The organism is Streptococcus sp. 263_SSPC (assembly GCF_001071995.1).
In the GTDB taxonomy this organism is placed as follows: Bacteria; Bacillota; Bacilli; order Lactobacillales; family Aerococcaceae; genus Granulicatella.
This window is the reverse complement of record NZ_JVNU01000027.1, coordinates 1-57671: the sequence shown is the minus strand read 5'-3', so window position 1 is coordinate 57671 and position 57671 is coordinate 1. Positions and strand designations below refer to the sequence as shown.

Genomic DNA, 57671 nt, shown 5'->3' with positions numbered 1-57671 from the left:
AAAAAAGAGATTCTCACCAGTGAGGCACGCCTCACAGTGAGAATCTTTTTTTATGGATTAAATTTGATAAGCGGCAAAGCCAAATGCAGGAACAAGAAGTCCGTTTGGATGGTTTCTTATTTGGTGACTTGCAAAAATTTGTTTTCCATGAAGGCCTTCAATGAACACAGTATGTGCATTCATATTGACTGCACATAGGAGAGATTCGCGTTGATATACAAGGCAACCATTGCTTTCATATACAACAGAAAAGTCTCCCTTGAAGTCTTCTTTGTTTTCTGTTCTAAAAGCTGTTAATGCTTTATAATGCTCGAAGATTTCTTCGTTAATTTCTTTCTTGCTGAATGTCTTTCGGTTATACGGATCGCGGAATCCTTGCATCCCAATTTCTTCTCCGTAATAAATCGAAGGAACACCTGGTAGAGTAAATTGGATAAAGCTTGCAATCTTTAGTTTTTGAATCGCATCTTCAAGTTCAGTTCCAGTTAATTCAAGTGTTGGGCGCTCATGAAGTGGAACAGCTTCCGTATCACCAAAGCCAATTTTTGTAATAATACGTTCGGTATCGTGACTATCGAGCAAGTTCATTAGAACGTCTAGAGCAGGTTTTGGATAATGATCAATGATTTCTTCGATGGCATATCGTAATGCATGTGCATTTTTTGTATGAACGAATTGAATGATGGCATCTTTCCAAGGGTAGTTCATGACACTATCGAGTTGTTTTCCTAAGAAATAACGGCGACGATGGTCATAAGCAAATTTCGTAGTCGCATCTTCCCAAACTTCACCAATAATGAGGGCATTGGGGTCTATTTGTTTAACCGTTACTCGTAATGCGTCTAAGAACTCGTCAGGAAATTCATCCGCAACGTCTAAACGCCATCCACCAATACCAAGATGTTGCCAGAAGGGTAAGACACCAGTTTTTGGATCATTAATAAATTTCATATAGGAAGGGTTCAATTTATTCACCGTTGGAAGGTTTGTAAATCCCCACCAAGAGTGATACGTATCTGGAAACTCCATAAAGCTAAACCAAGGATAGTATGGAGACTCAGTTGAGTTATAGGCACCAATGCTATCATAATGACCTTGTTTGTTGAAATAAATACTGTCATCTCCAGTATGACTAAAAACACCGTCTAGAATAATTTCGATTCCATTTTTTCTGAATTTCGCACATAGTTGTTTAAAGTCTTCATTTGTTCCTAAATATGGATCCACATTGAAATAATCCGCAGTGGAGTAGCGGTGGTTGTCTGGGCTCTCCATAATTGGATTTAAGTAAATACAATTTATATTTAAGGCTTTGAAGTGTTCGAGTTCTTCTTCGATTCCTTTTAAATTCCCAAGATAGAAATCCTGAGCTTTGTAATTTTCATGTGTGATACTTGATTGAGGCAATTCGTCCCAGTCATCGTGACGGTAACGAATTTCTTCGTTAGCAGCTTTTTTAGCTTTATATTTCTCACTTTTCTTGAATCGGTCAGGGAAGATTTGATACATAATCCCGCCTTTAAACCATTCTGGAGTCGTAAATTGTTCTTCGTAAACCGTTAATTGCCAGCTGTTAATCTCATGATAGTTGAGAACAGGAACTGCTTGGAATTCATGGTTGCTAAGGAAGTAAGTACCGATTTCAGAACGAACTTCAAAGTAGTAGAAATATAGTCCTGAATGCAATGGTGAAATTTCAAATGAATATAAAGTTGCATCTGCTTCAATCGTAGAACGACTTGGATGATAGATGCTTGTTGTTTGCGTTAAATCTTCTTTTAAAACTAATTGGATAGAAGAGAGGTGAGTCTCTTTCGTAACTTTAACTTGAATAAAAATAGTCTGGTTATCCGTCACTGCGCCTGAAGGATATTTATTTTTTAGTGAGTGATAGGAAATCATAATAGGCCCCTTTTTTTTGTAAATCTATGTTCATTGTAATACAAAGTGGTAAAAAGTGATACCAAAACGGCATGAAAAGTACAGAGAATTAAACAAAAATTTTCAAGAAAATTCATGAAACCCACTGTGAAAATTTAAGAAATATGTTATAATTTAAACAAGAGAAATGTTTCAAAATCAACCTTCTCTAATTTTTTATTCCAACTGTGAAAACGCTTATTTTATTTTTGTGAGCGAATGCGTAAAGGAGTGATGGCTTAGTGCAACAACTAGCAGAATATTTATTTCATGAAGGAAGGAATTTTCATAGTTATGATTTCCTTGGCAGCTTCTTAGGTGATAACGAATGTACATTCCGCGTATGGGCTCCTAATGCAAAAGAAGTTTATGTAACGGGGGATTTCTGTGAATGGAGACCAACCGATTACAAAATGGAGCGTATCAATCAAAATGGGATTTATGAAATCACAATTCCAAATGTAAAAGAGTACGATGCATATAAATATGTGATTGTTCCACATCATGGAGATTGGTTATGGAAAGCAGATCCATATGCACGCCATGCGGAAACAAGACCGAAAACAGCATCTAAAGTATACGATTTTCCTGAATTCCAATGGTCAGACGAAAAGTGGATGAAACAAAGAACCGTCCCTTATCAACTACCGTTAAACATTTATGAAGTTGAACTAGGCTCCTTTAAGAAAAAAGAAAATGGTGATCCGTATTCTTATCGTGAGTTAGTGGATGTACTCATTCCATATGTGAAAGAGATGAACTACACGCATATTGAATTGTTGCCAATTACAGAATATCCGTATGATAAGTCATGGGGATATCAAGTGACAGGATTCTTTGCAGCGACTTCAAGATTTGGAACTCCAGAAGACTTTATGTATTTTGTGGATGAATGTCACAGGGCAGGTATTGGAATTATCTTGGACTGGGTACCAGGGCATTTTACAAAAGACGCTTTTGGGTTATATGAATTTGATGGCACACCGTGCTATGAATACGGTGACCCTCGTATCCAAGAACATAAAGGATGGGGAACGAGAGCGTTTGATTACGGCAAGACAGAAGTGCTTTCATTCTTGTATTCAAGTGCAGTATTCTGGCTTGAAAAATTCCACATCGACGGACTTCGCGTGGATGCTGTAAGTTCAATGTTGTTCTATAACTACTGCAGAAGTGAAGAAGAATCAGCTCGTAATATATACGGAGGATTTGAAAACCTAGAAGCGATTCGATTTATTCAATCTCTGAATGATTATGTACGTAATGAATATCCAGGTGTTATGATGATTGCCGAAGAGTCTACTGCTTTTGCTGGTGTGACAAAACCAGTAGAAGAAGGCGGACTTGGATTCCACTTCAAATGGAATATGGGTTGGATGAATGACTCTCTAGATTACTTAGAGAAAGATCCTCTATTTAGAGGGGGAATCCATAATCAATTTACGTTCTCGATGATGTACGCCTTCTCGGAGAATTACATTTTACCGATTTCTCATGATGAAGTGGTTCACGGGAAGAAATCGTTACTAGATAAAGCGTCTGTTTCTTATGAAGATAAGTTTTCTAACTATCGAGCTTTCATGGGCTATATGATGGCTCACCCTGGTAAGAAATTAAACTTCATGGGAAATGAAATTCCACAAATGATTGAGTGGAATGAAGAGCGTGAATTAGATTGGTTCTTACTCAAATATCCTATTCATGACGCGACTCATCGCTATGTGAAAGATTTAAACGCCTTCTACAAGAAGCATTCAGAACTGTGGCAACTTGACGGAGGCTGGACAGGATTTAGATGGCATGAGGTGGAAGATGTTTGGAATAACTGCTTCGTCTTCTCAAGAATTAATTCTAAAGGAGACTCAGTCATTGTTATCTCAAACTTCTCAGGAAACTATATTAAGAACTACGAAATTGGCGTTTCGAAATGGGGAAGCTATAAAGTAGCTCTCAACTCTGACGCTAAAAAGTATAACGGATCTGGAGTGGTGAATCGTGGACTTCATACAGTTACGAAACCACATAAAGGATTTGATTATACACTCGCGGTGAATGTACCACCGTTTTCTACACTGTATATCATTAACAATCAATAATCGGAGGTTGGACGTATGGCAAGAAAGCAAGAAATCGTAGCAATGCTACTCGCAGGCGGACAAGGAACTCGCTTGCAAGTACTAACAAAGGATATGGCGAAACCGGCTGTTCCTTTTGGTGGGAAGTATCGTATTATCGATTTTCCTCTCTCAAATTGTTCAAATTCAGGGATTTCTACTGTTGGGGTGTTAACTCAGTTTATGCCTCTTGAGTTGAACTCTTACATGGGAAATGGGAACCCTTGGGACTTAGACCGTGTAGACGGGGGATTAACAATTCTTCCTCCATATACAGCTGGAAAAACAGGGGAATGGTATAAAGGGACTGCCAATGCTATTTATCAAAATATTAAATACATTGAGCAGTATAATCCAGAGTACGTATTAATCTTATCTGGGGACCATATTTATAAAATGAACTACAACAAGATGCTTGAATTCCATAAGGAAAAAGGAGCAGATTTAACAGTAGCGCATATCGATGTTCCTCTAGAAGAAGCAAGTCGTTTCGGTATTTTAAATACGGACGATGATTTACGTATTGTCGAATTTTTGGAAAAACCAAAAAATCCAGTGTCAACAAAAGCATCAATGGGGATTTACATCTTTAACTGGAAAGTACTTAAAGAGTATTTAATTCGTGATGAAGAAAATCCAGAAAGTGAAAAAGACTTCGGTAAAAATATTATTCCAATGTTACTTGAAGAAGACCGTCGTATTTACGCTTTCCCATTTGCAGGATATTGGAAAGACGTAGGTACTATCGAAAGTCTATGGGAAGCAAACATGGACTTAATCAAACGTAAAGAAGATTTTAATATTTCTGATAAAACTTGGAAGATTTACTATCGTCACGAAGGAAGACTTCCACAATATATCGGTGAAAGTGCTGAAGTGACGGAATCAATGATTTCAGATGGAACGATTGTACTTGGTAAAGTTCATGAATCCATTGTTTCTTCTGGAGTATCGATTGGTAAAAACTCTAAGGTACTAGGAAGTATCATTATGCAAAATGCAGTGATCGAAGAAGGTGCAACTGTTGTTAATTCTATTATCGCAGAAGGAACGGTTGTTAAATCTGGCGTCACTGTAGGACACGAAGAAATTATGCCAGGACAAGATATGATTACCGTTATCGGCAATTTCGAAGTGGTAGAAGAAGATACGAAAGTTGGAGGAAATTAATATGATCAAAGCGTTTTGTGTATTGTTTGCAGATAATTATAGAAATGACGACCTTCAAGGGTTAGTCAGAAATCGTACGGCAGCCGCTTTACCAGTAATTTCTCGTTATCGTATGGTGGACTTTATGCTATCTTCTCTTGTACATGCAGATATCGATAATATTGCATTATTAACGAATCATAATTACAAGTCTTTACTGGATCATGTCGCTTCAGGGAAAGATTGGGATTTAAACCGTAAACACCGTGGTTTGAAGATTATTACTCCGATGTCAAACTACTTATCAACACGTATCCCACAAAATAAAATCGAAGCGTTAGCCAATACAATGGTGTATACGCAAGACCTTGATGAAGAGTTTGTAATTTTAGCGGATACAAACATTATCGGGAAAATTGATTTCAAAGAAATGTTCCAATATCACTTAGATACTGGTTCTGATATCACTGTTGCTTATACGTACCGCAAACCAACAGTGGGTGAGTCTCAAATTATCTTTGATGAAAATCATAAAGTGTATGAGTCGCTTTATCACTTCGACGGATCTGATCATGAATGTGCAGCACAAGTGAAAATCTACATTTTAACAAAAGAATTATTCAATGGCATTGTTAAAAAAGGGTTAACACTTGGTTGGGAAGATATCCTACGTGACTATATCGCTAAGAACCTAGAAACATTACGAGTATTTGCATATCAAATCAAAGGATACTTGAAAGTCGTAAATACGATTAAAGATTACTATGACTTAAATATGGATATGCTTGATTTTGAAAATCTTCATGATGTATTCCTTTCTGGAACTCAAGTAATTACGCGTGTTAAAGATACGGTCCCTACAGGCTATGGTAAGAAGGCCGTAGTGAAGAATTCGATTCTCGGAGACGGTTCGAAGATTCGTGGTACGGTTGAAAATAGTATTATCTTCCGTGATGTTGTCGTAGAAGAAGGTGCGGTTGTTCGTAACAGTATCATTCTTTCAAATACTGTAATTAAATCAGGAGCTCATTTAGAGTACGTGATTGCTGATAAAGATGTTACGGTAAAACAACATACTGTTTTAACAGGTACAGAAGAAGTACAAGTCGTGATTGATAAAGGTAAAAGCGTTTAATCAACTTTAAAAATGATAAAAGACAGCTTGGGCATTGCTCAAGCTTCTTTTTTTGCCTTAAAACCTTTCTACTGTTTGCAACGAGAGGAATAAGTTAGTAAACTAAATAAGTAGGAATTCTTTAGAAAGGAGCGTTCGGATAATGAGAAAATATGCGGTCATTGATTTGGAAACGACAGGGCCAAAATATGAGAGCGGGGATAGAATCTTCCAATTTGGCTGTACCTTAATCGACGGCGATGAAGTGATTGAGCATGTCTCACTGAATATTAATCCTGAAAAAAGTATTCCATTCGAAATTCAATTATTAACAGGAGTCACAAATGCGGATGTGGCAACGGCTCCTTATTTTGATGAAGTAGCGATGATGATTTTTAATTTGTTAGAAGATCGAACACTCGTCGCTCATAATGTTGGTTTTGACGGACCTTTTATTATGTCTGCTTTAACAGATGCACTGGGTCTAGAATTGGAAGTGCCACTCATTGATACGGTGCAACTGGCTCAAATTTGTTATCCAACAGCGCTCAGTTATCGACTTAGTGATTTAACAGAGGCGCTAGAGATTCGTCATACTCAAGTACATACGGCAGGCAGTGATGCTCGAGCAACAGCTGAACTATTCTTAAAAATGAAGACTAAGTTTCGAGAGTTGTCGACGATTACGTTGAAACAGCTAACCGAATTCTCTGGAGAATTACTAGGGGATACGGGTACGATTTTTGAGGAAATTTTAGAAGAAAAAGGAAAAGAAGAAAGAGAAGCTTTTCCTTTAGAACAAGGTTTCGTCATTTCACCTCTAACCGTAAAAGAGGTAGAACTAAAGTCTTCTAAACGAAAAACGAATGCACTTGAAGCTTATCAGAAATTAGTAGATTCTGGATTCTTAGAAGATAAGGCAAGTCAGCGTGAGATGATAACCACCATAGAATCGTTGATTGAAACTGACGAACCTTTGCATTTTATTGAAGCCAGCCCTGGTTCAGGGAAAACATACGCTTATTTACTGGCAGCATTTGAAAAAGCGAGTAAGAGAAAACCAATCTGGATAGTCACTTCGAACTTACTATTGCAACAACAACTGATGGAGGATAGTGTCGCTCCAATTATTACAGAGTTAAAGATTAAGACACCTGTAATTTCTATAAAAGGGCAAAGACACTATATTGATTTAACAGCCTTCAAGCGTGCAATTCACAAGTATCAAGAGGAGAGAAGTGCAAGAAACAGCCTTTCTATTATGGGGTTACTCGTGTGGATTACAAAGACGCAAACAGGTGATTTATCGGAGTGTAATCAAGCACTTCATCAAGTAACGTTATGGAAAGAAATATCGGTAAAAGATGCAAATGAGGAAGGAAGTCTGTATTGGGACAAGGCAGTAGCTTCAGTTCAACAAAGTCCAATTGTGGTTACTAATCATGCATTCCTTATTCAGTACGCTTCATTGATTGCTCATCGTGTAAAACCTGTTGTACTGATTGATGAAGTGCAGCAGTTTGAGCATGCCTTAGAGCAATATGGCACGACTACCGTTAACTTTTCTCATTTATTTGAGTTGCAACAATTATGGTCTGATCATCACTTAAATGTGATGTTTCATTTTTCAAAAGAAGAGGAACATCTCTCTCGTACGATGAATCGTAAGTTATTAGAAATTTGTGATTTATATGAAACTTGGTTTGAAGAGTTGAAGAGTGGACAACAACTGTCATCTTCTTTTGTATTTACATCCAGTGAGTGGAAGGAGTCAATCCACTGTGAAATGGTGAATGCCATGCAAAAGGCACTGTCTGGCGTAATGAATTTACTGCAAGCCAATGCGGATAAGACCACTTTATTTGAAGAAAGTAGTTATTTATTAAAAGAACTAATGGAGTCTATTTCTCAATTTCAAATGGAGGCCAACGATTATTTTGTCATCGAAGAAAAAGAACAGTACGGTCAAAATACTCTAGAATTATTAAGAGTTAAGCCAGTTATTCAGGTCTTTCATCAGTTTAGAGAGAAGATGAGACAAATAATTGGAATTTCAGCAACGATTCCAACGTTTACTCCGTTATTCTATGAGTTAGAGGCCAAAGAAAAGCTCACTGTAATTGAGACAATATCAGAAAGTGCCGAGCATCAAATCTTTATTCCAAATGATTTGGTGGCCGTAAATTCTTCCTCGAGTCAACAGTATCATGCACAAATTGCAGACTGTATCGAAAAAATTTATGAGCGAAAGGGCGGAAGAATGCTTGTCTTGATGCATTCTGTTGAAGCGCTCTTAGCAGTAGAGAGTCTGTTAGAAGACTTTTGCCGTGCTCATCAAATTGAACTTTTGGCTCAAAAAGGACCTCAAATGGGTCGAAGAATCCAACGTCGTTTCCAAGAAAGAAATGATGCGATTTTACTGGGTGTCTATAGCTTCTGGGAAGGATTTGATAGTGGCGGCCAATCCATCGATTCACTCGTAATCACCAAATTGCCATTCCCAAATCCAGTGTCAACGGCTCAACAAATTATTCAACTAGAGATGAAAGAGCAAGAGCGTTCTTATTTTGCCCATTACGCGATGAAGATGATGCTTCTTCTACTGTATCAAGGGCTAGGACGTTTTAGTAGACCGCATCAAAAGAGTGCCGAAATTTGGTTGTTAGATGTTCGGGCAACGATTAGTAAATATGCGATGAAAGTAAAAAGTGTTTTCCCGGAAAACGCTTCGGTTATAGAGAAACCATTTAAGAAGTGTTTAAACATTGGGAAGAATAAAAATATGTAGGGCATCGTCTTATATGTATGGTGGTATTTTTGCTTTAAATAGCGTATAATACCATTATCTATGAAAATTAGAGTAGAGGAGAGAAATTGATGAAACGCAGAACAATGTTTATTCTTTTACTCACTTTATTTCTATTATTTTTAGCTGCTGCAAGTATCTTTTTAGTAAGTGTGGATCCAAAGATTAAAAAACGTAACGAAGCACTTACGATGATGGCACCAACCGTAGAATTTTCAAAAGTAACGAAGTTTTACTTGTACAATACGGATGCGTCTTATTACACCGTTATGGGTGAAGATAAAGACGGGAATGCCATTTATGCAATCATTCCTGAAGAAGGTGGAGATGTCACAATTCTTCAGCAATCAGCAGTGGTCAATGAGCAAGAAGCTCGTTCTATTACATTACAAGATAAACCAGATGTTGTAGTGCTTGAAGCAAGACTTGGCCTTTTAAATGGGGAACCTGTATGGGAAGTCAATTATCGTATGAGTAATCAACGTATTGGTTATTACTATATTTCAGCGAAAAATGGTAAATGGATTAAAGATATTGAGAATATATAGAAATTGGTGATTTATGGTAAAAATTTCAGATAGAGTATCGAAAATTTTGCCTTCAGGAACTCTAGCGATGACACAAAAAGCTAGAGAACTAAAAGCTCAGGGAAGAAAGATCATTAGTTTATCGATTGGTGAACCTGATTTTAATACACCTGAAGTGATTACAGAGGCAGCCATTGATGCTTTAAGAAAACACGAAACCGATCATTATACACCAGCTTTGGGAATAGATAAGTTAAGACAGGCGATTTGTGATTTTCATAAACGTAAAGATGGAATTGATTTGCAAAAGGAACAAGTTGCGACTTTTGCGGGTGCTAAATTTGCGCTGTATTCAGTCTTTATGACTTTAGTAGATCCAGGAGACGAGGTTTTAATTCCAATTCCTTACTGGGTGAGTTATACCGAACAAATTCAATTAGCGGATGGCGTTCCGGTGTATATTGAAACTAGAGAAAGAAATTCGTTTAAACTAACAGTCGATTTACTAAATGAATACGTAACGGATAAGACAAAACTCTTGGTGCTCAATGCGCCTTCGAATCCTTCAGGGCTCTTGTATACAAAAGAAGAGTTACTAGCGATTGGAAATTGGGCATTAGAACATAATGTATTTATCATATCAGACGAAATTTATTATGAATTAGTCTATGATGCGCCTTCCATCAGTATGGCAAGTTTATCCCAAGAGATTTTTAATAACACATTAGTCATTAATGGATTATCAAAATCAGTTGCGATGACTGGATGGAGACTTGGATATGTATTTGGTCCAAAACGAATCATTAGAGCTTTAAATGACTTAACAAGTCACACAACAAGTAACCCTGCTGCGGTTGTACAATATGCGGCCATTCGCGCTTTCGACGAAGACGTTGAAGCGGCTAAAAAAGAAATGCGTGACGAGTTCCAAAGAAGAATCGACGTATTTCATGGATTATTAAACGACATTCAAGGAATTAAGTGTGAGAAGCCTAAAGGAGCGTTCTACTTATTCGCGAATGTGAAAGTAGCCATGCATATCGTAGGCGTAGCTTCTTCAGAAGAATTTGCTCTAAAACTACTCGAAGAAGCAGGGGTTGCAACAGTATCCGGAGAGAACTTTGGATGCAACGGTTTCCTAAGACTCAGCTGTGCTAATAGCGAAGAGGAATTAAGAGAAGCCGCTAATCGAATTAAGGAATTTATTGAATCATATAAGTAAAGGAAGAGTGATATTTTGAAAACTATAACAATGAATCAAGCAAAAGATTACGTTGGACAAACCGTTACCATTGGCGCTTGGGTAACTAACAAACGTTCAAGCGGTAAAATCGCGTTCTTACAATTACGTGATGGAAAAGCTTATTTCCAAGGAATTGTAGTGAAAGCTGATGTAAATGAAGAAACTTTTGAATTAGCAAAAGGATTAACTCAAGAAAGTTCTGTATTTGTAACAGGTGTCGTTCAAGAAGATACTCGTTCTAAATTAGGCTATGAATTATTAGTAAAAGACATCGAATTAATCGGTGAGAGTCATGAATATCCAATCACTCCAAAAGAGCATGGTACTGACTTCTTAATGGACCACCGTCATTTATGGTTACGTTCAACAAAACAACATGCCATTATGGAAATTCGTAACGCGATCATTTACGCATCATACGAGTTCTTTGATAAAAATGGATTCATTAAATTCGATAGCCCAATTCTTTCTGGAAATGCGGCTGAAGATTCAACTGAATTATTCGAAACAGATTACTTCGGAGATCCAGCGTACTTAACACAATCTGGTCAATTATACTTAGAAGCTGGAGCAATGGCATTTGGTCGAGTGTTTGACTTTGGGCCTGTATTCCGTGCAGAAAAATCTAAAACTCGTCGTCACTTAACAGAGTTTTGGATGATGGATGCTGAGTATTTATACTTAACACATGACGAGTCATTAGACTTACAAGAAGCATACGTTAAAGCCTTAATTCAAGGCGTTTTAGACCGTGCACCACATGCATTAGAAACTCTTGAACGTGATACTGAATTATTGAAGAAATATATTAGCGAACCGTTCAAACGTATCACATACGATGAAGCGATTGACTTATTACAAGCGCACGAAAATGATGAAGATACTGACTACGAACACTTAGAACATGGTGATGACTTCGGTTCACCACACGAAACTTGGATTTCAAACCACTTTGGAGTGCCAACATTCGTAATCAACTATCCAACTGAAATTAAAGCTTTCTACATGAAACCAGTTCCTGGAAATGAAAGTCGTGTACTTTGTGCAGACTTACTTGCTCCAGAAGGATACGGAGAAGTTATCGGGGGTAGTGAGCGTGAAACGGACTACGATAAATTATTAGAGAAAATTAAATCAAATGGATTAAATCCAGATGATTATGCATTCTACTTAGATTTACGTAAATATGGTTCAGTTCCTCACTCAGGATTCGGTCTTGGGTTAGAACGTCTAGTAACGTTTATTGCAGGTACGAAACATATTCGTGAAGCAATTCCGTTCCCACGTTTATTAAACCGTATTTACCCATAATAAAAAGAATATGAAAGAGCCGCTGACATGAGTCGTTGGCTCTTTTTTAAAAGAGGGAGGTCAAAAAATGGCATTAACATTCCAAGAACATTGGATTTATAGTGGCAGTACGTCTGTTCCAAATGCATTACTTCAAAATTACCGAAAATTGCAATTGACTGCAGATGAATGCTTATTAATTGCATGGTTAATGCAACGACATCCAGAAGAATCATTTGTGTTAAATATTCGAGAAACTTGCCAACAATTTGGAGTCGACGAAAGACAATTGTTTAGCATTATTCAACATTTAATGGATCGACAAGTGTTAGAGATTAAACAGCGCGAAGCACAAGACGGGAAAAAAGTGGATTACTATAGCTTTAAACCGCTTCTTCGTCAACTAGAAGTGTTATTTAAGCAAAACTCTTTTAGTGTTGAAAAGATGTCGCAAAAAGATGTCAATGTGCTATCATTGATCGAACAAGAATTTAATCGTCAGTTAAGTGGATTTGAAATTGAGATGATTTCTGGATGGATTCATAACGACAAGTATCCACAGGAATTAATCGTGGCTGCCTTAAAAGAAGCCGTCTTAAATCAAGCGCATAATGTGAAATATATTGACCGTATTTTACTGGCGTGGAAGAACAAAGGGATTCAATCTGCGCAACAATTAGCAGCGTCTGAAACTCGTACGAAGAATGCACAAGTAGACGTAAAACCAAATGAAACTGCTAGTCAATCAGTTCCATTAGTGAATTGGGTGAAGAGATAAGATGTTATCAAAAGCAAAAACATTACAAGCAGTTCTCGAAATGCAAAAACTATTTCCAGATGCTCATTGCGAACTGGATCACGAGACGCCGTTTCAATTGCTGATTGCGACTATTCTCAGCGCGCAAGCAACCGATAAAGGTGTGAATAAAGTCACTCCAAAATTGTTTGCGATTTATCCAAATGCGCACGCCTTAGCGAATAGTGAAGAAGAAGTGGTGATTGAGTGTATTCAATCCTTAGGTCTTTACAGAAATAAGGCAAAGAATATTCGTCTGTGTGCTCAACAATTGGTTGAACGATTTAACGGAGAGGTTCCACAAACAAGAGAAGAGTTGGTGCAACTAGCAGGAGTTGGGCGAAAGACAGCAAATGTGGTGCTAAGCGTCGCATTTGGATTACCTGCATTTGCAGTAGATACTCATGTTGAGCGTGTATCCAAACGCCTTCAAATCGTGAAACAATCTGCCAGTGTGCTAGAGGTTGAAGAGACGCTTTGTAAAAAAGTACCGAAAGAATTATGGGGGAAAGCCCATCACTGGATGATTTTCTTTGGAAGATATCATTGTATTGCCAGAAAGCCAAAATGTGCAAGTTGTCCATTACTCGATATTTGTGCATATGGACAAAAAGAAGTGTAAAAAAAAGGTTGGACATTGTCCAACCTTTTTTTGATTTAAATTGTAATAAAGAATCCATATAAAACAGACATCACGACTAAATACCAATGAAGGTATGTGATTAATCGATTAACAGTGTACTGTTTTCTAAAGTGGATTTGATAGAGAATCGGAATTAACAATGATAATGAGAATAAAATGATTCCCAAAATATTTAAGTGATTCAAATACCATAAGTAGTAAACAACTGTTCCAACTAGCCATGACAAGCTGACAAATACATTAAAGATAGCAGCCACAGCACCGAAATGTCTTTTGCCTTCTTTTCGCTCTGTGAGTTTCGTCTTGATATGAGAAACATATAGTCCAAACAAAACATATTGGAAGAGTTGTGCGCTAATAGCAGTCGTTACATTACCACTGAGTACATATACTGTCACGAAGTTTGCGATATAGTATTTTGCAATTCCATTTAACAGTAAGTGATAAATATAAGATACTTCATTAATCTTCACTTCAAATAGATTTGTATGATTAAACAATACAATCGCAAAGAGTAGTAGAACCACTCTTAAAGTCACTGTTTGGAAGAAATAGAAGAGAATTGCAAAGAGAATGATATTCGTTAATGCAATGACTGGTAATTTCTTCTTTTCGGGATGTAGTGCTAGTTTTCGATATGAATTTTCTTGTAAATAAATAGTTACAAAAAATAAAAATAATACGACAAAATGCAAAAAATGAAATTGCTGTTGTCTTAATGCAAGAATCAAACCGATAAAGCAATAACCAAGCGGTGCTAAGACAAAGCTCAACCACGGGGTAGTTGCTTGGTGAAGAATGCTTTCGATTGATATCGTCTGCGATTCATTATTCATAATAATACCTCATTCTTAAGTATAGCTTAATGATAGGTAATAATAGAGTTCTTGTCAAGGTTGGGCGTTGTTTAAGGGCTTTTAGAACAGAAATGATTGTGTGTTTTTTAATTAGTTCAAAGAAAACAAACCACTAAAACGCTTTATTTTTTAAGGATTCTGAGCATTTGGGGAAAATTTCTTTGAAAAAAGGATGATAAAAACGCGGTGAATTTCACTTTTAAGGTATTAATTAGAAATTAAATGTGATAAAATGAACGGGAGAGGTAATTTTTACCATCAATTTAATAAGAAAAGAGGAAAGTACGATGAACAGAAATGGGAAAAAATTGGGGATTTTTTCGTTCTTACTATTTTTATTAACAGCACTTTTCACATTAGCTTCTCATAATGCATCTGCTGAAGAAACGACACCTGCAGTTTCTGTGACTGGTAAATTTGCAGATACCATTACAATTGTTAATGTAACAAATAACGAAGGTGGAAATCTAAATTGGGATTTAGAACAATGGGCTACCTTCCGAATTAATGCAACATATGATTTAGCAGGTAAGAATGTTAAAGCAGGTGACCAAACTACAGTTACCGTTCCAGATGCATTAATTATCACATCCAATAGTTTTGAAATTCGTGATATTAATACAAATGAAATTATCGCTCATGCTACAGTTGATGCTGAAAACAAAAAATTAACATTAACGTATACAAATTATGTTGAAACGCACTCTGATACAAACGGGTCTTTCTTCTTCTATGCACGAATTGACTTCAAAAAACACCCTCAACAAGGAGAAATTCCAATTGAAGTGACAGTGAACTCAGTAACAAAAATAGCTGGTAAAGTAACATTTAAAGGTATCGGGGACGGTGACCCAAGACTTTTAACAAAGACTAGCTGGGTTAATAGCGAAAATCATAAAGAAGTTCAATACACAATTTCTGTCAATCGTAACAAACAAAATATCAAGGGTGTAACAATTGAAGATCACTTGAGATTTACTAATGCATCCTATGTAAAAGATAGTATCAAAGTTACCAAAGGTAAGTTTTCTTACGAAACTGGTGAGTGGGTATTCTCTAATCGCGTCGACGTAACTGATCAATACAAGATAACAATCAGTGAAGATGGACAATCATTTGTTATTGATTTAGGTGATATTACTGATCAAGATCAATACCGTATCGATTATAACGTACAATTGAATTATGAACCTGTAGATGGTGAACTTTTGAAAAACGAGGCAACTCTTAAAGGTAAAGAGATTGAGAGCAAAGATGTAACTAACATTGCTGCAGTTCAAGTCGCTGGTGGTTCTGGTGTTGGTTATGTGTACTCAATCAATATTCATAAAGTAGATGATGCAAATCAACCTCTTAAAGGTGCTAAGTTTAGAGTTGTTCGTCAAGCAAATAATCAAGTTATTGGTGAGTTTGAGTCAGATGAAAATGGTAGCATTGCAGTTAACAAATTGTTAAAAGATAAGTATATTTTAACTGAAATTGAAGCTCCTTCTGGTCACGTTATTAAAGACGCTGATACTGTAGTTAATGTTGAAGATTTTGGAACAGATCACGCAGTTACAAAAACAATCGTGAATCCGAAAGAAGAGACAACAACAACTACAACAACGACGACTACTACAACGTCAACAACAACAACGGAAGCTCCTACGACAGCTACAACAACGACAGAAGCTCCTACGACAGTCACAACAACTACTGAAGCTCCAACAACAGTCACAACAACTACTGAAGCTCCAACAACAGTCACAACAACGGAAGCTCCAACAACAGTGACAACTACGACTGAGGCACCTACAACTGTTACAACAACAACAGAAGGGCCAAGTACAGTAGTGACAACTGAAAATACAACAACAACAGAAGAAAAACCTGAATTACCAAATACAGGTACAACAAACTACAATCTTCTAGTTGTAATCGCAAGTGTGTTATTAGTTGGCGCATACGCAATTGTTCGTAAAGAAGTAAAATAATAGAATAAATCCTCTTGAAGAAAGTCTAAGTCTTTGAACTTAGGCTTTTTTCTTTTGTTTGAAAAAAATGTTCATATAATAGTAGTTTTTGCTATCTTTTTTTACAATAAATGCTATAATGAGAAAGTTAAAAATGATATTCCCGAAAGGATACACAATGTGTAGATGCCTTGTAACCGGAATTGAATGGGGGAAAAAGAAATGGAAAAAATTTTATTTACATCGGAATCCGTAACAGAAGGACATCCCGATAAAATCGCAGACCAAATTAGTGATGGTATTTTAGATGCCATTCTTGCTCAAGATCCAACAGCGCGTGTAGCCTGTGAGACAGTAGTAAACACTGGTTTAGTCGTATTAGTAGGAGAAATCACAACAAGTGCTGTTGTCGATTATCAACAAGTAGCTCGTGATACAATCCGTAAAATCGGTTATACAGACCGTAAATATGGATATGATGCAGATTCAGTTGCTGTATTAGTTTCACTCGATAAACAATCACCAGATATCGCAATGGGTGTTGACGATGCATTAGAAACTCGTGGACAAGCGGAAGAGTTTGGAGCAGGAGACCAAGGATTAATGTTTGGTTATGCAACAAACGAAACTGAATCATATATGCCACTACCAATCGACTTAAGTCATAAGTTAGCATACCAACTTGCAAAAGTTCGTAAAGAAAAACAATTAGATTACTTAGGACCAGATGGTAAAGTTCAAGTGACAATTGAATACACACCTGAACACCAAGTAAAACGTATTGATACAATCGTAGTAAGTACACAACATGATGAAGAAATTTCTCAAGAGCAAATCAGAAAAGATGTTTTAGAGTATGTTGTAAAACCAGTTGTACCAGCTGAGTTACTTGACGAAGAAACTCGTTACTTTATTAATCCAACTGGTAAATTCGTTATCGGTGGACCTGTAGGAGACTCTGGTTTAACAGGACGTAAAATCATTGTTGATACTTATGGTGGTTATGCACGTCATGGTGGTGGAGCTTTCTCTGGTAAAGACTCTACAAAAGTTGACCGTTCTGCAAGTTATGCAGCGCGTTACATTGCTAAAAACGTCGTAGCAGCTGGTCTTGCTGATAAATGCGAAATCCAATTAGCCTATGCGATTGGGGTAGCACAACCAGTTTCTATCGCTGTAGATACATTCGGTACGAACCATGTTCCAGAAGATAAGATTATTGAAGTCATTCGTAAAGAGTTCCGACTAACTCCAAAAGGAATTATCGAAACATTAAACTTACGTAGACCAATCTACCAACAAACAGCCGCTTACGGTCATTTCGGTAGAACAGATATTGAACTTCCATGGGAACAATTGAATAAAGTAGAAGAGTTAAAAGCTTATTTTGCTTAATATAATGAAGAAATCCAACCTCTAATAAGAGGTTGGATTTTGTTTTTAGTAGAAAATTACCATATATGGTAATTTTCTACTTTTTTTCTATGACATAACAAATCGGAGGGCAGTTGATTTGATTGATGAATTGATATTTTAATGCGGACCATTCTTTTTGTGGAAGAGTCTTGATGAGTTCTTCGACAGAATCTTTTTCTTCTAAACCACCATCATGACCATAGTAGGAAACGATAATTACTTTTCCATTTTTCTCTAATCGATCTAGTAAAATGCGGATGGCTTCCAGAGTGGAAGAGGGGGTTGTGATGATTTTTTTATCACTTCCTGGTAAATATCCAAGATTAAAAATCGCTAATCGGACTAAATCTTTTTCTTCTAAATAATTCGAAAGTTGAGCGTGTGAGTCCAAAATACAGGTCACTTTATGCTCTAAGTCATGATTTTGTAATAATTGTCTTGTTTGTAAAATTGCTTGCTCTTGAATATCAAAAGCGAGAATTTTTGAAGTATTTCCTATATGTTGTGCCAGAAAAAGTGTGTCATGTCCATTTCCTGCGGTTGCGTCGATAAAGATTCCATCTTCTAAATTTGTTGCAAGAATCATTTCGTGACTAAATTGCTGTGCATTCTTCAAAATAAGCACCTCTTAACTAAAATTTTACATTTTGTTACATAATTTTTACGGATATTAAGAGTATACGACGATTTGCGTGTTCGTGCAACGTTCCCCTACACAAAAGAGTTTATCCTACTATAATGAATAACGAATTAGATTTTAGATGGAGGAAAAAAGGATGACAGAAACAAAACACGAAAGATATTTACGTTTGAAAAAGGAAAAACAAATGAAAGCTTTAAAGTCTGCAAATAAAAACTTACAAAAAACAGTTGCAGTTGTTGGAGCGACTACAGTAGCGGGATTAGTACTTTCGCCAAAATCACATGCCTATACAGTTACTTCAAATCAATTACAATCACCAGCACAACAATTCTTGAATAAAATTATTCCTGCAGCTCAACAAGCTACAGAAGGAAAAGATGTATATACTTCAGTAATGATTGCACAGGCAGCGTTAGAATCTGCATGGGGAACTAGTGCATTATCTGCTGAACCAAACCACAACTTGTTTGGTGTGAAAGGGAACTACAACGGTCAATCTGTAAACATGTATACATTAGAAGATGCTGGAGCTCAAAAATACTATGGTATTTACGACAACTTCAGAAAATATCCTTCTTACAAAGAGTCTATGGATGACTATGTAGATAAAATTATTAACGGTATTAAAGGTGCGCCAATGTTCTATTCAGGTGCATGGAAGAGCCGTACAAACAGCTATCAAGATGCTACACGTTACTTAACAGGACGTTATGCAACAGATACTGCTTACTATGCAAAATTAAACCGTATTATTGAGCAATATGGATTAACAAAATATGATAATGGAACTGCAACTGCAATTGCTTCTGGCATTGAAGAAAGAACTTCTTCAGTTGGTGGACAATACACAGTTCAAGCAGGTGATACCTTATACGGTATCAGCCGTAAAGCTGGTGTAAGTGTGGACCAATTATTATCAGTGAATGCTTTATCAACTTCATCAGTGATTTATCCTGGCCAAACATTATCTTTAGGTACACTAACACAACAAACAAATTCTACAGTTGCTACAACAGTAAGTACACAATCAGTTTCTTCTACTGCTAAAGCAACTGCAAATGGTTACTACACTGTTAAAGCAGGGGATACATTATATGGAATTAGCCGTAAATTCGGTATGAGTTTATCTCAATTAATTTCAGCAAATGGAATTTCTACTTCAAGCGTAATCCAACCAGGTCAAACATTACGTGTTGTAGGTGGAGAATCTGCATCAACAGTTGTTAAAACAAATACTGCTTCAATTCGCACAAGCGGAGGTAACTACATTGTTCAATCTGGCGATACTTTATACAGTATTGCACGTCGGTCTGGAATGAACTTAAACACATTATTAAGCATCAACGGATTATCACAATCATCAGTTATTTTCCCTGGACAAAGTTTAACAGTGGGTCAATCAGATGGACGTACAGTATCTGCTGGATACACACCATCTAAAACAACAGCGACTTCAACATCAACTTCAGGAACATATACAGTTCAAGCAGGTGATACCTTATACAGTATCGCTCGTCGTTCAGGAGTGAGCTTAAATACATTATTAAGCATCAACGGATTATCACAATCTTCAATTATTTTCCCTGGACAAAGCTTAACAGTTGGTCAATCAGATGGACGTACTGTATCTGCTGGATACACGCCATCTAAAACAACATCAACTTCTGGGACATATACAGTTCAAGCAGGTGATACCTTATACAGTATCGCTCGTCGTTCAGGAGTGAGCTTAAATACATTATTAAGCATCAATGGATTATCACAATCTTCAGTAATCCATCCAGGACAAACATTATCTGTTTCTGGAAGTGCTAGCCAAGCAACTGCTACACAAGTAAGCTATCAATCAGCTGGATCAACATCTGGTAACGGTACTTATACTGTTAAAGCAGGAGATACTTTATACCGTATTGCATATAACCACGGTATTTCATTAACAACATTGTTATCAATCAACGGTTTATCAGAAACAAGCACAATTCGTCCTGGTCAACAATTAGTAGTGTCTGGTTCAGTAAAAGCAACAACTTCAACTACTAAAGCGACTACAGTAAGCTATTCAACTGGTGCATCAACTCACACAGTTCAAGCAGGTGATACTTTATTCCGTATCGCTAAGAATAACGGATTAACATTATCTGAATTAAGAGCTTTAAACGGCTTAACTTCAAATACTATCCGAGTTGGTCAAGTGTTGAAAGTTTCTAAATAATCTGCTAGAATAATACTCACAAAAGCAGATAGAGGAATAGTAAGTTTCTTTGATAGACGTAGAGAATGCATGGTTGGTGAAAATGCATCATTTCAATAAACTGAACTCGCCTTTTAGCCGAACTCTGAACTGATAGTAAGAGTATCCGCCTCGCCCGCGTTACAGGTAAGATGAGTAAAATTATTAGGTGGTAACACGTATTGCGTCCTATCTGTCAATGACAGGTGGGGCGTTTTTTATTTTGAAAGGAGTGAATCAGATGACATTTAATCATCTAGAAATCGAGCCTAAATGGCAAGAATATTGGAAAGAACATCATACGTTCAAAACAACAGAAGATCCTTCTAAGAAAAACTTCTACGCGTTAGATATGTTCCCTTATCCTTCAGGACAAGGACTTCACGTAGGACACCCAGAAGGTTATACAGCAACAGATGCCATTTCTCGTATGAAACGTGCACAAGGATACAATGTACTTCACCCAATGGGATGGGATGCATTTGGACTTCCTGCAGAGCAATACGCTCTTGACACAGGAAATGACCCTGCAGAATTCACGAAAGTAAACGTTGCGAACTTCAAACGTCAAATTAATGAATTAGGGTTCAGTTATGACTGGGACCGTGAAATTAATACAACGGATCCAGAATACTATAAATGGACTCAATGGATTTTCACTAAACTAGTGGAAATGGGACTTGCATATGAAGCTGAAATTCCAGTGAACTGGTGTCCAGCTCTTGGTACAGTACTTGCCAACGAAGAAGTTATCGATGGTAAGAGTGAACGTGGAGGACATCCTGTTTACCGTAAACCAATGAAACAATGGATGTTGAAAATCACAGCTTATGCGGATCGTCTATTAGAAGATTTGGATGAGTTGGATTGGCCAGAAAGCATTAAAGATATGCAACGTAACTGGATTGGTCGCTCAGAAGGGGCTCAAGTTCGTTTCAATGTAAAAGGAACAGATGAAAGCTTTGAAGTCTTCACAACACGTCCAGATACATTATTTGGAGCGACTTACAATGTATTAGCTCCAGAACATGAATTAGTTCAAAAGATTGTTACTCCTGAACAAAAAGAAGCAGTAGATGCTTATATTGCAGCTGTTTCTACAAAATCTGACTTAGAACGTACAGAACTTTCTAAAGAAAAAACTGGAGTATTCACTGGTGCATATGCGATTAACCCAGTGAATGGTAAAGAAATTCCAATCTGGATTGCAGACTATGTATTAAGCACATATGGTACAGGTGCAATTATGGCTGTTCCAGCTCACGATGAACGCGACTACGAATTTGCAAAAGTATTTGGATTAGACATTATTCCAGTCATCGAAGGCGGGAACGTTGAAGAAGAAGCATACACTGGTGACGGCGTGCATATTCATTCAGATTTCCTTGATGGATTGAATAAAGCTGATGCGATTGCAAAAATGAATAAATGGCTAGAAGAACATGGCGTAGGAGCAGCTAATGTAAGCTATCGTCTACGTGACTGGTTGTTCTCTCGCCAACGTTATTGGGGTGAACCAATTCCAGTTATCCATTGGGAAGACGGTACTATGACAACTGTTCCGGAATCAGAATTGCCATTAGTATTACCAAAAACAGATAAAATTCGTCCTAGTGGTACTGGGGAATCACCACTGGCTGCAATTGAAGACTGGCTTTATGTCACAGACCCTGTAACAGGTAAGAAAGGTCGTCGTGAAACAAATACAATGCCACAATGGGCAGGAAGCTCATGGTACTTTGTACGTTATGTTGATCCACATAATAAAGAAAGACTTGTAGATTCTGAGAAAGTAAAACAATGGTTACCAGTTGATTTATATATTGGTGGTGCAGAGCATGCCGTTCTTCACTTACTATATGCTCGTTTCTGGTATAAAGTGTTATACGATTTAGGAGTTGTTCCAAACAAAGAACCGTTCCAAAAACTATTTAACCAAGGAATGATTCTTGGTGAAGGTAACGAAAAAATGTCTAAATCAAAAGGGAATGTAGTAAACCCTGATGATGTGGTTCGTGAATATGGTGCGGATACATTACGTGTTTATGAAATGTTCATGGGACCACTTGACGCATCGATTGCTTGGAGTGAAAAAGGACTTGAAGGTAGCCGTAAGTTCCTAGACCGCTTCTGGAGATTGATGATTGATGATAATGGTAAAATGCGTGACCGTATCACAAAACTAAACGATGGTAAATTGGGTAAAGTGTACCATCAAACAGTGAAGAAAGTGACAGAAGACTTCGAAGAGTTGCATTTCAACACTGCAATCTCTCAAATGATGATTTTCGTTAACGAAGCTTATAAAGCAGACGCATTGCCATTCGATTACATGAAAGGTCTTGTACAATTGATTGCGCCATTAGCACCACATATGGCTGAAGAAATCTGGAGTAAATTTGGATTTACTGAATCAATCAGTTATGTTCCATGGCCAACCTACGATGAATCTAAATTAGTGGAAGACGAAGTAGAAGTGATTTTCCAAGTCAATGGAAAAATTAAAGCACGCGTAATGGTTCCTACAAATGCAGACGCTGCAGCTCTTGAAGCACTTGCAAAAGAGCATGATTCAGTGAAATCTGCCATCGAAGGAAAAACAATCCGAAAAGTGATCGCTGTTCCAGGACGTTTAGTAAACATCGTTGCGAACTAATGGAATTTGAAAGGATAGTAGAATGATTTATTTTGATAATGCAGCAACAACGAAAATTTATGATGATGCATTAACGAGCTATGTTCAAGTTAGCCAAAAGTTCTTCGGAAATCCATCGAGCTTACACCAATTAGGAGTCGATGCCTTTCAAGTGTTGACCAAAGCTAGAGCTCAAGTAGCTAGTTTATTATCAGTTCAACCTGAGGAGATTTTCTTCACCTCAGGCGGAACTGAATCGAATAACTGGGCGATTAAAGGAACAGCTCTAGAAAAATCTGTATTTGGGAAACATATCATCACGACAAAGATTGAACATCCGTCTGTCCTTCAAACGTGTAAGCAATTAGAACGTTTCGGGTTTGAAGTGACGTACTTAGATGTCGATTCTAAAGGGATTGTAAGTGTAGACCAATTAAAAGAGAGTCTTCGTAAAGATACGATTTTAGTAAGTGTGATGGCTGTTAATAATGAAGTTGGAGCAGTTCAACCGATTGCTGAAATTGCTAAAGTACTTGAGGAATACCCATCGATTCACTTTCATGTGGACGCTGTTCAGGCAGTAGAATGCGCAAGGCAGCTCCTTGCCATTGGGCGTATTGATTTATTGAGTCTTTCTGCGCATAAATTCCATGGGCCACGAGGCGTTGGGATTATGTATAAGAAATTTGGACGAAAGATTCAAGCGCTCTTAACAGGTGGCGGACAAGAAAAAGGGGAACGTAGTACAACGGAAAACCTTCCAGGAATTGTAGCTACAACAAAAGCTCTACGAATGGCTTTAGAAGAAAAGTCAGTTACAGGAGAACTTCGTAGCCAATTATGGAAAGAGCTTGCTACAAAACCTGAAATTCGCATCTTCTCGCCTGAAGATGGAGCGTCTCATGTACTATGCTTTGCTATTAAAGGCGTTCGTGGAGAAGTGGTTGTCCATGCTTTTGAAAATCATGGAATCTATATTTCTACGACTTCTGCTTGTTCAAGTAAGAAAGGAGATTCATCAAGTACATTGTATGCGATGGATGTGCCAACTGAATGGGCGACAGGAGCTGTTCGTGTAAGCTTCTCAAACGACAATACAAAAGAAGAAGTAGAACAGTTTATAAAGGTTCTGCATCAGTTAATGAAACAATTTTCGTTTTTAAAATAAAAGGAGGAAATCGTTGAAAACTAGAATTTTGATTCGCTATGGTGAACTTTCTACAAAAGGTAGAAACAAGAAGATGTTCACTCAAAAATTAGCGTCAAATATTAAAAAAGCCTTAGTAGACTTTCCTCAGGTAAAGGTGATTCCTGATTATGACTTTATGTATTTAGATTTACATGAAGCGCCTGAAGAAGCAGTCATCGAAAAGGTAAAACCAATTTTTGGGATTCAATCTATTTCGCCAGTATATATTGTTGAAAAAGATATGGAAGTGGCTAAAAAAGTGGTTCTCGACTTATTAAGCCAAGAAGATCTTGAAGGAAAAACATTTAAGATTATGACAAGACGCTCGGATCATACATTCGAGATGGATACGAATCAAATCAACTTGTTTTTGGGGGATGCTGTTCTTGAAGCATTTCCAGAGATCAAGGTTCAATTAAAACAACCGGATATTACGGTTCGTATCGATGTGCGCCGTGAACATCTAATGGTGAGTCTAAAGACTATCCAAGGGGCAGGAGGACTTCCTGTTGGTACAAGTGGTCGTGTGATGCTGATGCTATCTGGTGGGATTGATTCACCAGTAGCAGGATATCTTGCGATGAAACGTGGAATGGAAATTCAATGCGTGCACTTTGCAAGCCCACCGTATACGAGCCCACAAGCGCTAGAGAAAACAAAACTCTTAGCAGCAAAAATTGCTCGTTTTGGTGGAAGTATTCAATTCTTAACTGTACCTTTTTCAAGAATTCAAGAGGAAATCAAGAAGAGTGTACCGGAAGCATATTTAATGACAATTATGCGTCGTTTCATGCTTCGTATTACGGATCAACTTAGAGAAAATGCACGTGCTCTAGCGATTGCCAATGGGGAATCAGTGGGGCAAGTGGCTTCTCAAACATTAGATAGCATGGTGGCGATTAATGATGTGACTAATACACCAATTATCCGTCCAGTAGCTACAATGGATAAACTTGATATTATTAAAGTTGCTGAAGAAATTGATACATTCGAGTTGTCGATTCAACCATTTGAGGATTGTTGTACGGTATTTGCACCGCCTAGTCCTAAGACAAAACCAAAACTTGAGAAGGCACGTCAATATGAAGCGCGTCTTGATGTGGAAGGTTTAATTAAAGAGGCTGTAGAGGGGACAGTGATTGAGGAAATTACTGCAAACTATACAACTTCAGTAGAAACAGCAAGTCAAGAGATTGACGATTTATTTTAAAACAAAAAGAAGCGATGCTATTCCATTTGGAGTAGTATCGCTTTTCGTTTGCCTATTGGAAGTATTCTTTTAGAGCATTTGCAATACTCTTGGCGATGTTTTGTTGATATTCTTCCGAAGAAATCACTTTGTTATCACCTTGGTTATTTAAATATCCAAGTTCTAAAAGAATGGATGGACGAGCATTATCACGAAGAACCATGAAGTTTTGGAATCTGCTTCCTTGGTTTTTCAATGGTAGATTTCGAGCTAAGTATTTATTCACTGTCTGACTTAAGTTTTCACTTTTTTCACTGAAGTAATAGGTTGTAGTACCTGATAAACTAGAGTCCTCTGCGGAATCGAAATGGATACTGATAAATGCATCAGCATTATTCTTGTTGCTAATGTCAGCACGTTCTGAAAGAGACACTGAAGAATCATTTGTTCTTGTTAGAAATACTTTTGCACCCATGGCTTCAAGCTCTTTCTTCACAAGTAGGGCGGTTGTTAATGTATGATCAGCTTCGTGTTTATCACTGAAGTTAACAACAGCACCAGGGTCATCTCCACCATGACCTGGGTCGATTACGATAATTGCGTTTTTAATTCCTTGAGGAATCGTTTCATCTGTCTCAATTGCTGAAAAGTTTGTAGTCACTAACCAATATGGAATGTACCCGAACTTCCCATTTCCAATTGGAATTTTATAAAAATCTCCATCACGATCTTCATAAGCAAATTGTGTTCCTTTATCAACGGTGCCAATCAATTCGGAAGTGACGTTGGAAGTTGAGTAAATAGGTGTTTCTTTTAGTTTTGTAACAAACATCTTATTCGAGTCAATTGTTGTTGGAAGACCAGCTTGCTTATTGAGGGTTTCTTGAATTAAGTCAATCGCATAGTTTGTAGAATCACTATCCACATACCCCTCTTTATCTAAATAACGAACTTTTAGGTTTTTATCATTTACTTCCTCAATAAGGTAGAAGAGTTCGCCATTTGGAATTGTTAAGAGAACTTTTGAATTTTCATCTTGTGTTTCGCGTAATTTCAAGCCACCAGACGTATATCCTTTCATCATCGTTGTTAGAAGGACATTTTTGTCTTCGATATAGGCTACTTGTTCATCATATTGAACTTGAATCCAACCATTGTCTAATTTTTGTAAAGCCAATAAGTATTGGTTCTTCGTAATTTCCCCGATTGGGATACCTTTAGCATCCATCGTATGGTAAACCTTCAATGGGGTATCGCTTGTATTGACAGCAAACTGTACAATTTTATTGTGAACCGTAGTTGAAGTCTGAGTAGCTGTATTTGAGCTATTCGTATCTGTATTGGCTTGTTGCGTGTTCGTTTGAGGTTTTACTGTTGAACTTTCACTAACTAGTGGATAGGCGATAATCCATAGTAGTAGAAGTGAAACAAGAAAGCCCAGCAACTGCTGTATATTTTTCTTCTTAAAGAATTTCAGTAATGAATCCATAAGGGCTCCTTTTTTATTTGTATATTTCTTCTCTATTATACCAATAAAAGCGCTATTTGTGTATAAAAAATAGCTTACAGCTTGATTGCAGAAGAATTATTTTAGTAAAATAATAGAGAATAATGAAATATTTGGAGGATGATTATGTTAATTGGGTCTCACGTTTCGATGAGCGGAAAAGAAATGCTCTTGAATTCAGCAAAGGAAGCAGCAAGTTATAAAGCAAATGTCATGATGGTTTATACAGGTGCTCCGCAAAACACAAGAAGAAAACCAATTGAAGAGTTAAATGTTGAAGCTGGGAAACAGTACATGAAAGAACATGGCATTGAAGAAGTTGTTGTCCATGCGCCTTATATTATTAACTTAGCCAACACTACAAAAGAAGGCTATATTGATTTTGCAATTGACTTTTTAAAAGAAGAATTGAAACGTGCAGAAGCGGTTGGTGCTACACAAGTTGTTCTACATCCTGGTTCTCACGTAGGGGCTGGTGTTGATGTAGGAATAAACCAAATCATCTACGGATTAAACCAAGTTTTAACGAAAGACCAAAAAGTTCAAATCGCATTAGAGACAATGGCGGGTAAAGGTACAGAGCTAGCTCGTACATTCGAAGAATTAGCACGTATTATCGACGGAGTGACGCACAATGAACATTTATCCGTAACGTTTGATACATGCCACGTTCACGATGCAGGTTATGATATTAAAAATGATTTATCAGGAGTATTAACTCATTTTGATAAAACAGTTGGCCTTGACCGTATTAAAGTCCTTCATGTAAATGATTCGAAAAATCCTGTTGGGGCTCATAAAGATAGACATGAGAACTTTGGTTTTGGAGAAATCGGATTTGAAGCGCTCATGAACGTTATTAATGTTCCTGAATTTAAACATCTTCCAAAGATTCTCGAAACACCTTGGATTAAAGTGGAAGATAAAGTTCAAATTGCGCCGTACAAAAAAGAAATTGAAATGATTCGTTCTGGAAAATTTGATTCAAACTGGATTGAAGAGTTATTAAAACAAGAAAGAGGGAAGTAATATGCATTCACACGATCATTGCTGTGGTCACGACCACTCAGGTCATAAAGAACATCATCATCATGACCATTCACATAATCATGTAGAAGAAGCGTTAGAAATCTTAAAAGAAGCGGGTTATAAACATACGAATAAACGCCAACGACTTGTTGAGATTTTAAATGATGCCAACCGTTACTTGTCAGCAAAGCAAGTGCAAGAATTGATTGCGCCTGAATTCCCACAATTAAGTTATGATACGATTTATCGTAATTTATATACTTTTGTACAATTAAATATTTTAGAAGAGACAGAGCTTAACGGAGAAAAATTATTTAGATTCCGTTGCCAAGCTCATGGCCATCATCATCATTTCATTTGCGAAAAATGTGGTAGCACAAGAGAGATTGATATGTGCCCAATGGATTTCTTTAAAGATCAATTAGAAGGATGCGAAATTCATTCACATCGTTTTGAAATTTTTGGTCTTTGCGAAAAGTGCTCGGCAAAAGCGTAGTTTAAGGCTTTCCTAAAAAAGTTAAAAGAACCTTAGTAAAGTTGATTGACATTTTATGGAACCTTTCCTATAATAAAAAAAGGACATTTCGTTTGTTTGGTTATTCTATTCAAAAGAAAACAGTTACTTTTTATTGCTCGGAGGGAGGGAATAGGATATGTCAAAAACAGTTGTTCGTAAAAACGAATCACTTGATGATGCTCTTCGTCGCTTCAAACGTACTGTTTCTAAAACCGGAACTTTACAAGAGGCTCGCAAACGTGAGTTTTATGAAAAACCAAGTGTAAGACGTAAGAAAAAATCAGAGGCAGCTCGTAAACGCAAGTTCTAGTCAACTCTGTGTATCATAGACTATGTCAGGCTGGGGCTATTAGTCCCAGTCTTTTTTTATCAATCAAACGAAATCAAAAGAATGGAGCGATTATAATGTCATTAAAAGAAACAATTAATAACGATATCAAAACAGCGATGAAAGCTAAAGACAAAGAAACATTAGCTGTATTACGTATGATTAAAACAGCGATTCAAGCTGCTGAAATTGACAAAAAATCAGATTTAACACCTGAAGAAGAATTAACAATTTTATCGCGTGAAGCCAAACAACGTCGTGATTCTATTGTTGAATTCGAAAAAGCAGAACGCCAAGAATTAGTTGAAAAAACTCAAGGCGAATTAGCGATTGTTGAGAAGTACTTACCAGCGCAACTTTCATTAGAAGAAGTGCAAGCAAAAATTGCCGAAATTGCTGAACAAGTAGGAGCAACAACACAAAAAGAATTCGGTAAATTAATGGGTGCCGTAATGCAGGCTCTTAAAGGTCAAGCAGACGGTAATGTTATTAAAGAACAAGTAAAAGCACACTTAAATAAATAAGTGTGGATTGGAGGATAACTGATTGGAAAAAGAAACCTTTAAAGCAAGTGTTGAATTAAGCGATAATCCTCAATTAATTCAATTATTTGGTTCTCAAGATCAGAATATTCGTTTTATTGAAGATTCATTCCAAGTACAAATTACCCATCGTGGGGAGCAACTCTTTATTTCTGGAGAAGAAGAGGTTGTCTCGCAAGCAAAAGAACTGCTTAATCAGCTTCAAGACTTAATTGCACGTGGAATCAGTATTTCAAAAACTGATATCATTACGGCTGTTAAGATGGCCAAACGTGGTACTTTGGATTACTTTGTTAATTTATATAACGAAGAAATCGGACGTACATTTGCAGGAAAAGCAATTCGTGCCAAAACATATGGTCAACAACAATACATTCATGCTATTAAGAAAACGGATGTGGTATTTGGTATTGGGCCTGCCGGAACTGGTAAAACATTCGTAGCCGTTGTCATGGCTGTTCAAGCGTTGAAAAAAGGCGAAGTGAAGAAAATTATCTTAACACGTCCAGCCGTTGAAGCCGGTGAAAATCTAGGATTCTTACCAGGTGACTTAAAAGAAAAAGTAGATCCATATTTACGTCCGTTATACGATGCTTTATATACCGTATACGGTATGGAGCACACAAATCGTCTTCTAGAGCGAGGCGTTATCGAAGTGGCACCGCTAGCGTATATGCGTGGGCGTACATTAGAAGATTCATTTATCATTCTAGATGAAGCTCAAAATACTACAAGAGCGCAAATGAAGATGTTTTTAACACGTCTAGGTTTTGGCTCGAAAATGATTGTCAATGGAGACAAATCACAAATTGACTTACCAAAAGGGCATCAAGCGAGTGGTCTTTTGGATGCAGAACGTAAACTTAAAGGAATCAATGGCATTGCCTTTGTAGAATTTGATGCAGGAGACGTTGTACGTCATCCAATCGTATCAGAAATTATTAATGCCTACTCAGCTTCTAATAGCACTGAGAAGGAACGAGGTGAAGAAAGTGAGACAAAAGCTCCGTAAGTTTCAAGAATCATTAGGAATTTTCTATTTACCTGCACTATTAGGTGTTACTTTCCTATTCTTATTAATATTAGGATGGAGTAATGTTCAACCAACTTCTTATTCATTTGAATTAAACCAAGTTGCAAAAGAAACTGTTCGTGCACCGAAATCCGTAGAGGATAAAGAGCAGACTGAGAAGAATCAGCAGATGGCGATGGACGGTGTTGGCGATATTTATGTATTCGACCAAAACCGCGAGCAACAACAAATTGATAAAGTGAAACAGTTTTTCCAAGCGATTAAGACAGTCGCAGCAAAAGCTTCAAGTGAAATTTTTGCAACTGATTCTACAACGACGTCTTCTGGTGAAGTATCAACAAAAGTTGCAACGATTCAAGATCGACTTACTTATTTCAAGAAGAGTTTAGAATCGGAAAATAAAGCCATTCGTGATTTTGCTTTGTATATTCCAGATAGTGTCATCATTCAATTACTTTCTGTTAGCTCAGATAAATTAGATGATTACGAATTAGCTATTGAGAATGCAATTAAAGAGCAAATGGACAAATCAATTACGGAATCTAATTTGCTACAAGCACAAGAAGCAGCTAAAAAATGGCTCTTTAACGGAGGATTTACTGACAATGAACGTGAAATGCTTGGACAACTGTTAACGAATAGTATCGTTGTCAATAATGTTGTGGACAAAGACGCAACGAATAGTGCAAAAGAAAATGCCAAACAAAGTGTTTCACCGGTCCGTATTTTACAAGGACAAGTGTTGATTCAAGAAGGGCACATCATTACTCAAGAAGATTTACGTCTTCTAAAATTATTAGGTATTGATGGAAACTCAAGTAATTATCATCAATTGTATAGTTACTTAATTTTCTTAACGATTTTATTTGTATCGTTACTAGCATTCTCATTCCGTTTCAAAATGGGAGCATCAAGCAAAGAGTGGGATACACGTGTTAATGAGCTGACTGTGTTCTCAGTAGTGTTCACAATTGGAGCAATCTTACTAAAAATTCTATCATTCCTGCAAAATCGTGGAATCGATTATATTGGTGTAGCTTTCCCGATTGCCGGATTTATCTACATCATTTATAAATTAACTTCGAAGTTTTACTTTACGATTATTGCTATGTTAGTTTATCCAATTTTAGTATGGTATATGTTTGGTAGCGATAGTATTAACACCGAAATCGCGTTAACGACCGTTTACTTCTCACTCGCAGCATGGCTTGGAGTCATTCAAGAGGTATACTGGAAAGATTTATCGTGGTTTAAACAATTACTATTACAAATCATTATTCCTTTAGCATTAATGGTTCCATTTGTATTCTTTAGTAATTATGATTTGGTATCAACGCAATCAGCGTGGTTATTCGCGTTTGCGGCAGTGAGTGGATTTTTATCATTCCTTATTCCTGTTATTTTGATGCCGTACTTTACGTATTTATTCGAGGATAGTTCCGTACTATTATGGGCAGAATTATCAAATCCAAATCAACCGTTGTTAAAAGATTTGATTACAAAAGCTCCAGGAACTTATCATCATAGTTTGATGGTCGCAAACATTTCAGCCAACTGTGTGGAAGCCATTGGTGGAGATTCACAATTGGCGAGAGTAGCTTGTTATTATCACGATATTGGTAAGACCGAGCATCCTTTCTTCTTTATCGAGAACTTACCAGCGCATATGGAAAGTCCTCATAAGATGATTGGACCATATGAATCGAAAGAAATTATTTTTGATCATGTTCGTAAAGGGGTAGAAATCCTAAAACAACATCAATTGCCACAATCAGTGATTGATATTTGTGCAGAACACCATGGAACGACATTGATGAAGTATTTCTATGCAGAAGCATTAAAAGACAATCCAGATGCGGATGAGGCAGATTTCAGATATCCAGGTCCTAAACCTCAAACAAAAGAATCTGCGGTCATCAATATCGTGGATAGCGCTGAGGCTGCGACTCGTGCGATGAAAGAACCAACGCTTGAGAAAGTTCAAAACTTAGTGCATTCGATTATTATGAATCGCTTGGAGGACGGGCAATTTGTTGAATGTGATATTACGTTGAAAGAGTTAGCGATTATCGAAAAGAATATCGTGGCTTCGCTAAATGGAACATTCCATTCAAGAATTGAATATCCAAAACTTCCTAAAAAACAATCTTAAGAGTCATCTCCCTTCAACTTGAATTAGTTGAGGGGAGTTCTTTTTTGTAAAAGATAAGCTTTAAAGACCGTCAAAGTTCCAATAATGTAGGGAGTTTGTTACAATATTATTGACGCTAAAAAAGGAGTTTTTAATATGATTATTGAAATTATCGATGAAACAGAAGTAGTACCAGAAAGCCATCAAGAACTTGTGCATAGTGTGGTTAGTTTTGCTGCGGATTACTTAAAAATCCCTGAAAACAAAGAATGTAGTATCTCATTTATTTCTAGCGAACGTATTCGTGAAATCAACCGTGAGTTTAGAAATATTGATAAGGTTACAGATGTGATTAGTTTTGCGTTAGATGATTCAGATGATGACTTTGAAAGTATGAAGTCTATTATGGAAGAGGACGATAGCTTTGTAACTTCGATTGGAGATATCGTTATTTCTTTAGACCGTGCAAAAGAACAAGCAGAAGACTATGGACATTCGCTTGAACGTGAACTTGGATTTTTAGCACTGCATGGCTTCTTACACTTAAACGGTTATGATCACCAAACAGAAGAAGAGGAAGCTGAAATGACAGGATTGCAAAAAGAAATCCTAGAAGCATATGGGTTGAAACGTGATGACGCATAAACAAACAGAAAAGAATTCTAACTTTTTGACGTCCCTAAAGCATGCCATAGATGGTATTAAAACAGTGATTCAAGAAGAAAGAAACATGAAGGCGCATCTCTGCATTGCAGGGCTAGCGATTATAATTAGTTTTTTCTCTGGTTTATCAGCAGTCGAATGGTGTTTTATTTTACTGTGTATTTTTATTGTGTTTCTCATGGAAATCTTAAACACCGTTGTCGAAAATTTAGTCGATTTACTAGTGAAGAAGGAATATCATATTGAAGCAAAGAGGGCAAAAGATATTGCAGCTGGTGGAGTGTTACTCAGCGCTAGTTTTACAGTAGTTGTTGCAATGATCATTATTTTGCCAAAATGGATTCATTTTTAAGGAGAGAGTATGACAAAACCATTTAAATCAGGATTTGTGGCGATTGTAGGTCGTCCTAATGTCGGCAAATCAACATTTATGAACTATGTGCTTGGTCAAAAGATTGCCATCATGTCTGACAAAGCGCAAACAACAAGAAATAAAATCCAAGGGGTTTATACGAAAGACGATGCGCAAATCGTTTTCTTAGATACTCCAGGGATTCATAAGCCAAAACATGAACTCGGAGAATTCATGGTGAAGAGTGCTTATTCTGCGCTAAAAGAAGTAGATGCAGTCTTATTTATGGTGAACGTTAGTGAAAAACGTGGACCAGGAGACGACTTCATTATTGAAAAACTAAAAGGAATTAAGACACCGATTTTCTTAGTATTAAATAAGATTGACCTTGTAACTCCAGAAGTGCTATTAGAACGTGTCGAAAGTTATAAAGATGCACTTGATTTTGCAGGAGTGTTTCCAATTTCAGTACTACAAGGGAATAATGTGAACGAACTAATGGAAGGCCTCATTAACGCACTTCCTGAAGGACCACAATATTATCCAGCAGACCAAATCACCGATCACCCTGAGTACTTTGTTGTATCAGAATTGATTCGTGAGAAAATTTTACAATTAACACAGGAAGAAATTCCTCACTCAGTGGCTGTAACTGTGGATAAAATGCAAAAAGATGAATTCGATAAAGTACATGTGTATGCGAATATCATCGTGGAGCGAAAATCGCAAAAAGGCATTATTATTGGTAAAGGTGGACGTCTCTTAAAAGAGATTGGGACGAGAGCGAGACGCGATATTCAACAATTACTTGGAAATAAGGTTTACCTTGAACTGTGGGTAAAAGTTGAGAAAGATTGGCGTAAACGTAAGAGTAACTTACAAGAATACGGATATCGAGATACAGACTATAGAGATTAGGATGGAATCAAATGGATTATTATCACTATTTTGATGGAATTGTCTTAATGAAACAGGCGTATCGCGAGAAAGATATGCTTGTTAAAATTTTGACGAGAGACCACGGAAAGTTAATGTTCTTTTTACGAAATGCACAGCAAAGCAATCATCCATTAACAGCTGCGACACAGGTGTTTACAAGAGCGACTTTTCTTGGGCATATTCATCAAAATGGGTTTAGTTTCCTAAAGGATAGTCACGATATAAAGCCTGCGACGATTGTCTTGCAAGATGTAAAGGCACAAGCAGTTTTAGCGTATTTAACGCAATTAACAGATGCGGTGATGGATGACCATATTGTGAATAAGACAGTGTTCCAACTGCTTTGGGACGCTATTGAAGCCATTAATAATGGAATCGATGCAGAAGTGATTTTGAGTTTCTTTGAAATCAAGATTCTACGTTACTATGGAGTCGAGGTGGAATGGCAACATTGCGTCATTTGTAATAGAGATACAGACTTAGTCGATTTTTCAATTCAGAAGCATGGATGCCTGTGCAAGAATCACTTAGATGAAGACGAATATCGCATGCAACTGTCTAGAAAGGCATTGTATGTCGCAAGGCAATTAGCTCTTGTTTCTTCTCCGAAACAAATAGGGTCTATTCAGTTATCGAGTGAGACAACAAGTGAGTTAAGACGCCTGTTTGATACCATTATGGAAGAGTATGTGGGCATTCGTTTGAAGAGCAAAAAATTCTTAGATCAGATGGTCGAATGGGAAACGTTAATGCAGAAAAGAGGACAAGATTAAGAGTAGCGCAAAACGCTGTCTTTACTTGACTTTTTAAGCAATTATCGGTACTATAGTGAAAGATTAATAGGACGTTGACGGTGAGATTTTTAATGATAAAATGTCAAAGAGAGTATGGGCTGGTGGAATCCATATCATGGTCATTAAAAGTGGCGCACTTGAGTCTATCAACAATGAAGCTTGGTTTTAAACCAAGAAATTAGGGTGGAACCGCGATTAGTCGTCCCTATGTATGCTTTTTGTGTACATAGGGACTTTTTTATTTAGTCAAAGGAGGAAATAGTATGGATTTTACAATGGTCATCCCAGCTTCAGAATTCAAAGATTTTCAATTGAAGGTGGTGTCATTAGCGCCGATTAAAGTCAGTGTGATCGGTCATGATGACGAAGTGTTGGAGAAATTCCAAACAAGTGTTAACCATTCAATGTACGGTTTTAAAACGAAAAATGAAGCGATTAAAGAAGTGAAATGTGAAGTGATTCCTGGAGTGATTTATGAATTCTATCCAGTTGTGAATGCACAATAGAAAGGGGAACAATTATGGCAAAAAAATTAAGTGTTCAAGAAATTATTTTAACATTACAAAATTATTGGTCTAACCAAGGATGCTTGCTTCTTCAAGCATACGATACTGAAAAAGGGGCAGGGACAATGAGTCCTTATACATTCCTACGTGCCATTGGACCAGAACCATGGAATGCAGCATACGTGGAACCTTCACGTCGTCCTGCAGATGGACGTTACGGGGAAAACCCAAACCGTTTATTCCAACACCACCAATTCCAAGTGGTGATGAAACCATCTCCTGAAAATATTCAAGAATTATATTTAGGAAGCATAGAAGCTCTTGGAATTAACCCATTAGAACATGATATTCGTTTCGTGGAAGATAACTGGGAAAACCCATCTCTTGGTTGTGCTGGTTTAGGATGGGAAGTATGGCTTGATGGAATGGAAGTGACTCAGTTTACATATTTCCAACAAGTAGGTGGACTAGAATGTCACCCTGTAACAAGTGAAATTACTTATGGTTTAGAACGTCTTGCTTCATACATTCAAGAAGTAGAGAGTGTATATGATTTAGTATGGACTGGAGATGTTAAATACGGAGATATCTTCACTCAACCAGAATATGAACATTCTAAATACGCTTTTGAAGAAAGCAATGCAGAATTATTAATGCAATTATTTACAGACTTTGAAAAAGAAGCCACTGTATTAATGGAAAAAGGGCTAGTTCACCCAGCTTATGACTATGTATTAAAATGCTCACATGCATTTAACTTAATGGATGCTCGCGGAATTATTTCTGCAACTGACCGTGCTGGATTCCTTGGTCGTATTCGTAAGATGGCTCGTACCATCGCGAAAACTTTCGTGGCTGAACGTGAAGCATTAGGATTCCCATTATTGAAAGAGAAATAAGAGAGTTTGGAGGAGAAAGAATGACACAATCATTATTATTAGAAATCGGTTTAGAAGAATTACCTGCTCAATATGTTCGAACAAGCTCTGAACAATTAGCAAAACGTGTAGAAGACTTCTTCAAAGATGAAAACTTAGAATTTGAATCCGTAGAAGCATTTGCAACTCCTAGAAGATTAGCGGTTCGTGTAAATGGCTTAGTCGAAGAACAAGCTGACCGTGAAGAAATCTTCAAAGGGCCATCGCTAGCAATCGCTAAAAAAGATGGATCATGGACAAAAGCAGCTGAAGGTTTTGTTCGTGGAAAAGGGTTAACAACTGACGATATTTATGTGGAAGAAGTGAATGGCGTTGAATACATTCATGTGAAACAACATATCGCTGGTAAATCAACAAAAGAAGTGGTTAAAAACTTATCTTCTGTGATTACAGATATGAAATTCCCAGTGACAATGCGTTGGGCAGCTCATACATTTGAATACTTACGTCCAATTCACTGGATTGTTGCTTTATACGGCAATGAAGTCATCGAAGAAATTGGCGTATTAGATGTCAAAGCTGGACGTACTTCAAGAGGTCATCGTTTCTTAGGGAAAGAAGCAACGATTGAAAATCCAGAAAGCTATGAGAAAGCTTTAGCTGAACAATTTGTCATCGTGAACCAAGATGAACGTAAAGCATTAGTTCGCAAACAAATTGAAGAATTAGCTGCTAAGAACAACTGGATTATTCCAATCGATGAAGACTTATTAGAAGAAGTAAGCTCAATCTTAGAATACCCAACAGCATTTGCGGGTACTTTTGATGAAAAATACTTAGTTGTTCCAGAACCAGTACTCGTAACATCTATGAAAGAACACCAACGCTATTTCGTTGTGTATAACCAAGAAAAACAATTATTACCATTCTTCGTTTCAGTTCGTAACGGTAATGATTACATGATTGAAAATGTCGCAAAAGGAAATCAAAAAGTATTAACTGCTCGTCTAGAAGATGCTTTATTCTTCTATGAAGAAGACTTAAAGATTCCTATGACAACTTTCTTGAAGAAATTAGAAACATTAAACTTCCATGCAAAAATTGGTTCTATGACAGAGAAAATGGATCGCGTGCAATTACTTGTGGGACGTCTTGCAAAAGAATTGAACTTACCAAGTGATGTCGTTGTTACAGCGCAACGTGCCGCTTCTATTTACAAATTCGACTTAGTAACGAACATCGTTGGTGAATTCCCTGAACTACAAGGAATCATGGGTGAAATCTATGCCTTGAAACAAGGTGAAACTCCTGAAGTAGCTCAAGCAATCCGTGAACACTATATGCCAACAAGTGCAGATGGTGAATTGCCTTCTTCTGTACCAGGTGCCTTACTTGCAGTTGCTGATAAATTAGATACTTTCTTAAGCTTTACAGCTGCTGGAATGCTTCCAACTGGTTCAAACGACCCTTATGCGCTTCGTCGTCAAGTAATGGGGCTTGTACAAATTCTTGCAGCCTTTGACTGGAACATTGAAATTGAAGACTTCACTAAATTGTTATTAGGTCTTGATTATGCTGAATTCCTATCTGGTAAAGAGGAAGAAGTAGAAGAGTTTATCTTAAGCTTTATTCGTGAACGTGTGGCACAACGTATTGCAACAATTACAAAACGTCATGATATTATCGATGCAATTGTAAACAGTCATACTTCATCAGTTCCTGAACAATTGAAAGCTGCAAAAGTTCTTTCAGCTGTTTCTGAATCAGAAGAATTTAAAGGAATTACAGAGGCATTAAACCGTGTTATCAATATTAGTGCGAAAGCTCAAGATGATGCGAGTGGCGAAATTTTAGAAGATCGTCTTGAAACAGAAAGTGAACGTACTTTAGTAAAAGCTATTAAAGAACTTCATTCAAAAGTACAAACATTAACTCCTGAAGAACTTTATAGTCATTTAGAAGCAATGGCACCAAAAATAAATGATTTCTTCAATGAAAATATGGTAATGGTGGACGATGAAGCGACTCGTCGTAACCGTCTAAGATTCTTAGGATTGCTATCTGAAATTATTTTAGATTTCGCAGATTTCACATCATTAATCGTTAAATAAGACCCCTCAAAGAGAAAGGAGAGTGAATGAAATGGCAGTATTTTATGATCGTGCCACGATTCAAGTCAAAGCCGGAAAAGGTGGAGACGGAATGGTTGCGTTTCGTCGTGAAAAATACGTACCAGACGGAGGCCCGGCTGGTGGAGACGGCGGTAAAGGCGGAAGTGTCATTTTTAAAGTCGATTCAGGACTTAGAACCTTATTAGATTTCCGTCACAAACGTCATTTCAAAGCAAAACCTGGTGAAAACGGCATGAGTAAGAGTATGTATGGCCGTGGAGCAGAAGACTTAATCGTTAAAGTTCCACCAGGAACAATCGTTAGAAATGCTGAGACGAAAGCATTGATTGCTGACTTAGTAGAAGATGGGCAAGAAGTAGTAGTTGCTAAAGGTGGCCGTGGTGGTCGAGGAAATATCCGTTTTGCAACGCATAAAAACCCTGCACCAGACATTGCTGAGAACGGTGAACCAGGGGAAGAGTTTGAACTCGATTTAGAATTAAAAGTTTTAGCTGACGTTGGTTTAGTTGGGTTCCCATCTGTAGGAAAATCGACTTTACTATCTGTAATTTCAAGTGCAAAACCAAAAATTGCAGACTATCACTTTACAACATTAAACCCTCAATTAGGAATGGCGCAGTCTCCAAATGGCGAGCAATTCGTCGTTGCAGACTTACCAGGGTTAATTGAAGGAGCTCATACAGGTGTGGGGCTTGGAATTCATTTCTTAAAACACATCGAACGTACAAAAGTGTTACTTCATGTCATTGATATGGCCGCAATGGAAGGCCGCGATCCTTTTGAAGATTACAAGATTATTCAAGAGGAACTCGGAAGTTATCACTTACGCTTACTAGAACGTCCAATGCTGATTGTGGCGAACAAAATGGACCAACCTCAAGCAGAAGAAAACTTAGAGAAGTTTAAGAAAGATTTAGCAGATAGTTTAGCTGAAGGCGAAGAAATGCCAGAGATTTTCCCAATTTCTGCATACCGTCGCGAAGGCCTTCAAGCATTGCTGGCTAGAACTGCTGAAGTGTTAGAAGAAACAGAATTCTTCCCATTAAACGAAGAAGTAGTGGAGACACATATCGTTTATGGATTAGAAGAAGAGGAAGCACCATTCAAAGTGACAAGAGATCCAGATGGAACTTGGGTACTGTATGGTGACAAGATCGAAAAACTATTCAAGATGACAAATATGGAACATGATGAGTCTGTTATGCGATTCTCACGTCAATTACGTGGAATGGGTGTGGATAGCACTTTACGTGAAAAAGGCGCTGAAAATGGCGATTTAGTACGTATTCTAAACTTCTCATTCGAGTTCGTAGATTAAGGAGTTTTGAATATGATTGATAGAAGTGAGATGGAAAAACGTTTTTACGTATCTTCATTTGACGGGCTAAGAGCGATAGGAATCCTTAGTATCATTATTTATCACCTGTATTCTTATCGCTTGCCGGGTGGATTTCTTGGATTGGACATCTTCCTCATTTTAGCGGGTTACTTTATGACAAACCGTTTAATGACAAGTTTGATGAACGATGGAAAGATTCCTTTGAAGCAGTTTTTATTAAAACGACTAGCACGTATTGCGCTTCCTTTAATTGCAATGCTCGTTCTAGTGTTCATTTATATTACACTGTTTCAAAATGAGATGTTGGTGAACTTAAGAGGGTCATTTACTTCCAGTCTTATATTTCTAAATAACTGGTGGCAGATTTTCCAAGCACAAACGTTTATTCCAAACTTATTAACGGAAAATCCATTTGAACACTTATGGTATATTTCATTGGCCTTTCAGTTTTACTTATTGTGGCCGATTGTGTTTGCCTTCTTAAGTTTATTCCTTAAGAAGCATAATTCATTATTTGTAGCTATCGTGGTGTTAGCTACGGCTTCGTTTGGATTAATGCTTTTTAGTTATAAAGGGGCAGACTCATTGACGTATGTCACAATGAGCACAGGGACTCGATTGTTCTCAATGCTGATCGGTTCATGTACGGCATTGCTATATCCCTTAGATCGTTTCCAAAAGGAACATAAATCTAGAGTGCCATATGAGCAATATTTAAGATTAATTCCAATCGTGTTAATGTTCATCTTGTTATTTACACTTGGGCGTAACGAAGATATTACGTATCGTGGGGGAATGCTGCTTTTTGACTTAACAGTGGCTGCTGTTATTTTGATGAGCTTGCATCCTAAAGTAGGAACGGGGATTTTATTCCGTTTCAAACCATTAACCGTCATTGGTCGTAGAAGTTTATCTTATTATTTATGGTTCTTACCAATTATTGTGTTATACCAAGCAAAAATGGGGATTGCTGGTTCAAGTAATTTAATTCACGGCATCATCCAATTGGTACTCATTCTTTTCTTTGGTGAAGTTTGGTATCAAGTATTCGAGAAGAGACGTTATCTTCAAATAGTCCGTAAATTGATGGGGCTATTGAATGAAAAAACAGCTTATGGAAAACAAATTTTATTTGGAATCTGTGCAGTACCACTCATCATTTTAGCGGTAGGGCTCGTACAGTCTACAAGTAAACTATCTGAACAAGAGGCCACTCTTACAGAATTAATCCATACGAACCAAACAATTGTGGATAACACACAACAAACGGATAAAAAATTATTGAAGACCATTAATAATGTGGTTGGATTAACACGTGAAGAAACAGTCTTTAGTAGTAATAGTTCAATTACCTTTATCGGGGATCAATCGCTTCTTGCAATTGCGAATGAACTAGCAACGATTTATCCAAACGCTGTGATGCATGCAACACCGATTGCACAAGTAACGGATTTATCTTCGACGATTAACGAATTGAAATCGAAGAATCAATTAAATGACATTGTTGTATTAATGTTTGGTGCCAATAGTGCCTTTACAAAAGGACAATTGGAACGTGAATTGAAACGAATCGGTATGGAAAAACAAATCTTCCTCGTGACGACTACAACGTCTAAAACATGGAGAGATGATGTGAATAACGTTTACGAAGCAGTTAGCGAGAAGTATTCGAATGTTCATGTTCTTGACTGGAATGAATATTCAAAAGATCAAGATTGGTTCTATTCACATAAATCATATGTAACAGAAGTAGGGGCTCATGAAGAAGCACTCTTCTTTGCGAAAAAAATTTATGAAACATTGAGAGGAAATTAAAATGGAATTGCAATTTCTAGGTACAGGTGCTGGCGTGCCTTCTAAAATGAGAAACGTCACTTCAATTGCATTAAAGCTTCTCGATGAGATTAATGAAGTGTGGTTATTCGATTGCGGAGAAGCTACACAGCAACAAATTTTAAATACAAATATTCGTCCAGGAAAAATCAAGAAGATTTTCATTACACATATGCACGGAGATCATATCTTTGGGTTACCTGGACTACTGACTAGTCGTTCTTTTCAAGGAGGAGAAGATGATTTAACCCTCTATGGTCCTAAAGGAATTAAGAACTTTATCGACACGACGATTCAAGCTTCTTGTTCTAAATTAGGATATCCTTTAAAAGTAGTTGAATTTGAAAAAGAAGGTCTTCTTTTCGAAGATAAACATTTTAAAGTAGAAATGAAGCGACTCGAACATGGGATTCCTTCATATGGATTCCGTGTGACAGAAAAGGATCAACCAGGCGAACTGCAAGCAGACCGTCTAAAAGAGTTAGGAATTCCTTTTGGGCCACTCTTTGGTAAGTTGAAAAAAGGTGAGACGATTACTCTAGAAGATGGAACTGTCGTGAATGGAAAAGATTATATTTCTCCGGATATTAAAGGACGAGTTGTGACCATTTGCGGGGATACTCGTAAATGTGAAGCTAGTGAAATCTTAGCCTATCGTTCGGACGTTCTCGTTCACGAGGCGACTTACGAAGGAGATAAAGGGCAACAAGCCTATCGCCATTTCCATTCAACAAGTCTTCAAGCGGCTGAAGTTGCTAAAAATGCTGAAGTGAAGCGACTTTTATTAACGCATATCAGTGCTCGCTATCTTGGGAAACAATCCCAAGACTTAGAAGACGAGGCTAAAAAGATTTTTGATAATGTTCAAGTTGTCAAAGACTTCGACATTGTGACTGTTGAAAGGATTAAACATCATGAAGGATGCTAAATGGTTTACAAATCAAGTAGCTCTTGTGACCGGAGCTAGTGGTGGGCTTGGCGCACAAATCGCATTGGAATTAGCTAAAAGAGATGTGCAACTGATTCTTGTGGCTCGAAACACTACTAAACTAGAACAAGTAGCTGCGGAGTGCAAATTGAACACGTCTAAACCTGTCGATATTTATTCGTGTGATTTAACCGATGATGCGTCTGTTCAAGAATTATTAGCAACTCTTGATGAAGCATACAAAATTACGATGGTCATCAACAATGCTGGCCTTGGCTACCTTAAATTAGCTAAAGACTTAAGTGAATCTGAGATTAATCAAATGCTTCAGTTAAACTTGAATACATTAATTAAAATCACTCAGCATTTTGTACCTAGGTTTATTGAAGATAAGGGCGGAGTAATTGTGAATATCGCTTCTCAAGCTGGAAAATCGGCAACGGTAAAATCATCCGTTTATTCAGCAACTAAATTTGGAGTATTAGGGTATTCGAATGCACTTCGTTTGGAATTAAAACCTTATGGTATCCATGTGATGACTGTAAATCCTGGTCCGATTGCGACAGACTTCTTTGATAAAGCCGAGCCAACTGGAAAATACTTAGAGCAATTAGGCGCTGTAGTATTAGATCCAGCGAAGGTAGCAGGAGAAGTTGTTAAAGGAATTGAAAAAGAAAAACGTGAAGTGAATTTGCCAAAAGCAATGAACTTTGCAAGTAAATTAAATGTGTTATTCCCAAAAATAGGAGATAGACTATTAGGGAGTATTTTCAATAAAAAGTAGAGGAGGTGTACGATGAGTTTTGCAAATTATGCATGGAAGTTAAAAGAGAATGTGGATGAAGGACTTGTAACGTCTCTTTCCAGTGAAAGTGGCGTATCTGAAAATCTCGTTCGCTTATGTGTGGAACGTGGGATTCAAACAGCAGAAGAGTTGCAAGAATTTCTTTCGCCAACACCACATCTAATCCACGACCCATTCCTATTACATGATATGGATAAAGCGGTAGGGCGAATTCAAGAAGCCATTGAAAATGGTGAATTGATTCATATATATGGCGACTATGATGCTGACGGAATTACAAGTACAACGATTCTCTACGAAACTCTTGAAATGCTAGGAGCTCAAGTATCGTACTATTTACCGAATCGCTTTACAGATGGCTATGGCCCAAATATTCCAGCATTTAAGCGCGCACTTGAAGAAGGCCATACGCTTATTATTACTGTAGACTGTGGGATTGCAGCGCATGAACCAATTCGCTATGCGATGGAGAATGGCTGTGATGTGATTTTAACGGATCACCATGAAATTCCAAGTGAAATTCCAGAAGCTTATGCAGTTGTCCATCCACGTCATCCAGAGGCAAACTACCCATGTGGAGACTTATCTGGTGCTGGAGTAGCTTTTAAGCTTGCTCATGCGCTTCTAGGAGAGTTTCCAGAGGAAATGGTAGAATTAGCTGCTATTGGAACGATTGCGGACTTAGTGAGCCTTACAGACGAAAATAGAACGATTGCTAAACTAGGAATTGCTCAAATGAAACAAACACAGCGTATTGGGCTTGTGACACTCATTGAGAAGTTATCCGTTAAAGTGGATAAATTAGATGAAAAGACGATTGGTTTCCAAATCGGACCGCGTTTAAATGCGCTAGGTCGCCTTGGAGATGCCACTCCAGGAGTTCAATTGCTGACAACATTTGACGATGAAGAAGCACAAAGTATTGTTGATTTCATGCAATCAGAAAACGAAAGACGTCAAGCTATCGTAAATCAAATCGTCGAAGAAGCCACTCCGATCATTCAAGAACAGATGAATCAACCACTCCTTGTGTTAGCTCAACCAGGTTGGCATGAAGGCGTTCTTGGAATTGTAGCGAGTCGAATCGTTGAACAGACAGGAAAACCAACCATCGTTTTAGGAATAAGTGGAGACGGCTTAACAGCAAAAGGTAGCGGTCGTTCATTTGGAGAATTTAATCTCTATGATGCGTTAACTAGTGTGAAAGATCATCTTCTAAAATTCGGTGGACATCATATGGCTGCTGGATTGACAGTTGAAACGATTATGCTTCCAACGATTATCGAGGGACTAGAACAATACGCGAAAGACCATCGAGACTTATTAGATGCGAAGGCTACGTTAACGATTGATGAAGTTCTTTCATTAAAAGACATTACAGTTGATTGGATTGAATCATTAGCCAGTTTAAAACCTTTTGGTACGGATAACCCAGAACCAGTCGTTTCTGTAGAAGGGATTCAAGTAGCTTCGACTCAATTACTCGGTGCGGATAAACAGCACTTGAAACTTAATTTGAAAGAGTCCAATTCTTCAAACACACTTCAAGCGATGGCCTTTAGTAAAGGAGAATGGGCAGCTTCTCTTCAACCAGATACGAAGATTAGTATTGCTGGTACTTTAGAGATTAATGATTGGCAAAATAATCGCCTCCCTCAATTATTGGTAAAAGATATCGCTGTTAAAGGTAGAGTCGTTATCGACTGGCGTACTTCTAAGATTACAAAAGATCATCTAGCTGTTGACAATGCACTTTATCTAGCAACAAACGAAGTGTTCTTGAAGGAGCTAGAAACAAGAATTCCAAGTACTTCAAGCGTGATGGATTTTGCATCCTTTGTAGCTGCAAACGAAATCCCAACTGCTAAAGCAATTGTTTTATTCGACCTACCAGAAAAGATGGACGAAGTGGAAGCCTTCTTTAAAATAGAATGGCCACAACCGCTTTATGTCATCGCGTATACGAAGAATTCAGTTGTGACAACTGGGATTCCAGATAAGCCTAAATTTGGTAGTGTGTATAAATATATCCAATCACATGGACAAATTCCTTACAATGAAAAACTAGTTTCGGTTGCTGGATTCCTAAAAATTCCAGTCGAACAATTCCGAGTGATATTAAAAGTGTTTTTTGAGTTGGAATTTGTTAAAATAGTAGATGGACATTTAATGATTAACGAAAGTCCAAAAACAAATGACTTAGAAGAGTCAACCTTATTGAAAAAGTTAAATGAACAAATGTTGCTTGAAAAGAAATTCAACTATAGCCAGTTCCAAGAACTAAAAAGTTGGATGGACTCACAACAAGGTAAATAAAAGGAGGAGTTCTCAATGAACTTGAAAGAATATATTGCTAGTGTTCCAAACTATCCTAAAGAGGGTATTATTTTCCGTGATATTTCACCATTAATGGCTAACGGTAAAGCATACCAATACGCAACACAACAAATCGTTGACTATGCACGTAAAATTGGTGCTGAAATGATTGTTGGACCTGAAGCACGTGGATTTATCGTTGGATGTCCCGTAGCGTACGAATTAGGAATTGGTTTTGCGCCAGCTCGTAAAAAAGGAAAATTACCTCGTGAAACAGTGGCTGTTGAATATGATTTAGAATATGGTTCAGCAGAGTTACACTTACACAAAGATGCTGTAAAACCTGGCCAAAAAGTTCTTATCTGTGACGACTTATTAGCAACAGGTGGAACAATGGCTGCCGCTGCAAAATTAGTTGAAAAACTTGGCGGTGAAGTAGTTGGGTTAGCGTTCTTAGTAGAGTTAACAGACTTGAAAGGTCGCGAAAAAATTAGCGAATATGACATCTTCACATTAATGGAATATACTGAAGACGAAAGATAATCTAAATAAAGAAGACTTCCTTAGCATAGGGCTAGGGAAGTCTATTTTTTATTTTCTTAATTCTTCTAATAAAGATTTTGCAGTTTCTTGATTTAGGTGTGGGGCTTTAGCGAGTAAGTTCATCAGAAGTGGAAGTTCTTCTTCTGTTGCGCCAACAGCAAGTCCCAATGATTTGGCTTGGAGTCGCATATGTCCTTTTTGAATGCCGTCAGTCACAAGAGCTCGTACAGCAGCAAGGTTTTGCGCTAAACCAGTCGAGGCAATAATTCCAGCTAATTCAATAGCGCTTGGATGACCGAGTAACTCGTGGGCAAACTGTGCGCCTGGATGAATGGAAATAGAACCTCCAACCGTTCCAACAGGAAGTGGAAGAGTGATAGTACCTACTAAGTTTCCAGCTTCATCCTTTGTCCATCTTGTCAGTGGTTGATATTGGCCGTTTAAACTTGCATAAGCGTGAGCACCAGCTTCGATCGCGCGCCAGTCATTTCCGGTAGCGATAACGACAGAATCAATACCATTCATAATACCTTTATTATGCGTTGTTGCACGGTAAGGGTCCGCTTTTGAAAATCCACTTGCTAAAACGATTCGATCTATTACATCTTCACCTTTAGTTGTTCTAGTATCTAAGATTCTTGGTGAGAGGACACATCTAGCTGTCACGACTGAGTTGGTTGCAAGATTTGAGAGAATAGCCATAATACTTTCGCCATCAGTCAATGCTTCAATTGGTGAAACGAGCGCTTCTAGGATGGTGTTCAGCATATTTGCTCCCATCGCTTCCTTTGTATCCACAGAAACGTAGAAAATATAAAATTTTTCTTTGTCAGTAGATTTTTCTTCGACCCATATTTCTCGGATTCCTCCGCCACGTTTCACGATAGAAGGATGAGCATTATTCGCAATCGTAAAGAGCGATTCTCTTTGTTGTTCTAGTTTAGTTTTTACTTCTTCAAGTGTTAGAGGAGATTTTACAATGGCAATTTCTCCAATCATTTCACGCTTTTCTTGAATCGTTGTAGTTCCACCAGCTAAGTTGATTAGTTTTGAGGCATAGCTTGCTGCGGCAATTACAGAAGGTTCTTCCGTTACCATTGGAACAATATAGCTTTTCTCGTTCACGATTAATTCTGGAACGATTCCATACGGAAGGCCGTATACTTCAATTTGATTTTCGACCATTTGGTTAGCAATGGACTCTGGAAGTTCAAGACCTTTTTCGAGTAGTGCTTTAGCTTCGTTCGATAAGTTTGGATGATTTAATAAAGTTTCTTTTCTTTCTTCAAGAGACTTTTGATAAAACTTGTAAAAAGGGTTATTTTGCATCGATGTGCTCCTTTCTTGCTTTCATTCAGTATAACAAATTTTTACAGTTTGCGGGTATGATACAGGTAAATTTTTCGAAAATGAGGTACACTAGTAAACGTGAAAGGAGAGATTTTATGGAATTTATTCGTGAAGTGAATGGTCACCGTCTGATTTTAGTGGCTGATGAAGAGTATCAAAAAGAAGCAGAAGATATGCTTACTTTCGTAGAAGAGTATTTTGAGGAGAATTGGGACGAAGTCGACACTTTAATTCCAATCCATTATGGACAAGTGAAAGTCATTCCAAAAGGGGAAGATTTCCAAGTGGTTGTTCAAAATTACGAACATAAACTACTAGATGAATGGGTTGAAGATTTCTCTTATTTCTTAGATATCATTCGTAAAACGATTCAAACTGGAAAACGTACGAAAACATTAGGACGTTTAATTCCATTCCGCTTTGATGGACCGTTAGTGATTGCGAACCATACGTTTGAAGTGGACGAGTGGTATGCGCATCGTTTTGATGATGAAACTTGGTATATTGCTCCAATTGATCAAACGATTGATCCGCAACCGCTAGAACGAAATCAAGCGTATGAAATCTTTCCAGATTATCCAGAATTATATGAAGTGATGCATTTACCAACAGACTATATTATCTTATTCAAAGGACATGAGATTGTTTCGGTGTTGAATACTGATAGTGTAGATGTGTGGAACTAGTCAATTACGAAAGGATGTACTATGGTAGAATCAATTTGTCACATGAATCATGTTGTGAAGGCGTATGAATGTAATTGGAAAGGAGAGTTATCTCTTAGCCATGTAGTCGGGATTATGATGCTTGCTTCGCGTAAACAAGAACGAGGTCTAGCTCATCCTGATTTGATCTATCAAAAAGGTCTTTCATGGATTGTGATTCAAAACCAATTAACAGTCAATCGTCTTCCTAAATTAGAAGAAGAAATTATTATCGAAACGGAGCCTGTTGGATATAACAAGTTCTTTACGTTCCGTCGTTATACGATTTTGTCTCTAGACGAAGAAGTACTAGTAGACGCATTAACGACTTTCTCAATGATTAATATTGAAGAGAGAAAACTCATCTCACTCGATGAAGAAGTGCTTAGCGAATATCCAATTGAGAATAAAAAAGATACTCGTCGTAATCCAAGAGTTCCTAAAATCGATTTAGAGAATGCAAATGTTCAAACGTATCGCGTTCGTTTAAATGATATCGATTATAATCACCATGTGAATAACGCGAAGTATTTTGACTGGGTAATGGATAGTCTGGGAATGGACTTTATTAAGACTCATTCATTAAAATCAGTTCTTGTAAAATATGATAAGGAAATTCTTCCAGAAGCTACCGTTAAGAGTTTTTATGAAATTCGTGAAACTGAAAACGGAGTTCAAACATTACACCAACTAGAATCAGATGATCAAAAATGTTGCCACTTATCTCTTGAGTGGGAAATTAAATAAAATCCTTGTATTTTCATAGGAAATAGGGTACAATACTTCTTGTGTAAAATATGCAGCAGAAATATAGAAGCTCGTCAACAGTCCTAGCCTTTAGGGTAAGGTAGTAACCGCGGCTGCAAAGGTGAACCCTTGTAGTGACTGCACGAATCGAAGATTTCGCGATTATTTTACTCCAAAAAAATAAACAATTATTGGAGGAATGTTCAATGTCACGTTACACTGGACCAAGCTGGAAGTTATCTCGTCGTTTAGGCATTTCACTTTCAGGAACAGGAAAAGAAATCGCTCGTCGTCCATACGCACCAGGTCAACACGGACCAAACAGCCGTAAAAAATTATCTGAGTATGGTCAACAATTACAAGAAAAACAAAAACTACGTCATATGTATGGTATGAACGAACGTCAATTTGCTACTTTATTCAAAAAAGCTGGCAAAATTAAAGAAGGTAAACATGGTGAAAACTTCATGGTTCTTCTTGAACAACGTTTAGATAACGTAGTATACCGTTTAGGTTTAGCAACTACTCGTCGTCAAGCACGTCAATTAGTTAACCACGGTCACATCACTGTGAACGGTAAACGCGTAGATATCCCTTCATTCCAAGTACAAGTTGGCGATGTTGTGGGTGTTCGTGAAAAATCACGTAACTTAACAATCATTAAAGAAGCTTTAGAAGCTTTATATGGTCGTCCAGAGTTCGTTACTTTCGACGAAGAAAAATTAGAAGGTTCATTAAACCGTCTACCATTACGTGACGAGTTAACTTCTGAAGTTGACGAATCACTAGTCGTTGAATACTATAACAAACTTGGCTAATCTTATTAGACAATTTCAGAACTGGAATTCACTATTGTGGATTCCGGTTTTTTTATTTATAATTTTTGTGAAAGCACATTAAATGATTAGGGGATAAAGAGGTGGAAGAATATGATCCGTACTGTTGAAAACCCAAATATTACTGTAGAAGAAGTACTGCCTTTATACGAAGCAGTAGGATGGACCAATTACACACAAAAACCAGAAATGCTTGAAGCCGCTTATAAAAATTCTCTTCATATAATAGAAGCGTTTAATGATGAAGGAAAACTCGTTGGGATACTGAGAGCCGTTGGAGACGGAGCTTCTATTCTGTTTATTCAAGATATTTTAGTGTACCCCGAATACCAACATCAAGGGATTGGCACAAAATTGTTACAAATGACTCTAGAAAAGTACAAGAATGTGTATCAAATTCAACTAGCAACAGATGATTCAACGAAAACATTTTCTTTTTATGAGTCTAATGGATTCACAAGTTTAACTTCTCTAAATTGCGTTTCATTCATATATACTGGAAAGCGGTGAGCAAACTTTATCGACTTTCTACGATTCTATGATAGAATGAGAGAGTAAATTAGAGGAAAGAGTGGATACAATGCAATTAACAATCGATAAAAGAGCGCAAGCATGGTTTGAAGAAGAAATGGGTGTATCTAAAGAACGTGGTGTTCGTTTCCTAGGAAAGGTATACGGATGCAGTCCGATTCATGAAGGATTCTCACTAGCAGTTGAAGTAGATACTCCAAGCAATCCTTATGTGAGCGTTGTTGAAAATGGGATTACTTATTTTGTAGAAACTGGTGACGAATGGTTCTTCCATGGTCATAATTTAGAAGTAGGCTTTGATGAAAAATTAAAAGAACCAAGTTACAGTTATACAAAAATTGTAGACTAATATTTATATAGAAGAAACAGGGGGTGAGGCTTTTACTTACTCCCGTTTTTATTGGACATTTTTGCCTTTGTAGAGTACAGTTAGGTAGTTATGAAACGAGGAAAGGATTTATAAAATGACAGAACCTGCAGTAAAATATAGACTGATTAAAACTGAAAAACATACAGGCGCTCGTCTTGGAGAAATTATTACACCACATGGTACTTTCCCAACACCAATGTTTATGCCGGTTGGGACACTTGCTACGGTAAAATCAATGTCTCCGGAAGAATTAGATGAAATGGGCGCAAATATCATTTTAAGTAACACCTATCATTTGTGGTTACGTCCTGGTGCGGATATTGTTGATGAAGCTGGTAAATTACATAACTTCATGAACTGGAAGAAAGGGATTCTAACGGATTCAGGTGGATTCCAAGTATTCTCACTAAGTGATATGCGTCGTATTGAAGAGGAAGGAGTTCATTTTAGAAACCATTTAAATGGATCTAAATTATTCCTATCTCCTGAAATCTCAATCGATGTACAAAATAAATTAGGTGCGGATATCATCATGAGCTTTGATGAGTGTCCTGATTTCCACCATACACATGACTACGTGAAAGATTCGATTGCTCGTACGACTCGTTGGGCAGAGCGTGGATTAAAAGCCCATAAATCACCAGATACACAAGCGTTATTTGGGATCTTGCAAGGTGCTGGTTATAAAGACTTACGTATCGCACATGCAAAAGATATGATTTCTCTAGACTTCCCTGGATATTCTATTGGTGGATTATCTGTTGGTGAAACCAAGCAAGAGATGAATGAAGTGTTGGATTATTTAACACCACTCATTCCTTCTAATAAACCTCGTTACTTAATGGGTGTGGGTTCGCCTGACTCATTAATTGACGGCGTTATTCGCGGAGTAGATATGTTTGACTGCGTATTACCAACACGTATTGCTCGTAATGGTACATGTATGACAAGTAGCGGACGTCTTGTAGTGAAGAATGCGAAATACGAACGTGATTTCCGACCTTTAGATGAGAAATGTAATTGCTACACATGCCGTAACTATACACGTGCTTATATTCGTCATTTATTTAAGACAGACGAAACATTCGGATTGCGCTTAACAAGTTATCATAACTTGTACTTCTTATTAAACTTAATGAAACAAGTACGCCAAGCGATTATGGATGATAACTTGCTAGAGTTTAGAGAAGCGTTCTTTGAAGAATATGGATTCAACAAAGAAAATGCTAGAAATTTCTAAAGAATATAGAAATAAAGCGACTTTTTTGATAAAGTAAGAACATAGAAATTGGAAATGAGGTAAGATTATGGATCAAATGACATTATTAATTGCATATGTTGTTGTAGCAGGGGGAGCTTTCTGGTTCTTCGGACGTAAACAACGTCAACGTGCTAAAGAAATTCAAGCACAAAGAGATGCAATGAAAATTGGAGATAGAGTAGTTACAATCGGTGGATTACACGGTGAAATCTACAATATTGATACTGTAAATCATACAGTTGACCTTGATTGCGAAGGAGTTATCCTTACATTTGAACGCGCTGCTATTCACCACGTAGTTACAGAATCTGCTGCAACAAATAATGAAGTTTATACTGATGAAGTTGCAACTGAAGAAGAGTAGTCGATGGATAAAGAGAGTTTAAAAAATCAATTTAAAACTTGGTTGTATTATAAAGTCAGCGAGTTTAATGACTTAGGCTATACAACAATTGAAACGGAAGACCTCGCACATTACTTTGCAGACTACCGTTGGAAGAAGAACCTTCCTGACAATCTGTTTGAACAAATCTTTCAGATTAATCAATTAAATATTAATGAGTACTTTGATTTTGAATCTTTAGAAGCGCAAACTAATAAAGAAATCACACTTGAAGATATTAATTTAAGTGAATTATTTTAAAGTTAAGAAGCTAGCAATTGTCTAGCTTCTTTTTTTACTTTAAAAAGAATGTAAAGGATTACAAATATATCGCGAAAAGTATTGATATTTTGGGAATAATGGTTAGAATGGAGATATAGGTTAGGAATAAATTATGAAAGGAGAAATGAAAATGAATGAATCTGTTTTCAAAGGAAAATTTTTCGTTGAAAATAGTTTACATTTTTACAAAAATAGTGTAAGATAAGAATGTGATAAAAATAACAAACACTGGGGGAAATCACAAGTGAGTGAAGAAAAAAACAACAATCAAGTACAACAAGAAATCAACCGTCTCGTGGAGAATGGGTTGAAAGCCTTAGATGAATTCCGCTTGTTAAATCAAGAACAAGTTGACTACATTGTGGCAAAAGCATCAGTTGCTGCGTTAGACCAACACGGTGTATTAGCACAACATGCAATCGAAGAAACAGGACGTGGGGTTTTCGAAGACAAAGCTACGAAAAACTTATTTGCCTGCGAACACGTGGTGCACAACATGCGTCACACTAAAACAGTTGGCGTTATTTCAGACGATGAAGTAACTGGATTAACATTAATCGCAGAACCAGTAGGGGTTATCTGTGGTATCACACCTACAACAAACCCAACTTCAACTGCAATTTTCAAATCTTTAATTGCATTAAAAACACGTAATCCAATCGTGTTTGCGTTCCATCCATCAGCTCAACAAAGTTCTGCACATGCAGCTCAAATCGTTCGTGATGCAGCAATTGCAGCTGGAGCTCCTGAAAACTGTGTTCAATGGATCGAACACCCATCAATCGAAGCAACTAATGCTTTAATGAACCACGACGGAATTGCTACAATTTTAGCAACTGGTGGTAACGCGATGGTTAAAGCTGCTTACTCTTGCGGTAAACCAGCTCTTGGGGTTGGTGCGGGTAACGTACCAGCTTATGTTGAAAAATCTGCTAACATTCGTCAAGCAGCTCACGATATCGTAATGAGTAAATCATTCGATAATGGTATGGTGTGTGCTTCTGAACAAGCTGCAATCGTTGATAAAGAAATTTACGATGATTTCGTTAAAGAATTGAAGAGCTATCACACTTACTTTGTAAACAAAAAAGAAAAAGCTTTATTAGAAGAATTCTGCTTCGGCGTAAAAGCAAACAGCAAAAACTGTGCTGGTGCTAAATTAAATGCGAACATCGTTGGTAAACCAGCTGCATGGATCGCTGAACAAGCTGGATTCTCAGTTCCAGAAGGAACAAACATTCTTGCTGCAGAATGTAAAGAAGTTGGTGAAAAAGAACCGTTAACACGCGAAAAACTTTCTCCAGTGATTGCAGTACTTAAATCAGAATCTCGCGAAGACGGTATTGAAAAAGCTCGTCAAATGGTTGAATTCCACGGCTTAGGACACTCAGCAGCGATTCATACAGAAGATGCTGAATTAGCGAAAGAATTTGGACGCGTTGTTCGTGCAATTCGTGTTATCTGGAATGCTCCTTCTACTTTTGGTGGTATCGGGGACGTTTATAACGCATTTATCCCATCATTAACATTAGGTTGCGGTTCTTACGGACGTAACTCAGTTGGGGATAACGTAAGTGTTGTAAATCTATTAAATATCAAAAAAGTAGGGAGACGTAGAAATAACATGCAATGGTTTAAAGTTCCATCAAAAATCTATTTCGAACGCGATTCAATTCAATACTTACAAAAAATGAAAAATGTAAGCCGTGTAATGATCGTAACTGACCAAGCAATGGTTAAATTAGGATTCTTACAACGTGTTATTGAACAATTAGAATTACGTCCAAACAAAGTAATTTATGAAGTATTCTCAGACGTAGAACCAGATCCAGACATCACAACAGTAAACCGTGGTGCAGAAATCATGAAGAGCTTCGAGCCAGATACAATCGTTGCACTTGGTGGGGGTTCTGTAATGGATGCTGCGAAAGTAATGTGGATGTTCTATGAACAACCACAAGTGGACTTCCGTGACTTAGTTCAAAAATTCATGGATATCCGTAAACGTGCATTCAAATTCCCAGAGTTAGGCGAACGTGCTAAATATGTTGGTATCCCAACTACATCTGGTACAGGTTCTGAAGTAACACCATTCGCGGTAATTTCAGATAAAGCTAATAACCGTAAATATCCGTTAGCTGACTACTCACTAACACCAACAATTGCGATTGTTGACCCTGCATTAGTTATGACAGTGCCAGACTTTGTAACTGCTGATACTGGTATGGACGTATTAACTCACGCAATCGAAGCGTACACTTCAACACTTGCAAACGACTATACAGATGGTTTAGCATTACAAGCAATCAAATTAGTATTTGAAAACTTAGTAAGCAGTGTGAAAAATGCTGATTTCGTTTCACGCGAAAAAATGCATAACGCTTCTACAATGGCTGGTATGGCATTTGCGAATGCGTTCCTTGGTATGAGCCACTCAATGGCACATAAGATTGGTGGATTCTTCCACACAGTTCACGGACGTACAAATGCGATCTTATTACCATACGTAATCCGTTACAATGGTACTCGTCCTGCAAAAGCAGCTACATGGCCAAAATACAACTACTACCGTGCAGATGAAAAATTCCAAGACATCGCTCGTATGTTAGGATTACCGTCTTCAACTCCTGAGGAAGCAGTAGACGCTTTAGCTAAAGCTGTTTACGAATTAGGGGAAGCTGTAGGTATCGAAATGAACTTCAAAGCACAAGGCGTTAACCACAAAGAATGGTTAGCTACAATCCATGAAATTGCAATGCTTGCTTATGAAGATCAATGTTCACCTGCTAACCCTCGTTTACCAATGGTTGCTGATATGGAAGAAATTCTTGCTGACGCATACTTTGGATATAAAGAACGCCCAGGTCGTATCAAATAATTGATTTTAAATCTAAAGAGTCTTAGGAGTTTTGATATGTACCCCCTTTACTGGACAAACCAGTAAAGGGGGTATTTATTATGCGTTACTCATTCGAATTCAAAATGAAATGTGTCGAATTATATCGGAAAGGAACATGGGTAGAAACTCCTGAAAATGTTATGCAAGAGAGTTTTAGAAGAAAAATATTGAATTGGGATAAAATTGAAAAGATTCATGGTCCTAAAGGATTGGAGCGTGTCAAAAAACAAAGAAATTGGACGGTAGATGAAAAATTGACATTTGTTTTACAGGTTTTAAATGGGAAAGCTCTATCAGAGGTTGCTTTTCCAGCGGGAATAAGTGTCGGATTATTAGGTTCTTGGGTTCACAAGTATAAAACTTATGGATATAATGGTTTAAAGAATAAGAAAAGACGACGACCATTATCTAAGGAGCCTATTATGAATAAAAAAGATGTGCCTGATAACCTTTCAGAATCCGAACGAGAAGAATTAGTTAGATTACGTAAACGAAATGCATATTTAGAAGCTGAAATTGCTGTTATAAAAAAACTGAGAGCCTTGAGAAAAGAACAGGAAGCTGCGCTTCTCAAGGCGAGAAAGCAGCGGTCATCAAAGAATTACGAGAAATAGGATACCAACTAAAACATCTTCTTAAAGCGATGAAAATGGCGAAATCTACTTACTATTTTGAATTGAATAGAGTTGATGCTGTGGCTGAGAAAAATGGTGTTTTATTATCAGAAATCAAAAAAATATTTCATGAAAATAAAGGTAGATATGGCGTAAGAAGAATTTACCAAGAACTTTGCCGGAGAGGTCACGTTGTTAATCATAAAAGAGTTCAACGTCTTATGCATATAAATGGATTGTTTGGAAAACGCCCTAAAGAGAAATACCATTCTTATCAAGGCAATGTTGGGAAAGTTGCTGATAATATTATTAACAGAGATTTTACGGCCGATAGGCCACTTCAAAAATGGAGTACAGATGTATCTCAATTCACTTTTCCTTGGGGAAAATGTTTCTTTTCTCCAATTTTAGATATGTCTACTAATGAAATAATCTCCTATGATCTTTCTCTAAGTCCCAACTTAGAACAGATTCAAAGGATGTTAAATAAAGCTTTCAAAAAATTCCCTAATGTAAATGGATTGATTCTCCATTCTGATCAAGGTTGGCAATATCAACACGCATTTTATCAACAGTCATTAAAAGAACGAGGAATTATTCAATCAATGTCTCGAAAAGGAAATTGTTATGATAATTGCATTATAGAAACGTTTTTCGCCAGAATGAAAAACGAAATGTTCTATGGTTTGGAAAAGCAATATTCTACCTTTAAGGAATTTCAAACGGCAGTTAAAGATTATATAGATTATTACAATAACAAAAGAATTCAAGAAAAAACAAAATGGATGTCCCCTGTTCAATACAGGGAAACATCCATGCGTTCAGCTTAATTATTAATGTGTCCAGGATTCTGGGTACATATCA

50 protein-coding genes and 1 riboswitch are annotated in these 57671 nt (G+C 37.3%); of the genes, 45 read left to right on the top strand and 5 right to left on the bottom strand.

Features of this window, described 5'->3' with window-relative positions:
- Nucleotides 1–57: 57 nt before the first annotated feature.
- Complete coding sequence (locus tag ADH02_RS03535) at nt 58–1902, bottom strand: glycoside hydrolase family 13 protein (RefSeq protein ID WP_048782659.1); 1845 nt, start codon at nt 1900–1902, stop codon at nt 58–60.
- Between the two features lie 260 nt (nt 1903–2162).
- Between ADH02_RS03535 and glgB the strand changes: the two genes are divergently transcribed.
- From glgB to nth, 9 genes are all read left to right on the top strand, one after another.
- Nucleotides 2163–4016 (top strand): 1,4-alpha-glucan branching protein GlgB, encoded by a 1854-nt coding sequence (gene glgB / locus ADH02_RS03530; protein ID WP_048782657.1) that lies wholly within the window; start codon nt 2163–2165, stop codon nt 4014–4016.
- 15 nt (nt 4017–4031) lie between these two features.
- Nucleotides 4032–5204: a glucose-1-phosphate adenylyltransferase gene (locus tag ADH02_RS03525; RefSeq protein WP_048782655.1), complete on the top strand. Its 1173-nt coding sequence runs from the start codon at nt 4032–4034 to the stop codon at nt 5202–5204.
- A gap of 1 nt (nt 5205) precedes the next feature.
- Nucleotides 5206–6318 (top strand): glucose-1-phosphate adenylyltransferase subunit GlgD, encoded by a 1113-nt coding sequence (gene glgD, locus ADH02_RS03520; protein ID WP_048782654.1) that lies wholly within the window; start codon nt 5206–5208, stop codon nt 6316–6318.
- 142 nt (nt 6319–6460) lie between these two features.
- Complete coding sequence (locus ADH02_RS03515) at nt 6461–9085, top strand: exonuclease domain-containing protein (protein WP_048782652.1); 2625 nt, start codon at nt 6461–6463, stop codon at nt 9083–9085.
- Between the two features lie 89 nt (nt 9086–9174).
- A complete protein-coding gene (locus tag ADH02_RS03510) occupies nt 9175–9651 on the top strand; it encodes a DUF5590 domain-containing protein (RefSeq protein WP_048782650.1) in 477 nt (158 codons plus the stop codon).
- Between the two features lie 67 nt (nt 9652–9718).
- A complete protein-coding gene (locus ADH02_RS09455) occupies nt 9719–10852 on the top strand; it encodes a pyridoxal phosphate-dependent aminotransferase (protein ID WP_208451443.1) in 1134 nt (377 codons plus the stop codon).
- Nucleotides 10853–10882: 30 nt separating this feature from the next.
- Nucleotides 10883–12184 carry an asparagine--tRNA ligase gene (gene asnS, locus ADH02_RS09450; RefSeq protein ID WP_048782646.1) on the top strand — a complete coding sequence of 434 codons (1302 nt, stop codon included), beginning with the start codon at nt 10883–10885 and terminating at the stop codon, nt 12182–12184.
- A gap of 67 nt (nt 12185–12251) precedes the next feature.
- Complete coding sequence (locus ADH02_RS03495; RefSeq protein WP_048782645.1) at nt 12252–12941, top strand: DnaD domain-containing protein; 690 nt, start codon at nt 12252–12254, stop codon at nt 12939–12941.
- Between the two features lies 1 nt (nt 12942).
- Nucleotides 12943–13581 (top strand): endonuclease III, encoded by a 639-nt coding sequence (gene nth / locus ADH02_RS03490; protein ID WP_048782643.1) that lies wholly within the window; start codon nt 12943–12945, stop codon nt 13579–13581.
- A gap of 35 nt (nt 13582–13616) precedes the next feature.
- On the opposite strand, the gene ADH02_RS03485 is transcribed toward nth, so the two are convergent.
- A complete protein-coding gene (locus ADH02_RS03485) occupies nt 13617–14438 on the bottom strand; it encodes a hypothetical protein (protein ID WP_048782641.1) in 822 nt (273 codons plus the stop codon).
- A 308-nt stretch (nt 14439–14746) separates the two neighbouring features.
- Here ADH02_RS03485 and ADH02_RS03480 point away from each other — a divergent pair, with 308 nt between their 5' ends.
- Both ADH02_RS03480 and metK read left to right on the top strand, forming a co-directional pair.
- Nucleotides 14747–16435, top strand: coding sequence for an LPXTG cell wall anchor domain-containing protein (locus ADH02_RS03480; protein ID WP_048782639.1), 1689 nt, complete (start codon nt 14747–14749; stop codon nt 16433–16435).
- Nucleotides 16436–16557: 122 nt separating this feature from the next.
- Nucleotides 16558–16639, top strand: a riboswitch (SMK box riboswitch).
- Nucleotides 16637–17809, top strand: a complete 1173-nt coding sequence (gene metK, locus ADH02_RS03475; RefSeq protein WP_048782637.1) for a methionine adenosyltransferase — start codon at nt 16637–16639, stop codon at nt 17807–17809. Its footprint overlaps the riboswitch before it by 3 nt.
- A 76-nt stretch (nt 17810–17885) precedes the next feature.
- Here the strand turns inward: metK and ADH02_RS03470 are convergent, their stop codons facing one another.
- Nucleotides 17886–18455: a tRNA (mnm(5)s(2)U34)-methyltransferase gene (locus tag ADH02_RS03470; protein WP_082161679.1), complete on the bottom strand. Its 570-nt coding sequence runs from the start codon at nt 18453–18455 to the stop codon at nt 17886–17888.
- Nucleotides 18456–18606: 151 nt separating this feature from the next.
- On the opposite strand from ADH02_RS03470, the gene ADH02_RS03465 reads away from it, so the two are divergent.
- From ADH02_RS03465 to thiI, 4 genes are all read left to right on the top strand, one after another.
- Nucleotides 18607–20685: a LysM peptidoglycan-binding domain-containing protein gene (locus ADH02_RS03465; RefSeq protein WP_239681728.1), complete on the top strand. Its 2079-nt coding sequence runs from the start codon at nt 18607–18609 to the stop codon at nt 20683–20685.
- A gap of 259 nt (nt 20686–20944) precedes the next feature.
- The gene (gene leuS / locus ADH02_RS03460) at nt 20945–23359 is read left to right on the top strand and encodes a leucine--tRNA ligase (protein WP_048782635.1); all 2415 of its coding nucleotides are present in this window, start codon (nt 20945–20947) and stop codon (nt 23357–23359) included.
- Between the two features lie 22 nt (nt 23360–23381).
- The gene (locus tag ADH02_RS03455; protein WP_048782633.1) at nt 23382–24506 is read left to right on the top strand and encodes a cysteine desulfurase family protein; all 1125 of its coding nucleotides are present in this window, start codon (nt 23382–23384) and stop codon (nt 24504–24506) included.
- A 13-nt stretch (nt 24507–24519) separates the two neighbouring features.
- Nucleotides 24520–25737 (top strand): tRNA uracil 4-sulfurtransferase ThiI, encoded by a 1218-nt coding sequence (thiI, locus tag ADH02_RS03450; protein ID WP_048782631.1) that lies wholly within the window; start codon nt 24520–24522, stop codon nt 25735–25737.
- A gap of 52 nt (nt 25738–25789) precedes the next feature.
- On the opposite strand, the gene ADH02_RS03445 is transcribed toward thiI, so the two are convergent.
- Nucleotides 25790–27205 carry an N-acetylmuramoyl-L-alanine amidase gene (locus ADH02_RS03445; RefSeq protein ID WP_048782629.1) on the bottom strand — a complete coding sequence of 472 codons (1416 nt, stop codon included), beginning with the start codon at nt 27203–27205 and terminating at the stop codon, nt 25790–25792.
- 144 nt (nt 27206–27349) lie between these two features.
- Here ADH02_RS03445 and ADH02_RS03440 point away from each other — a divergent pair, with 144 nt between their 5' ends.
- The 19 genes from ADH02_RS03440 (at nt 27350) to ADH02_RS03350 (ending at nt 46831) form a co-directional block, all read left to right on the top strand.
- A complete protein-coding gene (locus ADH02_RS03440) occupies nt 27350–28252 on the top strand; it encodes a deoxyribonuclease IV (RefSeq protein ID WP_048782628.1) in 903 nt (300 codons plus the stop codon).
- Nucleotide 28253: 1 nt separating this feature from the next.
- Nucleotides 28254–28748, top strand: coding sequence for a Fur family transcriptional regulator (locus ADH02_RS03435; RefSeq protein ID WP_239681727.1), 495 nt, complete (start codon nt 28254–28256; stop codon nt 28746–28748).
- A 157-nt stretch (nt 28749–28905) separates the two neighbouring features.
- Entirely contained in the window at nt 28906–29079 is a 174-nt protein-coding gene (rpsU, locus tag ADH02_RS03430) for a 30S ribosomal protein S21 (protein WP_005605651.1), read from the top strand.
- Between the two features lie 95 nt (nt 29080–29174).
- On the top strand, nt 29175–29621 hold the full coding sequence (locus ADH02_RS03425) for a GatB/YqeY domain-containing protein (RefSeq protein ID WP_048711273.1): 447 nt from the start codon (nt 29175–29177) through the stop codon (nt 29619–29621).
- Between the two features lie 22 nt (nt 29622–29643).
- A complete protein-coding gene (locus ADH02_RS03420; protein WP_048782627.1) occupies nt 29644–30651 on the top strand; it encodes a PhoH family protein in 1008 nt (335 codons plus the stop codon).
- The gene (locus tag ADH02_RS03415) at nt 30632–32824 is read left to right on the top strand and encodes an HD family phosphohydrolase (RefSeq protein ID WP_239681726.1); all 2193 of its coding nucleotides are present in this window, start codon (nt 30632–30634) and stop codon (nt 32822–32824) included. Before ADH02_RS03420 ends, ADH02_RS03415 begins: the two co-directional genes overlap by 20 nt.
- 135 nt (nt 32825–32959) lie before the next feature.
- A complete protein-coding gene (gene ybeY, locus ADH02_RS03410; RefSeq protein ID WP_048711267.1) occupies nt 32960–33448 on the top strand; it encodes an rRNA maturation RNase YbeY in 489 nt (162 codons plus the stop codon).
- Nucleotides 33438–33818, top strand: coding sequence for a diacylglycerol kinase family protein (locus ADH02_RS03405; protein ID WP_048782624.1), 381 nt, complete (start codon nt 33438–33440; stop codon nt 33816–33818). The genes ybeY and ADH02_RS03405 overlap by 11 nt, the downstream gene beginning before the upstream one ends.
- A 9-nt stretch (nt 33819–33827) precedes the next feature.
- A complete protein-coding gene (gene era, locus ADH02_RS03400; protein ID WP_048782622.1) occupies nt 33828–34736 on the top strand; it encodes a GTPase Era in 909 nt (302 codons plus the stop codon).
- 11 nt (nt 34737–34747) lie between these two features.
- Complete coding sequence (gene recO, locus ADH02_RS03395; protein WP_048782620.1) at nt 34748–35530, top strand: DNA repair protein RecO; 783 nt, start codon at nt 34748–34750, stop codon at nt 35528–35530.
- A 284-nt stretch (nt 35531–35814) separates the two neighbouring features.
- Complete coding sequence (locus ADH02_RS03390) at nt 35815–36057, top strand: hypothetical protein (protein WP_048782618.1); 243 nt, start codon at nt 35815–35817, stop codon at nt 36055–36057.
- A 14-nt stretch (nt 36058–36071) separates the two neighbouring features.
- On the top strand, nt 36072–36956 hold the full coding sequence (gene glyQ / locus ADH02_RS03385; protein WP_048782616.1) for a glycine--tRNA ligase subunit alpha: 885 nt from the start codon (nt 36072–36074) through the stop codon (nt 36954–36956).
- A 20-nt stretch (nt 36957–36976) separates the two neighbouring features.
- Nucleotides 36977–39046, top strand: a complete 2070-nt coding sequence (gene glyS / locus ADH02_RS03380) for a glycine--tRNA ligase subunit beta (protein ID WP_048782614.1) — start codon at nt 36977–36979, stop codon at nt 39044–39046.
- Between the two features lie 31 nt (nt 39047–39077).
- Nucleotides 39078–40385: a GTPase ObgE gene (obgE, locus tag ADH02_RS03375; protein ID WP_039848793.1), complete on the top strand. Its 1308-nt coding sequence runs from the start codon at nt 39078–39080 to the stop codon at nt 40383–40385.
- Between the two features lie 12 nt (nt 40386–40397).
- On the top strand, nt 40398–42221 hold the full coding sequence (locus ADH02_RS03370; RefSeq protein WP_048782612.1) for an acyltransferase family protein: 1824 nt from the start codon (nt 40398–40400) through the stop codon (nt 42219–42221).
- Nucleotide 42222: 1 nt separating this feature from the next.
- Nucleotides 42223–43167 (top strand): ribonuclease Z, encoded by a 945-nt coding sequence (rnz, locus tag ADH02_RS03365; protein ID WP_048782610.1) that lies wholly within the window; start codon nt 42223–42225, stop codon nt 43165–43167.
- Nucleotides 43154–43951 (top strand): SDR family NAD(P)-dependent oxidoreductase, encoded by a 798-nt coding sequence (locus tag ADH02_RS03360; protein ID WP_048782608.1) that lies wholly within the window; start codon nt 43154–43156, stop codon nt 43949–43951. Before rnz ends, ADH02_RS03360 begins: the two co-directional genes overlap by 14 nt.
- Before the next feature lie 12 nt (nt 43952–43963).
- Nucleotides 43964–46288, top strand: coding sequence for a single-stranded-DNA-specific exonuclease RecJ (gene recJ / locus ADH02_RS03355; protein ID WP_048782606.1), 2325 nt, complete (start codon nt 43964–43966; stop codon nt 46286–46288).
- Nucleotides 46289–46303: 15 nt separating this feature from the next.
- A complete protein-coding gene (locus ADH02_RS03350; protein ID WP_048711246.1) occupies nt 46304–46831 on the top strand; it encodes an adenine phosphoribosyltransferase in 528 nt (175 codons plus the stop codon).
- Between the two features lie 48 nt (nt 46832–46879).
- Here the strand turns inward: ADH02_RS03350 and ADH02_RS03345 are convergent, their stop codons facing one another.
- Nucleotides 46880–48160, bottom strand: coding sequence for a hydroxymethylglutaryl-CoA reductase, degradative (locus tag ADH02_RS03345; protein ID WP_048782604.1), 1281 nt, complete (start codon nt 48158–48160; stop codon nt 46880–46882).
- A gap of 116 nt (nt 48161–48276) precedes the next feature.
- Between ADH02_RS03345 and ADH02_RS03340 the strand changes: the two genes are divergently transcribed.
- The 11 genes from ADH02_RS03340 (at nt 48277) to ADH02_RS03290 (ending at nt 57637) form a co-directional block, all read left to right on the top strand.
- Nucleotides 48277–48867: an immunity protein Imm33 domain-containing protein gene (locus tag ADH02_RS03340; RefSeq protein WP_239681725.1), complete on the top strand. Its 591-nt coding sequence runs from the start codon at nt 48277–48279 to the stop codon at nt 48865–48867.
- A gap of 21 nt (nt 48868–48888) precedes the next feature.
- Nucleotides 48889–49632 carry an acyl-[acyl-carrier-protein] thioesterase gene (locus ADH02_RS03335; RefSeq protein ID WP_239681724.1) on the top strand — a complete coding sequence of 248 codons (744 nt, stop codon included), beginning with the start codon at nt 48889–48891 and terminating at the stop codon, nt 49630–49632.
- A 206-nt stretch (nt 49633–49838) separates the two neighbouring features.
- Nucleotides 49839–50450: a 30S ribosomal protein S4 gene (gene rpsD, locus ADH02_RS03330; protein WP_005605618.1), complete on the top strand. Its 612-nt coding sequence runs from the start codon at nt 49839–49841 to the stop codon at nt 50448–50450.
- 111 nt (nt 50451–50561) lie between these two features.
- Entirely contained in the window at nt 50562–50978 is a 417-nt protein-coding gene (locus tag ADH02_RS03325) for a GNAT family N-acetyltransferase (protein WP_048782600.1), read from the top strand.
- A gap of 70 nt (nt 50979–51048) precedes the next feature.
- Nucleotides 51049–51348 carry a HesB/YadR/YfhF family protein gene (locus ADH02_RS03320; RefSeq protein WP_048782598.1) on the top strand — a complete coding sequence of 100 codons (300 nt, stop codon included), beginning with the start codon at nt 51049–51051 and terminating at the stop codon, nt 51346–51348.
- A 115-nt stretch (nt 51349–51463) separates the two neighbouring features.
- Nucleotides 51464–52609, top strand: coding sequence for a tRNA guanosine(34) transglycosylase Tgt (gene tgt / locus ADH02_RS03315; RefSeq protein ID WP_048710024.1), 1146 nt, complete (start codon nt 51464–51466; stop codon nt 52607–52609).
- Nucleotides 52610–52676: 67 nt separating this feature from the next.
- Nucleotides 52677–52994 carry a preprotein translocase subunit YajC gene (gene yajC, locus ADH02_RS03310; protein ID WP_048782595.1) on the top strand — a complete coding sequence of 106 codons (318 nt, stop codon included), beginning with the start codon at nt 52677–52679 and terminating at the stop codon, nt 52992–52994.
- A gap of 3 nt (nt 52995–52997) precedes the next feature.
- Nucleotides 52998–53273, top strand: a complete 276-nt coding sequence (locus ADH02_RS03305) for a post-transcriptional regulator (RefSeq protein WP_048782593.1) — start codon at nt 52998–53000, stop codon at nt 53271–53273.
- A gap of 265 nt (nt 53274–53538) precedes the next feature.
- Entirely contained in the window at nt 53539–56172 is a 2634-nt protein-coding gene (adhE, locus tag ADH02_RS03300; protein ID WP_048782591.1) for a bifunctional acetaldehyde-CoA/alcohol dehydrogenase, read from the top strand.
- Between the two features lie 80 nt (nt 56173–56252).
- The gene (locus ADH02_RS03295; protein WP_048782316.1) at nt 56253–56807 is read left to right on the top strand and encodes a helix-turn-helix domain-containing protein; all 555 of its coding nucleotides are present in this window, start codon (nt 56253–56255) and stop codon (nt 56805–56807) included.
- Nucleotides 56786–57637 carry an IS3 family transposase gene (locus ADH02_RS03290; protein ID WP_239681719.1) on the top strand — a complete coding sequence of 284 codons (852 nt, stop codon included), beginning with the start codon at nt 56786–56788 and terminating at the stop codon, nt 57635–57637. Before ADH02_RS03295 ends, ADH02_RS03290 begins: the two co-directional genes overlap by 22 nt.
- Nucleotides 57638–57671: the final 34 nt, after the last annotated feature.

What these genes read in the sequence shown, in the direction of transcription:
- ADH02_RS03535 (WP_048782659.1), bottom strand. Translation starts at nt 1,902, where the DNA reads ATGATTTCCTATCACTCACTAAAAAATAAATATCCTTCAGGCGCAGTG.
- ADH02_RS03525 (WP_048782655.1), top strand. Translation starts at nt 4,032, where the DNA reads ATGGCAAGAAAGCAAGAAATCGTAGCAATGCTACTCGCAGGCGGACAA.
- glgD (WP_048782654.1), top strand. Translation starts at nt 5,206, where the DNA reads ATGATCAAAGCGTTTTGTGTATTGTTTGCAGATAATTATAGAAATGAC.
- ADH02_RS03515 (WP_048782652.1), top strand. Translation starts at nt 6,461, where the DNA reads ATGAGAAAATATGCGGTCATTGATTTGGAAACGACAGGGCCAAAATAT.
- ADH02_RS03510 (WP_048782650.1), top strand. Translation starts at nt 9,175, where the DNA reads ATGAAACGCAGAACAATGTTTATTCTTTTACTCACTTTATTTCTATTA.
- ADH02_RS09455 (WP_208451443.1), top strand. Translation starts at nt 9,719, where the DNA reads ATGACACAAAAAGCTAGAGAACTAAAAGCTCAGGGAAGAAAGATCATT.
- asnS (WP_048782646.1), top strand. Translation starts at nt 10,883, where the DNA reads ATGAATCAAGCAAAAGATTACGTTGGACAAACCGTTACCATTGGCGCT.
- ADH02_RS03495 (WP_048782645.1), top strand. Translation starts at nt 12,252, where the DNA reads ATGGCATTAACATTCCAAGAACATTGGATTTATAGTGGCAGTACGTCT.
- nth (WP_048782643.1), top strand. Translation starts at nt 12,943, where the DNA reads ATGTTATCAAAAGCAAAAACATTACAAGCAGTTCTCGAAATGCAAAAA.
- ADH02_RS03485 (WP_048782641.1), bottom strand. Translation starts at nt 14,438, where the DNA reads ATGAATAATGAATCGCAGACGATATCAATCGAAAGCATTCTTCACCAA.
- ADH02_RS03480 (WP_048782639.1), top strand. Translation starts at nt 14,747, where the DNA reads ATGAACAGAAATGGGAAAAAATTGGGGATTTTTTCGTTCTTACTATTT.
- metK (WP_048782637.1), top strand. Translation starts at nt 16,637, where the DNA reads ATGGAAAAAATTTTATTTACATCGGAATCCGTAACAGAAGGACATCCC.
- ADH02_RS03465 (WP_239681728.1), top strand. Translation starts at nt 18,607, where the DNA reads ATGACAGAAACAAAACACGAAAGATATTTACGTTTGAAAAAGGAAAAA.
- leuS (WP_048782635.1), top strand. Translation starts at nt 20,945, where the DNA reads ATGACATTTAATCATCTAGAAATCGAGCCTAAATGGCAAGAATATTGG.
- ADH02_RS03455 (WP_048782633.1), top strand. Translation starts at nt 23,382, where the DNA reads ATGATTTATTTTGATAATGCAGCAACAACGAAAATTTATGATGATGCA.
- ADH02_RS03445 (WP_048782629.1), bottom strand. Translation starts at nt 27,205, where the DNA reads ATGGATTCATTACTGAAATTCTTTAAGAAGAAAAATATACAGCAGTTG.
- ADH02_RS03440 (WP_048782628.1), top strand. Translation starts at nt 27,350, where the DNA reads ATGTTAATTGGGTCTCACGTTTCGATGAGCGGAAAAGAAATGCTCTTG.
- ADH02_RS03435 (WP_239681727.1), top strand. Translation starts at nt 28,254, where the DNA reads ATGCATTCACACGATCATTGCTGTGGTCACGACCACTCAGGTCATAAA.
- rpsU (WP_005605651.1), top strand. Translation starts at nt 28,906, where the DNA reads ATGTCAAAAACAGTTGTTCGTAAAAACGAATCACTTGATGATGCTCTT.
- ADH02_RS03425 (WP_048711273.1), top strand. Translation starts at nt 29,175, where the DNA reads ATGTCATTAAAAGAAACAATTAATAACGATATCAAAACAGCGATGAAA.
- ybeY (WP_048711267.1), top strand. Translation starts at nt 32,960, where the DNA reads ATGATTATTGAAATTATCGATGAAACAGAAGTAGTACCAGAAAGCCAT.
- ADH02_RS03405 (WP_048782624.1), top strand. Translation starts at nt 33,438, where the DNA reads ATGACGCATAAACAAACAGAAAAGAATTCTAACTTTTTGACGTCCCTA.
- era (WP_048782622.1), top strand. Translation starts at nt 33,828, where the DNA reads ATGACAAAACCATTTAAATCAGGATTTGTGGCGATTGTAGGTCGTCCT.
- recO (WP_048782620.1), top strand. Translation starts at nt 34,748, where the DNA reads ATGGATTATTATCACTATTTTGATGGAATTGTCTTAATGAAACAGGCG.
- ADH02_RS03390 (WP_048782618.1), top strand. Translation starts at nt 35,815, where the DNA reads ATGGATTTTACAATGGTCATCCCAGCTTCAGAATTCAAAGATTTTCAA.
- glyQ (WP_048782616.1), top strand. Translation starts at nt 36,072, where the DNA reads ATGGCAAAAAAATTAAGTGTTCAAGAAATTATTTTAACATTACAAAAT.
- glyS (WP_048782614.1), top strand. Translation starts at nt 36,977, where the DNA reads ATGACACAATCATTATTATTAGAAATCGGTTTAGAAGAATTACCTGCT.
- obgE (WP_039848793.1), top strand. Translation starts at nt 39,078, where the DNA reads ATGGCAGTATTTTATGATCGTGCCACGATTCAAGTCAAAGCCGGAAAA.
- ADH02_RS03370 (WP_048782612.1), top strand. Translation starts at nt 40,398, where the DNA reads ATGATTGATAGAAGTGAGATGGAAAAACGTTTTTACGTATCTTCATTT.
- rnz (WP_048782610.1), top strand. Translation starts at nt 42,223, where the DNA reads ATGGAATTGCAATTTCTAGGTACAGGTGCTGGCGTGCCTTCTAAAATG.
- ADH02_RS03360 (WP_048782608.1), top strand. Translation starts at nt 43,154, where the DNA reads ATGAAGGATGCTAAATGGTTTACAAATCAAGTAGCTCTTGTGACCGGA.
- recJ (WP_048782606.1), top strand. Translation starts at nt 43,964, where the DNA reads ATGAGTTTTGCAAATTATGCATGGAAGTTAAAAGAGAATGTGGATGAA.
- ADH02_RS03350 (WP_048711246.1), top strand. Translation starts at nt 46,304, where the DNA reads ATGAACTTGAAAGAATATATTGCTAGTGTTCCAAACTATCCTAAAGAG.
- ADH02_RS03345 (WP_048782604.1), bottom strand. Translation starts at nt 48,160, where the DNA reads ATGCAAAATAACCCTTTTTACAAGTTTTATCAAAAGTCTCTTGAAGAA.
- ADH02_RS03340 (WP_239681725.1), top strand. Translation starts at nt 48,277, where the DNA reads ATGGAATTTATTCGTGAAGTGAATGGTCACCGTCTGATTTTAGTGGCT.
- ADH02_RS03335 (WP_239681724.1), top strand. Translation starts at nt 48,889, where the DNA reads ATGGTAGAATCAATTTGTCACATGAATCATGTTGTGAAGGCGTATGAA.
- rpsD (WP_005605618.1), top strand. Translation starts at nt 49,839, where the DNA reads ATGTCACGTTACACTGGACCAAGCTGGAAGTTATCTCGTCGTTTAGGC.
- ADH02_RS03325 (WP_048782600.1), top strand. Translation starts at nt 50,562, where the DNA reads ATGATCCGTACTGTTGAAAACCCAAATATTACTGTAGAAGAAGTACTG.
- ADH02_RS03320 (WP_048782598.1), top strand. Translation starts at nt 51,049, where the DNA reads ATGCAATTAACAATCGATAAAAGAGCGCAAGCATGGTTTGAAGAAGAA.
- tgt (WP_048710024.1), top strand. Translation starts at nt 51,464, where the DNA reads ATGACAGAACCTGCAGTAAAATATAGACTGATTAAAACTGAAAAACAT.
- yajC (WP_048782595.1), top strand. Translation starts at nt 52,677, where the DNA reads ATGGATCAAATGACATTATTAATTGCATATGTTGTTGTAGCAGGGGGA.
- ADH02_RS03305 (WP_048782593.1), top strand. Translation starts at nt 52,998, where the DNA reads ATGGATAAAGAGAGTTTAAAAAATCAATTTAAAACTTGGTTGTATTAT.
- ADH02_RS03295 (WP_048782316.1), top strand. Translation starts at nt 56,253, where the DNA reads ATGCGTTACTCATTCGAATTCAAAATGAAATGTGTCGAATTATATCGG.